General features: G+C 72.9%; 35 protein-coding genes and 1 riboswitch (1 of these 36 cut by a window edge). Of the genes, 20 read left to right on the plus strand and 15 right to left on the minus strand.

What is annotated here, in order from left to right; translation table 11 throughout:
- The 4 genes from AB0K51_RS18165 to AB0K51_RS18180 all read right to left on the minus strand — a co-directional run.
- Nucleotides 1-1,057, minus strand: the 5' portion of a protein-coding gene (locus AB0K51_RS18165) for a sugar transferase (RefSeq protein ID WP_363456011.1). 443 nt of this gene lie to the left of the window's left edge; only the first 1,057 of its 1,500 coding nucleotides appear in the window; it begins with the start codon at nucleotides 1,055-1,057; its stop codon lies beyond the left edge, outside the window.
- Nucleotides 1,058-1,292: 235 nt separating this feature from the next.
- On the minus strand, nucleotides 1,293-2,456 hold the full coding sequence (locus AB0K51_RS18170) for a glycosyltransferase (protein ID WP_363456014.1): 1,164 nt from the start codon (nucleotides 2,454-2,456) through the stop codon (nucleotides 1,293-1,295).
- A gap of 119 nt (nucleotides 2,457-2,575) precedes the next feature.
- A complete protein-coding gene (locus AB0K51_RS18175) occupies nucleotides 2,576-3,016 on the minus strand; it encodes an SRPBCC family protein (RefSeq protein WP_363456017.1) in 441 nt (146 codons plus the stop codon).
- Nucleotides 3,017-3,053: 37 nt separating this feature from the next.
- A complete protein-coding gene (locus AB0K51_RS18180) occupies nucleotides 3,054-3,434 on the minus strand; it encodes an Imm21 family immunity protein (protein WP_363456019.1) in 381 nt (126 codons plus the stop codon).
- 78 nt (nucleotides 3,435-3,512) lie between these two features.
- On the opposite strand from AB0K51_RS18180, the gene AB0K51_RS18185 reads away from it, so the two are divergent.
- Entirely contained in the window at nucleotides 3,513-4,412 is a 900-nt protein-coding gene (locus AB0K51_RS18185) for a HipA family kinase (protein ID WP_363456022.1), read from the plus strand.
- 37 nt (nucleotides 4,413-4,449) lie between these two features.
- On the opposite strand, the gene AB0K51_RS18190 is transcribed toward AB0K51_RS18185, so the two are convergent.
- Entirely contained in the window at nucleotides 4,450-5,928 is a 1,479-nt protein-coding gene (locus AB0K51_RS18190; protein ID WP_363456024.1) for a S8 family serine peptidase, read from the minus strand.
- A 190-nt stretch (nucleotides 5,929-6,118) separates the two neighbouring features.
- On the minus strand, nucleotides 6,119-9,028 hold the full coding sequence (locus AB0K51_RS18195; protein ID WP_363456027.1) for a glycoside hydrolase family 48 protein: 2,910 nt from the start codon (nucleotides 9,026-9,028) through the stop codon (nucleotides 6,119-6,121).
- A 212-nt stretch (nucleotides 9,029-9,240) separates the two neighbouring features.
- Between AB0K51_RS18195 and AB0K51_RS18200 the strand changes: the two genes are divergently transcribed.
- From AB0K51_RS18200 to AB0K51_RS18210, 3 genes are read left to right on the plus strand one after another with little or no spacing between them, the layout of a single operon-like run.
- Nucleotides 9,241-10,824 carry a cellulase family glycosylhydrolase gene (locus AB0K51_RS18200; RefSeq protein WP_363456030.1) on the plus strand — a complete coding sequence of 528 codons (1,584 nt, stop codon included), beginning with the start codon at nucleotides 9,241-9,243 and terminating at the stop codon, nucleotides 10,822-10,824.
- 39 nt (nucleotides 10,825-10,863) lie between these two features.
- Nucleotides 10,864-11,007: a hypothetical protein gene (locus tag AB0K51_RS18205; protein ID WP_363456033.1), complete on the plus strand. Its 144-nt coding sequence runs from the start codon at nucleotides 10,864-10,866 to the stop codon at nucleotides 11,005-11,007.
- The gene (locus AB0K51_RS18210; RefSeq protein ID WP_363456035.1) at nucleotides 11,004-11,444 is read left to right on the plus strand and encodes a hypothetical protein; all 441 of its coding nucleotides are present in this window, start codon (nucleotides 11,004-11,006) and stop codon (nucleotides 11,442-11,444) included. Before AB0K51_RS18205 ends, AB0K51_RS18210 begins: the two co-directional genes overlap by 4 nt.
- Here the strand turns inward: AB0K51_RS18210 and AB0K51_RS18215 are convergent.
- Together AB0K51_RS18215 and AB0K51_RS18220 are read right to left on the minus strand one after the other, a co-directional pair.
- Nucleotides 11,417-11,998, minus strand: coding sequence for a hypothetical protein (locus AB0K51_RS18215; RefSeq protein WP_363456038.1), 582 nt, complete (start codon nucleotides 11,996-11,998; stop codon nucleotides 11,417-11,419). The two genes, AB0K51_RS18210 and AB0K51_RS18215, sit on opposite strands and share 28 nt — an antisense overlap.
- A 94-nt stretch (nucleotides 11,999-12,092) precedes the next feature.
- The gene (locus tag AB0K51_RS18220) at nucleotides 12,093-13,403 is read right to left on the minus strand and encodes a glutamine synthetase family protein (RefSeq protein ID WP_363456041.1); all 1,311 of its coding nucleotides are present in this window, start codon (nucleotides 13,401-13,403) and stop codon (nucleotides 12,093-12,095) included.
- Nucleotides 13,404-13,623: 220 nt separating this feature from the next.
- Between AB0K51_RS18220 and AB0K51_RS18225 the strand changes: the two genes are divergently transcribed.
- Nucleotides 13,624-14,259 carry a TetR/AcrR family transcriptional regulator gene (locus tag AB0K51_RS18225; RefSeq protein WP_363456044.1) on the plus strand — a complete coding sequence of 212 codons (636 nt, stop codon included), beginning with the start codon at nucleotides 13,624-13,626 and terminating at the stop codon, nucleotides 14,257-14,259.
- 120 nt (nucleotides 14,260-14,379) lie between these two features.
- Complete coding sequence (locus tag AB0K51_RS18230; protein WP_363456047.1) at nucleotides 14,380-15,867, plus strand: MFS transporter; 1,488 nt, start codon at nucleotides 14,380-14,382, stop codon at nucleotides 15,865-15,867.
- Between the two features lie 67 nt (nucleotides 15,868-15,934).
- Here the strand turns inward: AB0K51_RS18230 and AB0K51_RS18235 are convergent, their stop codons facing one another.
- Nucleotides 15,935-16,516 (minus strand): Uma2 family endonuclease, encoded by a 582-nt coding sequence (locus AB0K51_RS18235; RefSeq protein WP_363456050.1) that lies wholly within the window; start codon nucleotides 16,514-16,516, stop codon nucleotides 15,935-15,937.
- 384 nt (nucleotides 16,517-16,900) lie between these two features.
- On the opposite strand from AB0K51_RS18235, the gene AB0K51_RS18240 reads away from it, so the two are divergent.
- From AB0K51_RS18240 to AB0K51_RS18280, 9 genes are all read left to right on the plus strand, one after another.
- The gene (locus AB0K51_RS18240) at nucleotides 16,901-18,676 is read left to right on the plus strand and encodes a 3-hydroxybutyryl-CoA dehydrogenase (RefSeq protein WP_363456052.1); all 1,776 of its coding nucleotides are present in this window, start codon (nucleotides 16,901-16,903) and stop codon (nucleotides 18,674-18,676) included.
- 206 nt (nucleotides 18,677-18,882) lie between these two features.
- Nucleotides 18,883-19,791, plus strand: coding sequence for a TetR family transcriptional regulator (locus tag AB0K51_RS18245; protein ID WP_363456054.1), 909 nt, complete (start codon nucleotides 18,883-18,885; stop codon nucleotides 19,789-19,791).
- 373 nt (nucleotides 19,792-20,164) lie between these two features.
- The gene (gene ccrA, locus AB0K51_RS18250; RefSeq protein ID WP_363456057.1) at nucleotides 20,165-21,502 is read left to right on the plus strand and encodes a crotonyl-CoA carboxylase/reductase; all 1,338 of its coding nucleotides are present in this window, start codon (nucleotides 20,165-20,167) and stop codon (nucleotides 21,500-21,502) included.
- Nucleotides 21,502-23,526, plus strand: a complete 2,025-nt coding sequence (locus AB0K51_RS18255) for a protein meaA (protein WP_363456060.1) — start codon at nucleotides 21,502-21,504, stop codon at nucleotides 23,524-23,526. The genes ccrA and AB0K51_RS18255 overlap by 1 nt, the downstream gene beginning before the upstream one ends.
- Nucleotides 23,527-23,547: 21 nt before the next feature.
- The gene (locus AB0K51_RS18260) at nucleotides 23,548-24,510 is read left to right on the plus strand and encodes a CoA ester lyase (RefSeq protein ID WP_363456062.1); all 963 of its coding nucleotides are present in this window, start codon (nucleotides 23,548-23,550) and stop codon (nucleotides 24,508-24,510) included.
- A gap of 3 nt (nucleotides 24,511-24,513) precedes the next feature.
- Nucleotides 24,514-25,011 carry a MaoC family dehydratase gene (locus AB0K51_RS18265; RefSeq protein ID WP_363456065.1) on the plus strand — a complete coding sequence of 166 codons (498 nt, stop codon included), beginning with the start codon at nucleotides 24,514-24,516 and terminating at the stop codon, nucleotides 25,009-25,011.
- A 137-nt stretch (nucleotides 25,012-25,148) separates the two neighbouring features.
- The gene (locus AB0K51_RS18270) at nucleotides 25,149-26,351 is read left to right on the plus strand and encodes an acyl-CoA dehydrogenase family protein (protein ID WP_363456068.1); all 1,203 of its coding nucleotides are present in this window, start codon (nucleotides 25,149-25,151) and stop codon (nucleotides 26,349-26,351) included.
- Nucleotides 26,352-26,784: 433 nt separating this feature from the next.
- Entirely contained in the window at nucleotides 26,785-27,462 is a 678-nt protein-coding gene (locus tag AB0K51_RS18275) for a phosphatidylserine decarboxylase (RefSeq protein WP_363456071.1), read from the plus strand.
- Nucleotides 27,449-28,330: a CDP-alcohol phosphatidyltransferase family protein gene (locus AB0K51_RS18280; RefSeq protein WP_363456074.1), complete on the plus strand. Its 882-nt coding sequence runs from the start codon at nucleotides 27,449-27,451 to the stop codon at nucleotides 28,328-28,330. Before AB0K51_RS18275 ends, AB0K51_RS18280 begins: the two co-directional genes overlap by 14 nt.
- Nucleotides 28,331-28,467: 137 nt before the next feature.
- Here AB0K51_RS18280 and AB0K51_RS18285 read toward each other — a convergent pair whose 3' ends face one another.
- The 4 genes from AB0K51_RS18285 to AB0K51_RS18300 all read right to left on the minus strand — a co-directional run bounded on the left by AB0K51_RS18285 (nucleotide 28,468) and on the right by AB0K51_RS18300 (nucleotide 32,946).
- Nucleotides 28,468-29,955, minus strand: coding sequence for a hypothetical protein (locus AB0K51_RS18285; protein ID WP_363456076.1), 1,488 nt, complete (start codon nucleotides 29,953-29,955; stop codon nucleotides 28,468-28,470).
- A 232-nt stretch (nucleotides 29,956-30,187) separates the two neighbouring features.
- Entirely contained in the window at nucleotides 30,188-31,303 is a 1,116-nt protein-coding gene (locus AB0K51_RS18290; RefSeq protein ID WP_363456079.1) for an alpha/beta hydrolase, read from the minus strand.
- A 155-nt stretch (nucleotides 31,304-31,458) separates the two neighbouring features.
- Nucleotides 31,459-32,154 carry a hypothetical protein gene (locus AB0K51_RS18295; RefSeq protein WP_363456082.1) on the minus strand — a complete coding sequence of 232 codons (696 nt, stop codon included), beginning with the start codon at nucleotides 32,152-32,154 and terminating at the stop codon, nucleotides 31,459-31,461.
- A gap of 123 nt (nucleotides 32,155-32,277) precedes the next feature.
- Nucleotides 32,278-32,946 carry a helix-turn-helix transcriptional regulator gene (locus AB0K51_RS18300; RefSeq protein WP_363456085.1) on the minus strand — a complete coding sequence of 223 codons (669 nt, stop codon included), beginning with the start codon at nucleotides 32,944-32,946 and terminating at the stop codon, nucleotides 32,278-32,280.
- 261 nt (nucleotides 32,947-33,207) lie between these two features.
- Nucleotides 33,208-33,288: riboswitch (cobalamin riboswitch) on the plus strand.
- 54 nt (nucleotides 33,289-33,342) lie between these two features.
- On the opposite strand from AB0K51_RS18300, the gene AB0K51_RS18305 reads away from it, so the two are divergent.
- Genes AB0K51_RS18305 through AB0K51_RS18325 form a run of 5 tightly spaced genes read left to right on the plus strand, consistent with a single transcriptional unit; the run spans nucleotide 33,343 to nucleotide 39,900 of the window.
- A complete protein-coding gene (locus AB0K51_RS18305) occupies nucleotides 33,343-34,326 on the plus strand; it encodes a cobalamin biosynthesis protein (RefSeq protein WP_363456088.1) in 984 nt (327 codons plus the stop codon).
- Nucleotides 34,323-35,870, plus strand: coding sequence for a cobyric acid synthase (locus AB0K51_RS18310; RefSeq protein WP_363456091.1), 1,548 nt, complete (start codon nucleotides 34,323-34,325; stop codon nucleotides 35,868-35,870). Before AB0K51_RS18305 ends, AB0K51_RS18310 begins: the two co-directional genes overlap by 4 nt.
- Nucleotides 35,871-35,914: 44 nt before the next feature.
- A complete protein-coding gene (locus tag AB0K51_RS18315) occupies nucleotides 35,915-37,915 on the plus strand; it encodes a putative cobaltochelatase (protein WP_363456110.1) in 2,001 nt (666 codons plus the stop codon).
- A gap of 4 nt (nucleotides 37,916-37,919) precedes the next feature.
- A complete protein-coding gene (gene cobO / locus AB0K51_RS18320) occupies nucleotides 37,920-38,516 on the plus strand; it encodes a cob(I)yrinic acid a,c-diamide adenosyltransferase (RefSeq protein WP_363456094.1) in 597 nt (198 codons plus the stop codon).
- Between the two features lie 4 nt (nucleotides 38,517-38,520).
- Complete coding sequence (locus tag AB0K51_RS18325) at nucleotides 38,521-39,900, plus strand: cobyrinate a,c-diamide synthase (protein ID WP_363456097.1); 1,380 nt, start codon at nucleotides 38,521-38,523, stop codon at nucleotides 39,898-39,900.
- A 52-nt stretch (nucleotides 39,901-39,952) separates the two neighbouring features.
- Here the strand turns inward: AB0K51_RS18325 and AB0K51_RS18330 are convergent, their stop codons facing one another.
- Nucleotides 39,953-40,102 (minus strand): hypothetical protein, encoded by a 150-nt coding sequence (locus AB0K51_RS18330; protein WP_363456099.1) that lies wholly within the window; start codon nucleotides 40,100-40,102, stop codon nucleotides 39,953-39,955.
- A 124-nt stretch (nucleotides 40,103-40,226) separates the two neighbouring features.
- The gene (locus AB0K51_RS18335; protein WP_363456102.1) at nucleotides 40,227-40,415 is read right to left on the minus strand and encodes a hypothetical protein; all 189 of its coding nucleotides are present in this window, start codon (nucleotides 40,413-40,415) and stop codon (nucleotides 40,227-40,229) included.
- Nucleotides 40,416-40,541: the final 126 nt, after the last annotated feature.

Below are 40,541 nucleotides of genomic sequence, written 5' to 3' on the forward strand. Positions count from 1 at the left end.
GCTGCTGGCGGAAGAGCACCCCGGGGCCGGTGTCCCAGCGCACCGCGAGGGCGCAGGCGGCCAGCACCGGGGAGGTCAGCAGCAGGCCGAGGCCGGCCGCGGCCACGTCGAAGGCGCGCTTGACGATCCATCCGCCGCGGCGCATCGCCGGGGCGCCGAGCCGTAGGCAGGGGAAGCCCCACAGGTGGTCGGCGGCACCGAGGGCGGCCACCGAGCCGTACTCGCGCAGGCCGGGCACCAGCCAGACCTGGCAGCCGAGCCGGGCGGCCTGGCGCAGCGCGGCGGTGGTCTCGGCCTCGTCGGCGGCGCCGGCGGTGGCCACCACGTGGTGGATCCGGTAGCGGCGCAGCACCCGGCCGAGCACCTCGCGGCCGCCGAGCACCGGGAGCTTGCCCCCGGGTGGCAGCAGCACCGGGTCCGGGTCCAGGAAGCCGACCGGACGCAGGCCGTACTCGGGGTGGTCGGCGAGCACGCCGGCGATCCGCTGGCCGAGTTCGCCGGCGCCGAGCAGCAGCACCGGGCTGGGGCGGCGGATCCGGGCCCGGCGGGTGAAGCGGTAGACGAGGGCGCGGCCGCAGCCGGCGAGCGGCAGCAGCAGCGCGAGCAGGGCGAGCAGCCGCAGCGGGCTGGGGCCGCCGAGGGCGGGCCAGCGGCCGGCCAGGCAGGCGTCGGCGGTGATCGCGACGGCGGTGGCGACGCCGGCCCGGGCGGCCAGGGCCGGGAACTCGTCCAGTGCGGAGAGACTGAGCCGGCTGCGGTACAGGCCGCCGGCCAGGTTGAGCGGGACCAGGGCGGGCAGCAACAGGGCTGCGGTGAAGGCGGGTTGGGTGTCGGGCGCGGTGCTGGCCGCGGCGGCCAGGCCGACCGCGAGGACGTCGGCGGTGGCCAGCGCGAGGGGGAGCCCGACCCGAGAGTGCAGCCGCCTGCGGTGCCGGCCGAGACCGCCCGAGGTCCTCGACGGGACGGTCCGGGTCGGGCGGTCCAGCAGGCCGGTGCTGTTGCGGCGCGGGTCTGCCAGTCTGCCCGGCCGCGGCACACTCTCGTGGTCAATGGTCATCAGCGCACGAACTCCCCTGCTGTACCCGCGGTCCAGGTGTGCACCTGCCGCCGTGGGAGGCTGTCGACCATTCCTATATCGAAAATGGAGACGAAGCAGGCAGAATCAGACATTAGCGAACGGTGCCGTGCATGCGAGAAGCTGACATGCCATTTCATTCCACCCGCCCAATAATCAGACTTTCTGGAAAGAAGGCCGCACCTGCTCCGGCGGGCGTTCACGGTCTGACAAACGATCAGAACTGCTGCGGGACACGGTCCTTGCGGCTCGCCGGGACCTCTCCGATGCGAACGATCGTGCGATAGACCGCCGCGACCTGCTGAATCACCCCGCGAATATCGTGATTGTCACTTACATGCGACCGGGCCGCCGCACCACGCCGTTCGCACTCGATCCGATCGCCCAGGAATTCGGCCAGACGTTCGGCCAGCGCGACCGGGTCCTCCGGCGGTACCACCGAACGGCCGACCTCACCCGGCGGCAGGCACTCCCGGGCACCCGGCACGTCGGCGAGCACCACCGGCCGCCCGCTCGCCATCGCCTCCAGCGGCGCCAGCGCCATCCCCTCCCAGCGCGAGGGCAGCACCGCCAGGTCGGCCGCCGCGAGCCACAGCCGGGGATCGGCCACGTCGCCCACCATCCGCACCCGGGACGGCTCCGGCAGCCCGCGCACCTGCTCGGCCAGCGCCTCCGCGTCCGGCCCGCCGCCGACCAGCACCAGGCGGGCGTTCGGCACCGCGCCCTGCACCCGAACCCAGGCGTCCAGCAGCACGTCCTGCCCCTTCTGCCGGCACAGCCGCCCGACGCAGACCGCCAGCGGGTCGGACTGGTCCAGGCCGAGGGTCATCCGGGCGGCCCGCCGGGTGGCCGCGTCGGCCGGGGCGAAGTGCGCCAGGTCGACGCCGTTGGGCACCACCCGCCAGTCCGCCAGCAGACCGGCCCGCTCGCCGTCCGCCCGCTCCTGCTCGCTCACGCACAGCACCGTGCGGGCCCAGCGGGTGGCGTGCCGCTCCCAGCGCAGGCTGGCCGCGGCGAGCGCGCCGTCCACCGCGGCGAACGACCAGGCGTGCGGCTGGAACACGGTCGGCACCCTGCCGCGGGCGGCCAGCCGGCCCGCCAGGCCCGCCTTCGCGCTGTGCAGGTGCAGCACGTCCGGTTCGGCCCGGCGCAGGATGCGGCGCAGCCGCAGGGCCTCGCCCGCGGTGCTCGGCCCCGGCGAGCGCTCGGCCCGCCACTCCAGCACCCGGGCGCCCGCCGCGCCCGCCTCGGCGGCCAGCCGCCCGCCCGGCGGACACGCCACCAGCACCCGGCAGCCCGCCGCCCGCTGACCGCGCACCAGGTCCACCACCACCCGGGCCACCCCGCCGTCGACCGGCTGGGACACATGAAGGATCGTCATCTGCACGGCCCGGAGCCTAGGTTGACGGCCCGTCCGACCCGGCCCCGCTTCACCCGTCCGGGGAAACGCGACACCCGTACGGCTGACGAGCCGTACGGGTGTCCGGTTCTGCTTCGGGGTCAGCCGAGTTCGGCCGCCAGGTTGGCGAGCACCTGGTCGTGGATCCGGTTCAGGCCCTTCGGGGCGAAGGTCCGCTCGAAGAACCCGCCGATGCCGCCGGCGCCGGTCCAGCTCGCCTCGACGGTCACCTTGGCGGCGTCCTCGCCGACCGAGGACACCGTCCAGGTGATCACCATCGAGGAGTTGCCGTCGGTCTCCACCAGCTTCTCCGGGCTCGGCGCGGAGACCGTGAACAGGCAGTCCCGCACCCGCTTCTCGGTCGCCTGCAGCCGCCAGTGCACCTGGGTCCCCGCGCCGGTGCCCCCGGCCCGCACCTCGTACTCGCTGTACTGCGCGGGCAGCAGCTTCGGCCGGGTCACCGCGTAGTCCGCCAGCGCCTCGTACACCCGGGCCGGCGCGGCCTGGTACACCCGCTCGGTGGTGGCGTACACCTTGCCCATCAGCTCACTTCTCCTCGATCACGCAGTCGACGGTCACCTACCGCGCCAAGCCAACCACCGCCACCCCCGACCACCAAACCCGGGCCCTCTCACGCCTCCCGACGAAGGTGCACCACCCCGACCCAGGTGGACTCGCCGGCCGAGGAGTGGAACGCAGGGCAGGCCCGTCGGTGACCCGGACTCCGCTGTCCTCCCACGGGGCCGCCGGGTCGTCCAGGACGGCCTCCGCCGTGACCACCCCGGCGTAGTCCTCGATCGCGCAGGCCCGGTCGTAGTCGTCCGGTGGGCCGCCGCCGAGCGTCGAGCCGTTCGGGGTGCAGCCGCCCCAGTGGTGCAGCGAGGACGCGGGGACGACGACCAGTGGGCCGCCGCCGGACTCGGCCCAGACCATCTCGGGTCCGGGGGCGATGTCGTTCATGCTCCGCGTTGTGCCGTCGGACTGCGACGCGTGGCCCCTGGGTCGGCCGATCCGCTGACGACGAATTAGGGTGGGCGGATGCTCGATGTGGTGACCGCGGTGCGGTATGTCGATCCGTTGCGGGCCGGGGGGTCGGTGCCCGGGGTGGTGGAGGCGGACGATCTGGGCACGTACGTGGTGAAGTTCACCGGCGCCGCGCAGGGGGTGAAGGCGCTGGTGGCCGAGGTGATCGTGGGGGAGCTGGCGCGGCGGCTGGGATTGCGGGTGCCTCCGCTGGTGCTGGTGGACTTCGACCCGGCGGTGGCCGCGGCGGAGCCGGACCAGGAGATCCAGGACCTGCTGCGGGCGAGCGCCGGGCGCAATCTCGGGATGGACCTGCTGCCGGGCGCCCGGGACTTCACGCCGGGCATGATCGACGTCTCGCCGGCCGAGGCCGGCCGGGTGGTGTGGCTGGACGCGCTGACCGGCAACGTGGACCGCAGCGTGCACAACCCGAACCTGATGGTGTGGCACGGGCGGCTCTGGCTGATCGACAACGGCGCGGGGCTGATCTTCCATCACCGCTGGTCCTCCGCCCACGCCTCGGTGCACAAGCGCTACGACCTGAGCGGCCACGCGCTGGGCGGCTACGGCCCGGACCTGGCCGCGGCGGACGCCGCACTGGCCCCCCTGGTCACCCGCGAGCTGCTGCGCGAGGTCACCGCCTCGGTGCCGGACGCCTGGCTCGCCGACGAGCCCGGCTTCGACTCCCCCGCGGCGGTGCGCGACGCGTACGTGGAGCACCTGGCGGCCCGGGTGGAGCACTCGGCGGCCTGGCTGCCGGAGGGGTTCGCCACGCCGGAGCAGATCCGGGCCGCGGAGGAGCGGGCCGCCGCCGCGCGGCTGGCGGCCCGTCCGAACTGGCTGAAGCAGGTGCCGAACCGGGCGGGGCTGGCCCCGGTCGAGGCGGACTGGTCCCGGCACGTCGGCGGCGAGTGACGCACCGCGCGACGCGCCGGGACCGGTCGACGCTACGTCAGCTCCGCCACCAGTCGGCGGCCTTGGCGGCGGAGACCACGCCGGCGCCGTAGAAGCCGTTGTTCGCGGTGTCGCCCTCGCAGGTCGCGTTCCACGCGCCGGTGCCGCCCGGGTTGTACACGCCGGCGGGGCAGGCGTGCGGGTCGGCCTGCTTCACCAGCAGGGCGCGCAGCTCGTCGGGGCCGGCCCACGGGTGGGTGGAGGCGAGCAGCGCGGCGACGCCGGTGACGTGCGGGGAGGCCATCGAGGTGCCCTGCATGTAGGCGTACTTGTTGCCGCGGATGGTGGAGAGCACCCGGCCGTTGTGGTCGGGGGTGTCCGGCAGCTGGTAGCGCGCGTCGCCGCCGGGGGCGGCCACGGCCACCGTGCCCAGGCCGTAGCTGGAGTAGTACGACTTGTCGCCCTTGACGCCGACGGAGGAGACCGCGACCACGCCGGGCAGTTCGGCGGGCAGGTCGAGGCAGCTCTGGTCGATCGGCCGGTCGCCGGGGGTGGTGTCGTCGGGGCTGCTGGTGTCGACGGTCTTGTGCGCCAGGTCGATGTTCTCGTTGCCCGCGGCGGCGACGTTGAGCACGCCGTTGCGGCGGGAGAAGTCGACGGCGCGGCGGACCGCCTCGCTGACCGCGCCCTGGTCGGGGTCGCCGGCGCAGTTGAACATCCACGGGTCGATGTAGTAGCTGTTGTTGGTGACCTTGAAGTGGTGCTCGCCGGCCCAGACGAAGCCGCAGATCGCGTACTCGGGGTAGATGAAGCCGCCGTCGTCGACCACCTTGACCGCGGCGAGCCGGACGCCGGGCGCGATGCCCTCGACGCCCTTGCCGTTCTTGGCGGCGGCGATGGTGCCGGCCACGTGGGTGCCGTGGTCGCTGCTGGTGGGCTGCCAGGACTGCCAGCTGGTGTCGGCCTTGCCGCTGAGGCAGGAGGCGGAGAGCGCGGGGTCGACGTTGGCGGCGAGGTCCTCGTGGGTGCCGTCGATGCCGGAGTCGAGCACGCCGACCACCACGGAGCGGCTGCCCAGGGTGGTCTTGTGCGCGGTGTCCACGCCGATCTGCCGCATGTCCCACTGGTTGGCCCAGAGCGGCTCGGTGCCGTCGGCGGGCGCGGCGGTGGGGACGTCCGCCTCCTCGACCGTGGACTCGACGTCGGCGGCCTGGATGCCGGCGGTGCGGCTGGCACCGACCGAGTCGATGGTCTTGGACGTCCGGAGCTTCGCGGCGAAGCCGGGGTCGGTGGAGCGGGCGACGATGACGCCGATCTGCTCGTAGGAGGCCACCACGGTGCCGCCGGCCGCCGCGATCTCGCGCTCGGCCTTCTGGGTCTGGCCGTGGTTGGCCCGGGTGTTGACCACATAGCTGAGCAGCGGGCCGTCCGCGGTGGCGGCCGACGCGCTGACCGCGGGAAGCGCGAGCGCTCCTGTGGTGGCGAGGGCGACCGTCGCCGCGGCGAGTGAAGTGCGGCTGATCCGGGGAACTCTCATAGGGGTTGACCCTCCCGAGTCTCGGCAGGCGCGATCGAGGGTGATCGAAAGCGCTGAGTGGGCCGGAGACTATTGAGGTCATATGATAAAAATCAAGACTTGACGCGCAATCTGCGCAGAACGGGCGAGTGCCCGGTCCGCTGTCAGTCGGACCGGGCACTCGCGCTGTTCTGACGGCACGTCAGGTGGTTCAGCCGCCGAACAGCTCCCCGTAGGTCGCCATCGCCGTCGCGACGTCGGCCTGCGCCCAGAACCGGTGGTACGTGAACGTCGGCGCGGCCCCGCCGTTCAGGTAGCTCTGGACCTTGGCGAACGACGGGTCGTTCTTGTACCAGGACCGGATCGACAGGAAGGTCGAGCTGCTGTTGATCGGGTCACCGTTGGGCATCGTGCCGGTCCAGCCGCTCGGCACCGAGACCGAGTCGTTGAACCGCTTGTAGTCGGTGCGGGTCTCGGGCACCGAGATGCCCAGCGCGTCCTGGCTGGTGGACCACATGCCGTCGAGCAGCTTCTGCGCCGCGGTCTTGGCCGAGGTGTTGCCGGACTTCGCCGCGTAGTAGGAGAGCAGCTTGGCGTACGAGCCGGCCACGCCCACGTCGTTGGTGTAGTCGACGACGCTCACGTGCAGGCCGGTGTTGGCGCCGGGGCTGGTGGCGTTCCAGGTGTCCGGCTTGCCGCTCCAGGCCAGGGTGGACGGGATCTTGTAGCTGCCGTCCGCGTTGAAGGTGGTCTGGGACAGCGCCCAGGTCACCCACTTGTCCAGGATCGCCTTGGCCTTGGTGTCGCCGCTCGCGTAGTAGTACTCGGCCATCCGCTCCAGACCCCAGGTCTGGAAGCCGAACCACTGGTTGGACGGCGGGTCGTGGTAGACCGGCGCCTCGTCGTAGAACATCCCGTAGAAGGTCGGGGTGCCGGCCGGCGGGGCGGCGTAGCTGCCCTCCCAGCTGTTGGTGGCACCGCCGGCGATCGCGCCCTCGGCGGACTGCAGCCACTGCACGAACTCGACCTGACGGCCCATCGAGGTGGTCCAGTCGGTCTTGCCGGTGGTCGACTTGGGCGCCATGGCCGGGTCGTTCACCAGGGCGTACGCGGCCATCGGGTTCTGGTAGCCGCCGTGCGCCGCGCCGTCGCCGATCCGCCAGGACCAGGCGGCCGAGGTGTCGGTGGCGCCGCCCCAGGCGTAGTACCAGGAGAGCAGGTAGTGCTCGGAGTCCTTGCCGTTGCCCGCCGCGCAGGTGGAGGCACCGACGCAGTTGCCGATCTTCTTGAAGTACTTGTCGAAGAACGAGTACCGCAGGTAGTCGCCCATCTTGCCGGCCTTGGCCACGGTGGTGGCCACCTGCGAGCCCTGGCCCTGCGCCTTGGCCCAGGTGTCCGCCCAGTAGGCGGCCTGGATCGCGCGGGCGTCGGCGTCCGGCGCGTCGGTGTACTTCCACTGCTTGGCGTAGGAGCTGTCCTTGACGAACAGGTCCAGGTAGCCGTTCTTGCCGCCGTAGGCGAACTTGTCGCAGGTGGGCTGCGGGATGGTCTCCCACACCGACTCCTGCGCGCCGCGCTGGTAGGTGTTGATGAAGGACGGCCCGGTGTCGCTCGGACCGGCCTCGCACTTGCCGGGCGCGTTGCCGTAGCCGTAGACGTTGTCGACGTCCTGCAGCCAGTGCATGCCGTAGATGTCGTCGGTGCCGTACGCGCTCTTCAGCTCACCGGCGATCGGGTCGTTGCCCGCCGTCACCGAGGTGTCCAGCGCCGACGGGTAGTCGCTCGGCAGCGGGTGCTCGGGGGCGTAGGTGGCCGGCTTCGACGCGTTGTACGAGGAGTTGGTCGGCTGGTCGGCGTGGCCCGGGATCATGTACGTCTCCATGAGCGTCCATGCCGCGTTGAACTTCGACCAGTCCTGGGACACCCGGCCGTACTGGGCCTCCAGCCAGAGCAGGTAGGAGTACGCCTCCGAGGTGGTCTCGTGGCCCTGGTCGGGGGCCTCGACCAGCAGGGTCTCCACCGAGTGGTAGGGGATGCCCTCGGGCGAGAAGTAGCCGTTCGCCGGGTCCTTGATCTTGTTGTACAGCTGCAGGAACCGGTCGTTGTACACGCCGGTGGCCGCGGTCAGCTCGGTCACGGTGACCGCCGAGGAGGTGTACCCGGTGGCGGCGGAGGTGAAGGTCGCGGCGCCCGTGGAGGCGGCGTCGGCGGTGAGCGTCACGGTCTGCGCGGTGGACCAGTTGCTCGGCGTGAAGGTCAGCGTCGCCCCGGAGCTGATGGACAGTCCGGTGTTGCCCGAGGTGCGGGTGGTGGTGACGGTGACGTTCGCGGCGGGCTGGCTCGACAGCTTCAGGGTGAAGCTGCCGGTCTTGCCCTGGTTGACCGAGAGGCTCACCGGGGTGGCGGAGATCGCCGGACCGGCCGCGACGGTGATGCCCGCCGGGGTCGACTCGCTGCTCGCGCCGAGGCTGTCGTACGCCTTGGCGTAGACCGAGTGGCTGCCGGCCGCGGCGCCGCTCCAGTTGAAGGTGTACGGCGCGGTGGTGGCGGTGCCCAGCAGCGCGGTGTTGTCGTAGAACTCCACCTTGCTGATGGCCGCGCCGTCCGCCGCGGTGGCGGTCGCCGCCAGCGGGATGGCCGCGCCGGACTGGTAGTTGGCGCCCGGGGCCGGGCTGGTCAGCGTGGTGGTCGGAGCCGCGTGCGCACCCGTGCAGCTGGTCCCGTTGACCGCGAACGAGGTGGGGGCGGCGTTCGTCCCGCTGTACGAGAAGTTGGCGCCCGCGCTGGTCGATCCGCCGGCCGCGATGGTCCCGTTCCAGGAGGCGTTGGCGACGGTGACCGTCTTGCCGGACTGGCTCCAGGTGCCGTTCCAGCCGCTGGAGAGCGTCTGGTTGCCGGCGTAGGAGTAGCTGAGGGTCCAGCCGTTGATCGCGGCGGTGCCCTTGTTGTTGATCGCCACGTTGGCGGTGAAGCCGCTGCCCCAGTCGGTGCCGACCGTGTAGTCGACGGAACACTGGAGGCCGGCGGCGGCGGCCGGGACGGCGGCCGCCGTGGAGAGGCCGGCGGCCAGCAGTGTCAGAGCTGCGGTGAACGCCGAGACCCGGTTGCGGGGTGGGGACATGACGGCTCCTCGGGTGGGGGTGGGTGGGGGAGTCTCCATGGAGAACGGTGAAGCTGTGGAGCTGTGGGAGCGCTCCCAAATATCGGGAGGGGCATGCCGACTGTCAAGAGACGTCGCAGCCCCGAGTGTTGGCAACTCCCTTACCCCTGGCTAGGGTTCGGGGCGGGCTTGTGGGAGCGCGCCCATTTCGCCACTCCTTCGAGGAGCCGGACATGACTGTCCGCACCACCACCACAGCGCTGGTCTCGGCGCTGGCCGCGACCGCAGCGGCCACCCTCGCGCTCACCGGCGCGGGTCCCGCGGCAGCGGCCGGGGTCCAGTGTTCCGTCGACTACACCGTCGGCAACGACTGGGGCACCGGCTTCACCGCCACCGTGAAACTTACGAACACCGGAACCACCGCGATCGACGGCTGGACCCTCGGCTACTCCTACGCCGGCAACCAGACGCTCTCCAGCGGCTGGAACGGCACCTGGAGCCAGTCCGGCAAGACGGTCACCGTCACCAACGCCTCCTGGAACGGCACCCTCGCGGTCGGCGGATCGGCGAGCGCGGGCGCCAACTTCTCCTACAGCGGCGGCAACGCGGCCCCGACCGCGTTCACCGTCAACGGGACGGCCTGCACCGGCGCGGGATCGTCGCCGTCGCCCTCTCCCTCGCCCTCCGCATCCCCCTCGGCTTCTGCCTCGCCCTCCGCTTCGTCCTCCCCGTCGGCCTCCCCCTCCGCGTCCGCCTCACCGTCGTCGTCGCCGTCGCCGTCCGGCAGCACCGGCACCGGCTCCGGCAAGGCGCCCGAGCTGCACGTCTCGGGCAACGCCCTGGTGAACGCGGCCGGTTCGCAGGTGATCCTGCGCGGCGTGAACCGCTCCGGCATGGAGTTCATGTGCGTCCAGGGCTACGGCTTCACCGACGGCCCGGTGGACGCCGCCTCGATCGCCGCGATCAAGGGCTGGAAGGCCAACGCCGTCCGAGTCCCCGTCAACGAGGACTGCTGGAACGGCGCTTCGAATGTCAAGCCCGAGTACGCGGGCGAGAACTACCGCACCGCGGTGAAGAACTTCGTCGCCGCGCTGCGGGACGCCGGGCTCACCCCGATCATCGACCTGCACTGGACCTCGGGCGTCTACACCGGCAACTCCTCCGGCTGCGCGGACGTCAACTCCACCTGCCAGAAGCCGATGCCGGGCGCGGGCGCGGCGACCTTCTGGAGCTCGGTCGCCGACACCTTCAAGGGCGACACCTCGGTCGTCTTCGACCTACTGAACGAGCCGTACGCGGACCGCGCGGTCTCCGGCCTCGACCAGGCGTGGAACTGCTGGCGGGACGGCGGCAGCGCCTGCCCCGGCATCGGCTACCCGGTCAGCGGCATGCAGACCCTGGTCAACGCGGTGCGCACCACCGGCGCGAAGAACGTCATCCTGCTCGGCGGCCTCGCCTACTCCAACGACCTCGGCCAGTGGCTCTCCCACAAGCCGACCGACGCGACCGGCAACCTGGCCGCCTCCTGGCACGTGTACAACTTCAACACCTGTGCCAACCAGTCCTGCTGGAGCTCGACGGTGGCTCCGCTGGCCGCCCAGGTCCCGGTGGTGATCGGCGAGATCGGCGAGAACGACTGCGCCCACTCCTTCGTCGACCAGGTGATGTCCTGGGCCGACGCGGCCAGGGTCTCCTACCTCGGCTGGACCTGGAACACCTGGGACTGCGGCCAGGGCCCGTCGCTGATCTCCTCCTTCGACGGCACCCCGACCGCCTTCGGCCAGGGCCTCAAGAACCACCTGCTCGCGGTGAACTGACGTACCGCCGGCCGCCCGCCGGGCCGTGGTGAACAGCGGGTGAACCACACCGGCGGGTCGGTCGGCGGTGCTGTTTTCGTCATCGCCGCGGCCTACAATCTGCTCGCCCGGCGCGGCCCGAGCACCATCCCGGAAGGCGCCGGGCCGCTGACGGAACGTCGAGGCGAGGGGCGGGCGGCATGACGGGCGGTGCGGAGATACCCGGTGCGCGGGAGGAGCTGCGGCGGCGCGGCGAGCGGCTGTTCGCCGAGTTCGCCGCCCTGCTGGAGGCGCTGGCCCCCGGCCGGGCCCCGGTCGCGGAGCTGCCCGAGCACCCCGACCTGACGGCGCTCGGCGACCCGCGCACCTTCGCCTACTACCGCCAGGTCGCCCTCGACCCGCCGCCGAACGGCCCCGGCCTGCTGGAGCGCGCCGAGTCCCTGCTGGCGGGCTGGCGGTTGGCGCGGGACCGCAGCGACTCCGGCGCGGTGGTGCTGTACGCCCAGCGGGACGCGTCCAAACTGCGGCTGCACTTCCACCCGGTCCGCGGCCTGACCCTGTGCCGGGCCGACACCGAGTCGATGGCGCTGCACGAGCCGGCCCTCGAGACCGCTCAACTCCCCCAGTACAGCGAGAAGTAGAGCCCGAACCCGAGCAGCAGGGCAATCGCCGCGGCGGGCAGCACGCCGCGCCGGCGGGCGGTGGGCGGCTCGGACGCCCGGGTGGACTCCGGGGCGCCGTCCAGCGGTACCTGCGGGGCGTTCTCGGCGAGCGCGGCGACCTCGACCTTCCAGGGGCGCTGCGGGTCGTAGGACACGTCCAGCGTCCGGCCGGCCTTGTAGCCGTCCAGGTCCATCACGTTGACCCGCGCGGTGGTGTGCACCCGGTACGGCGCGACGCCCTTCGGGGCCACCGTCAGGTCGAGCTTCACGGTGTGGTTCGGCCCGTCGCCGGTCGCCCGGGCACTCTCCACTCGGGCCAGGGCGGGCGACTTGGGGCCGGCCGCCACTCCGCGGCGCTTCTCGCTCCCGGCCCACAGCGCCCCGCCGGCCAGCACCCCCGTCCACGGCACCAGGTTGACCCCGATCACGAACGGCGCGACCCCGGAGGCGTCCCCGAGCCCGGTCGCCCCCTCCAGCACCAGGCCGAGCTCGAAGCCCACGCCCGCGAACAACAGCAACCCGATCCAGAACATCCGCTCCCCCACCGACGCGTGTCTCCCCGCGGTCCCGGATGCTATCGGTCCGCCGCGACAGGCCATGGCGGGCGGGTCGCCCGGTGACGGGGCGTCAGTAGCGCCAGCGGGTGGCCGCGACGATCTCCTCGGGGCCGCTGTCGGCGAAGCGGGCGATCTCGGCCTCGCGGACGTCGATCACGGACTGCCAGAGCTGCTCGCCCATCGCCTCGCGGAGCACCGCGGACTTGCGCAGCGCCTCGACGGACTGGTCGAGGGTGGCGGGGAGCCGCTCGGCCGCACCGTCGGGGTCGCCGGTGGTCTCGGCGGGGAGGTGCAGCGCGGCGCCGAGTCCGGCCAGTCCGGCGGCCAGGACGCCGCCGACGGCGAGGTAGGGGTTGGCGGCGGCGTCGAAGCACTTGACCTCGGCGTTGGCCTGCTCGGGTGCCGAGCCGGTGATCAGCCGTAGCGCGGCTTCCCGGTTCTCCAGTCCCCAGCAGCGGTGCGGCCCGGACCAGTGGCCGGGCACCAGCCGCAGGTAGCTGGCGACGGACGGGGCGCCGAGGGCGAGCAGCGCGGGCAGTTCGGCGAGCACGCCCGCGAGGAACGCCTCGGCCTCCCGGGTCAGGCCGTACGGTCCGGCGCCGCCGTGGCCGAGGTTGTGGCCGTCCCGCCAGAGGCTGAGGTGCAGGTGGCCGCCGTTGCCGACGCCCCCTGCGGTGAAGACGGGGGCGAAGCTGGCCTGCAGGCCGTGCCGGGCGGAGACCGCCTGCACGGTGCCGCGCACCAGCAGTGCGGTGTCGGCGGCCTCCACCGGGCCTTCCGGCGCGACCGAGAGCTCGAACTGCCCGTCGGTGTACTCGGGGTGCAGTTGCAGGACGGTCAGCTCCTGCTCGCGCAGCGCGCGCAGCAGGTCGCGCAGGTAGTCGCTGTTGCCGATCACCCGGCGCATGCCGTACGCGGGGCCGGGGGCGCCGCCGTCCACCACCCACTCGACCTCGATGCCGGCCAGTACGGTCAGTCCGCGTTCGGCGAGCGCGTCGGTCATCCGGCGGGCGAACAGCCGCTGGCAGCCGGGGTGCGGGTCGCCCTGCTGGGTGTAGCGGTCGCCGGGGGCCCAGGCCCAGCCGGGCTGGGCGGCCAGGCGGTGCAGCGCGGCGAGGTCGGGGATCAGCCGGAGGTCGCCGACCGGCCCGCCGGACGGGGCGAGCGAGTCGTCGACCAGGAAGGCGTCGAAGCAGGGCGCGGCGCCGACGCCCCACTGGGCGGCGGCCTCCAGGCCACGCACCGGTACGGTCTTGACCCGGGTGACGCCGGCGTTGTCCACCCAGCTGATGATCACGCCGTCCACCCCCTCGGCTTCGATCCGGGTGGCGGCCACCCGGGCCTCGGCGGCGCGCTCGGTGCGGGGCTTGGCGGTGCTCATGGGGCCATCCTGGCGACCCTCCGGCGTGGCGGCGTGCGGCCGCGCCGCAGGGTCACTCGTCCGTGGACGCACCACTCTGACGCGACTGGGATCATCAGATGTGACGCAGCTCACACGATCCGACGAAATTTCCGGGGACCTACTCCCCGTTTATCCCTCTGTCCGCACCGAAACGGGGAGTCGCTCCCCACTCCGTCCGCCGCTCGAAAGGAGCGCCGTCATGACCACCGTCGCCACCGCGCCCCGCCAGCGCGCGGACGCCACCCGCAACCGGGCGCGCATCGTGACCGCCGCCCGGGAGGCCTTCGTCGAGTACGGGGCGATGGCCCCGCTGGACGAGATCGCCCGCCGGGCCGGTGTCGGCAACGCCACGCTGTACCGGAACTTCGCGGACCGCGCCATGCTCATCCAGGAGGTCTCGCTCCAGGTGATGGAGCGGATCGTGGCGCACGCCCACGCGGCCACCGCCGAGGAGCCGGACTCCTTCGCGGCCTTCAGCCGGTTCGTCCACGCCGCGGCGGACGAACGGATCGGCGCGCTCTGTCCGCTGCTCTCCGACACCGTCGATCCGCACTGCCCCGAACTCTCCGAAGCGCGGGTCGAGATGAAGCAGGTCACCGACGACCTGATCTCCCGCGCCCAGGCCGACGGTCTGCTCCGCTCCGACGTCGGAGCGGGCGACGTCGTCGTCGCCCTGGCCCAGCTCACCCGACCGCTCCCCGGCTTCGGTTGCCTCGACCTGGACCCCTACGTCCATCGTCACCTGCAGCTCCTGCTCGACGGCCTGCGGGCTCCCGCCCCGTCCGAGCTGCCCGGCCGTGCCGCGACCCTGGAGGACCTCTCGATCCGCGCCTGACCCGTCGGCCCGCCCGCCGGGACACCCGAACTTCCGGTCCGAGCCCGTCAACCGCTCCGGCCCGCCCCTGCACGACCTCGACGTCTTCGTACGCTCTCGCACACACAAGTGGGTACCTCCATGTCTGACACCCTCCAGCCGGACCCGCGCCGGTGGAAGGCGCTGGCCTTCATCGCACTGGCCCAGCTGATGGTCGTCCTCGACGCGACCGTGGTGAACATCGCTCTCCCGAGCGCCCAGGTCGACCTCGGCTTCGCCGACAGCACCCGCCAATGGGTGATCACCGCCTACGCCCTGGCCTTCGGCGGCCTGCTGCTCTTCGGCGGCCGGGTCGCGGACCTGTGGGGCCGCCGCCGGACCTTCATGGTCGGCCTGATCGGCTTCGCGGCGGCCTCCGCCCTCGGCGGCGCGGCCGCCAACACCGCGATGCTGCTGGGCGCCCGCGCCCTGCAGGGCGTGTTCGGCGCGCTGCTCGCGCCCGCCGCGCTGTCGCTGCTCGCGGTGATGTTCACCGACGGCAAGGAGCGCGCCAAGGCGTTCGGCATCTACGGCGCGGTCGCCGGCGGTGGCGGCGCGATCGGCCTGATCCTGGGCGGCGTCCTCACCGAGTACCTGAACTGGCGCTGGACCTTCTACGTCAACATCCCGTTCGCCGTGATCGCCATCGTCGGCGCCGTCATGGTCATCCGTGAGCCCGCCGTCGGCCTCAACCGCAACCGCCTGGACATCCCGGGCGTGCTGCTGGTCACCACCGGCCTGGTCTCGCTGGTGTACGGCTTCACCCGCGCCGAGAGCAACGGCTGGGGCGACGGCACCACCATCGCGCTGTTCGTCGCCGCCGCGGTGCTGCTGGCCGCGTTCGTGTTCGTCGAGAGCCGGGTCAAGGCCCCGCTGCTGCCGCTGCGCGTGATCGCCGACCGCAACCGCGGTGGCGTCTACCTCTCGCTCGGCATGGCCGTGATCGGCATGTTCGGCCTGTTCCTGTTCCTGACCTTCTACATGCAGCAGGTGCTGGGCTACAGCCCGGTGAAGAACGGTCTGGCCTTCCTCCCGATGGTGGCCGGCATGATCACCGGCTCCACCCAGATCGGCGCCCGCCTGATGACCCGGGTCCCGGCCCGCTTCCTGATGGCCCCCGGCTTCCTCGTCGCCGCGCTGGGCATGCTGATCCTGACCCAGATCGACGTCGGCACCTCGTACTGGCAGGTGCTGCCCGGCCTGGTCCTGATGGGCCTCGGCATGGGTACCGCGTTCATGCCCGCGATGAGCCTGGCCACCTACGGCGTCCAGCCGCGGGACGCCGGTGTCGCCTCGGCGATGGTCAACACCTCGCAGCAGGTCGGCGGCGCGATCGGCACCGCGCTGCTGAGCACCGTCGCCAACAGCGCCGCGACCGCGTACGCCAAGGCGCACGGCGCCGCCGCCACCAACCCCGACCTGTTCAAGCTGCAGGTCCAGGTGCACTCCTACTCCACCGCGATCTGGTGGTCCTTCGGCATCCTGATCCTGGCCGGCCTCACCGCCTTCACCCTGGTCAACGCCGGCAAGCCCGCACCCCACGCCTCCGACGAGGCCACCGAGGACGCCGTCCCCGTCATGGCCCACTGACACCCCGTCAGCACACCCGAACGGCCCGCCCGGTTCCCTCCGGACGGGCCGTTCGGCATTCCCGCCATCAGCGGCTGAACTCCTTGAGCTCCTCCGTCTCGAGCGTCACACCCACCGGCTCCGGCAGCTCGACGGTGTGCCCGTACGACAGCGTCACGATGCTCCGGTAGCGGCCGTCCTCCGGCTCGCTGTGCACCGTCACGGCACCGGCGTCCCGGTCGACCAGCAGGAACACCGGGATCCCGGTCTCGGCGTAGGCCCGCGGCTTCTCCACCCGGTCGCGCCGATCGGCGTCGGCGTCGTACGACGTCACCTCGACCACCATCAGCACCGGCTCGGAGTCCGCCCACTCGCCCTGGCCCGCGAACGCACCATCGCGCGCGAGAGCACCGTCGGGCTTCGCATGCCCGGCGCGGTACTCCTCAACGCGGAGACCCTGCTCGGCATAGAGCCAGAGATCCGGACGCTGCTGCATGCAGCGCTTCGAAACCCACCTGATGATCTCGCCGTGGTCGCCGTCGGGCACCGGCTTGACTCCGATCCTGCCGTTGATGAACTCGATCACGACGTCTTGGCGCTCGGCAGCTATGGCGATCGCTCTGAACTGCTCCAGGTCCATCTGCGGGTGTTCGGTCGTCATGACAGCCATGGTGGCCTCCTTCGCGGGCTGCGGCCACAGTATGAGCACGCAGCAATGCCCGTGCCGCACTTCGCTCTTCCTACCCGCCGGTAACTCGGCTACAGTGTCCGCACGCACCAGCGCCGGGCTTCGGGAGCCGCACCGGCGGGTTGCTCTTTCTGCTGTGTGTCAGCGTCGCTTCACGTCTTGTCAGAGCGCCTGAGCATGACGGCTTTCCCCCGCGGTACGGACCGGAGCGGACCGGTCTGCCGTGCGGGGGCCGCGATCTTTCCTCCCGTTATCTCCCGCGCCGTCGGCGCACCCTCCCCCGTCCACACCCTCCACCGGGTTCGCGTTGTCGCGGCCGGTGGTGGCGGGGGCCGCGGCGCGGGCCCTGGACAAGGAGTCTGGACAATGGAGCGTGCTTTTCCGACGGTGGCCGTGGTCGGCCTGGGCACGATGGGTGCCGGGGTGGCCGTGGCGGTGGCCCGGAGTGGTCGGCGGGTGATCGGCGTCGAGGCCGGGCCCGAGCAGGCGGTGCGGGCGCTGGCCCGGATCGAGGCGGCGACGGCGCGGGCGGTGGAGCGTGAGCGGCTCGGCGCCGAGGAGCGGGCGCAGCTGCTGGCCCGGATCGAGGTCGGCGCGGAGCTGTCCGCGGCCGCGCAGGCGGACCTGGTGATCGAGGAGGTCCCGGAGGACCTCGAGCTGAAGCGGGAGCTGTTCGCCGAGCTGGACCGGATCTGCCCGCCGGAGACGGTGCTGGCGACCGGGACCACCGCGCTGAGCGTGACCCGGATCGCCGCCGCGACCTCGCGGCCGGAGCGGGTGCTGGGCGTGCACTTCTTCAACCCGGTGCACTCGATGAAGCTGGTCGAGGTGGTGCGCACGGTGCTGACCTCCCCTCAGGCGGCCGATCAGGTCGCCGAGTTCGCCCGCGACCTGGGCAAGGAGCCGGTGGCGGCGGGCGACCGGGCCGGGTTCATCGCCAACGGCCTGCTGTTCGCGTACCTGAACCAGGCGGCGGCGATGTTCGAGTCCCGGTACGCGACCCGGGAGGACATCGACGCGGCGATGCGGCTGGGCTGCGGCCTGCCGATGGGGCCGCTGGCGCTGCTGGACCTGATCGGCATCGACACCGCCCGCACCGTGTTGGAGGCGATGTACGAGCAGTCGAAGGACCGCCTGCACGCCCCGGCGCCGATCCTCGGCCAGCTGGTCGCGGCGGGCCTGCTGGGCCGCAAGTCGGGCCGCGGCTTCTACACCTACGAGGGCCCGGGTTCGTCGAAGGTGGTCGCGGAGGCGGCCGCGGCGGCGGAGCAGCGTCCGGCCGGCCGCGAGGTGCGGAGCATCGGCGTGTGCGGCAGCGGCACGATGGCGACCGGCATCGTGGAGGTGTTCGTCAAGGCGGGCCTGCCGGTGCTGCTGGCGGCCCGCAGCCAGGAGAAGGCGGACGCGGCGAAGGCGCAGCTGGCGAGGTCGCTGGAGCGTTCGGTGGCGAAGGGCCGGCTGACCGAGCAGGCCCGGGACGCGGCGCTGGCGCTGGTCACCCCGACCGGCTCGTACCAGGACCTGGCCGAGGTGGACCTGGTGGTCGAGGCGGTGGCCGAGGACCTGGCGGTCAAGCGCGAGCTGTTCGCGGCGCTGGACAAGATCGTCCGGCCGGGCGCGGTGCTGGCCACCACCACCTCCTCGCTGCCGGTGATCTCCTGCGCGACCGCCACCGGGCGGCCGCGGGACGTGGTCGGCATGCACTTCTTCAACCCGGCGCCGGCCATGAAGCTGGTCGAGGTGGTCTCCACGGTGCTCACCGCGGAGGACGTCACCGCGACCGTGCTGGAGCTGTGCGCGAAGGTCCGCAAGCACCCGGTGGAGTGCGGCGACCGGGCCGGTTTCATCGTCAACGCCCTGCTGTTCCCTTACCTGAACGACGCGGTGCGGATGCTGCAGGAGCACTACGCGACGGTGGACGACATCGACACCGCGATGAAGCTCGGCTGCGGCTACCCGATGGGCCCGTTCGAACTGCTGGACGTGGTGGGCCTGGACGTGTCGCTGACCATCGAGCAGGTGCTGCACCAGGAGTTCCGCGAGCCGGGGCTGGCGGCGGCGCCGCTGCTGGAGCACCTGGTGGCGGCGGGCTGCCTGGGCCGCAAGACCGGGCGCGGCTTCCGCGACCACGCACGGCGATGACCGGCCGGCCGACGGGCGCCCAGCCGGGCGCCCAGGGTCCCCGCCAGGGGCCCGCTCCGGTGGTCAACCCGCTTGCCCCGCGGCCTCCTTGGGGGTCGGGGGCGGTCTCCGCGCGGTGGCCGCGGCCGGCCGTGCTGCCGCCCGCGGCGCCGGTACGCCGGGCCAGGCCCGCAGCCGCGGTGCCGGGTGCGTGTAGCGTTCCGAACATGGATCGCCAGACCTCGCCCTCCCAGCAGCAGCCGGCCGCCGGGCCGGACCCGTCGCGGTCGGGGGTGGAGTCCGGGCCGGGCAGCCGCCGGGCCGCCGCCCAGCGACTGCAGATGCGCCAGGACCTGACGGCGGCGGCGATGGAGCTGTTCGCCACGCAGGGCTACGAGGAGACGACGGTCGATCAGATCGCGGCCGCCGCCGGGGTGGCCCGGCGCACCTTCTTCCGGTACTTCCGGTCGAAGGAGGAGGCGATCTTCCCCGACCACGACGACACCCTGGTGCAGGTGGCCGACCTGCTGGCCAGCGCCGAGCCGGAGGAGCACCCGCTGGACGTGGTGTGCCGCGGCATCAAGGAGGTGCTGCGGATGTACGCCTCCACGCCCGAGATGTCGGTGGCCCGCTACCAGCTGATCCGGCAGGTCCCGGCGCTGCGCGAGCGGGAGATCGCGGTGGTCTCCCGGTACGAGCGGCTGTTCACCCGGTACCTGCTGGGCCGGTTCGACGCGGCCGAGCAGACCCCGCCGAGCTGGCAGCGCGGCGGCGACGACGACTCGATGCTGGCGGAGGTGTCGGCGGCTGCGGTGGTCGCGGCCCACAACCACGTGCTGCGGCGCTGGCTGCGGGCGGGCGGCCACGGCGACGTGGAGGCGCAGCTGGACCACTCCTTCGAGGTGATCCGGGGCACCTTCTGGCCGACCCCGCCGAGCGGCGCCCGCCGGCGCGGAACCTCGCTGGCACCCGGTGCCATCGGTGACGGAGGGTCACCAGAGGAGCTGGGAGCAGTGAGCGCACTGAGTGCCAGCCCGGGCGGTGAGGTACTGATCACAGTCGCCCGGACGGACGCACCGCTGGAGCTGGTGGTGGATTCGATCCGAGCCGCCCTGGCGGAGCGGAATCCCGTGTAATCCAGGCGGTTTACGCAGGTCACAGCAGAATCGAAGGCCCGTTCCCGGTTTCGGGAACGGGCCTTCGGTCGTCTCCGGCACACCACCGGAACGCGTGTCGTGGCTCACGCACTCTGGTGGCACCGCGTGTCTTTACGAGTGGCACAGGGTGCCATTACCTTGTTCCCACCGGTCGCGGCGCCGCGGCTCCCCACCTCGGCGCGCCGTCGTCCGGCGTCCCCTACCGAGGGGGCGTAACAGCAGCACCCACGCGACCCACCCAACTCGTCGCACCCGCACCACCCACCCAGACCCTCAAGCCGAAGCCGGTGTCCGCTCCCGGCTCCCCCAGACGCCCTGTGTCCCTCGCACAGGTACGCCTTCGGAGGCAGCCATGCAGGAAATTCTCGCCGCGATCCTCAGCGGCAACGCCACGTCCGCGGACTACGCCGCGCTCGAGCTGCCCGAGTCCTACCGGGCCGTGACGCTCCACAAGGACGAGGAGCAGATGTTCGCCGGCCTCGCCAGCCGCGACAAGGACCCGCGCAAGTCGCTCCACCTGGACGACGTGCCGCTGCCCGAGCTCGGCCCGGGCGAGGCCCTGGTCGCCGTGATGGCCAGCTCCGTCAACTACAACACCGTGTGGAGCTCGATCTTCGAGCCGGTCTCCACCTTCGGGTTCCTGGAGCGCTACGGCCGCCTCTCGCCGCTGACGAACCGTCACGACCTGCCGTACCACGTGCTCGGCTCCGACCTGGCGGGCGTGGTGCTGCGCACCGGCGCCGGGGTCAACGCCTGGAAGCCGGGCGACGAGGTCGTCGCGCACTGCCTCTCGGTCGAGCTGGAGTCCCCGGACGGCCACAACGACACGATGATGGACCCGGAGCAGCGCATCTGGGGCTTCGAGACCAACTTCGGCGGCCTGGCCCAGATCGCCCTGGTGAAGACCAACCAGCTCCTCCCCAAGCCCAAGCACCTGACCTGGGAGGAGGCCGCCTCCCCGGGCCTGGTCAACTCCACCGCCTACCGCCAGCTGGTCTCCCGCAACGGCGCCGGCATGAAGCAGGGCGACAACGTGCTGATCTGGGGCGCCAGCGGCGGCCTCGGCTCGTACGCCACCCAGTACGCGCTGGCCGGCGGCGCCACCCCGATCTGCGTGGTCTCCAGCCCGCAGAAGGCGGACATCTGCCGGGCCATGGGCGCCGAGGCGATCATCGACCGCTCGGCCGAGGGCTACAAGTTCTGGAAGGACGAGAACAACCAGGACCCGCGCGAGTGGAAGCGCCTGGGATCGAAGATCCGCGAGTTCACCGGCGGCGAGGACGTGGACATCGTCTTCGAGCACCCGGGCCGCGAGACCTTCGGCGCCTCGGTGTACGTCACCCGCAAGGGCGGCACCATCGTCACCTGCGCCTCCACCTCCGGGTACATGCACCAGTACGACAACCGCTACCTGTGGATGTCGCTGAAGCGGATCGTCGGCTCGCACTTCGCCAACTACCGCGAGGCCTTCGAGGCCAACCGTCTGGTCGCCAAGGGCAAGATCCACCCGACCCTGTCGAAGGTCTACTCCCTGGAGGAGACCGGCCAGGCCGCCCTCGACGTGCACCACAACAAGCACCAGGGCAAGGTCGGCGTGCTCTGCCTGGCCCCGCAGGAGGGCCTGGGCGTGCGCGACACCGAGCTGCGCGAGCAGCACCTGACCAAGATCAACGCCTTCCGGGACATCTGATGGCCGCTCAGGAACGCGACCGCCCCTGGCTGATGCGCACCTACGCCGGGCACTCCACCGCGAGCGACTCCAACGCGCTCTACCGGCGGAACCTGGCGAAGGGTCAGACCGGCCTGTCGGTCGCGTTCGACCTGCCGACCCAGACCGGCTACGACTCCGACCACGTCCTCGCCCGCGGCGAGGTCGGCCGGGTCGGCGTGCCGGTCGGGCACCTCGGCGACATGCGCACCCTGTTCGACGGCATCCCGCTCGAGCAGACCAACACCTCGATGACCATCAACGCCACCGCCATGTGGCTGCTGGCGCTGTACCAGGTGGTCGCCGAGGAGCAGGGCGCGGACATCGCCAAGCTCACCGGCACCACCCAGAACGACATCGTCAAGGAGTACCTGTCGCGCGGGACGCACGTCTTCCCGCCCGGCCCCTCGGTGCGGCTGATCACCGACATGATCGCCTACACCGTGGCGCACATCCCGAAGTGGAACCCGATCAACATCTGCAGCTACCACCTGCAGGAGGCCGGGGCCACCCCGGTCCAGGAGATCGCCTACTCGATGTGCACCGCGATCGCCGTGCTCGACGCGGTCCGCGACTCCGGGCAGGTCCCGGCCGAGCGGATGGGCGAGGTGGTCGCCCGGATCTCCTTCTTCGTCAACGCGGGCGTCCGCTTCGTCGAGGAGATGTGCAAGATGCGGGCCTTCACCCGGCTGTGGGAGAAGGTCACCCGCGAGCGCTACGGCATCGAGGACGCCAAGCAGCGCCGGTTCCGCTACGGCGTGCAGGTCAACTCGCTCGGCCTGACCGAGGCCCAGCCGGAGAACAACGTCCAGCGCATCGTGCTGGAGATGCTGGCCGTCACGCTGTCCAAGGACGCCCGCGCGCGGGCCGTCCAACTCCCGGCCTGGAACGAGGCGTTGGGCCTGCCGCGGCCGTGGGACCAGCAGTGGTCGCTGCGCATCCAGCAGGTGCTGGCCTACGAGTCGGACCTGCTGGAGTACGGCGACCTGTTCAACGGCTCGCACGTCATCGAGGCGAAGACCGAGGAACTGCTGGCCGGCGCCGAGGCGGAGATCGCCAAGGTGCTGGGGATGGGCGGCGTGATCCCGGCCGTCGAGTCCGGCTACCTGAAGTCCAACCTGGTCGCCTCGCACGCCGAGCGCCGGGCCCGGATCGAGGCCGGCCAGGACAAGATCGTCGGCGTCAACTGCTTCGACACCACCGAGGACAGCCCGCTCACCGCGGACCTGGACACCGCCATCATGGTGGTCGACCCGGCCTCCGAGCGCTCCGTGCTGGAGAACCTGGAGCGCTGGCGCCAGGGGCGCGACGAGGCCGCCGTGCAGACGGCCCTGGCCCGCCTGAAGGAGGTGGCCGTCACCGAGCAGAACCTGATGGACGCCACCCTGGCCTGCGCCCGGGCCGGCGCCACCACCGGCGAGTGGTCCTTCGCACTGCGCGAGGTGTTCGGCGAGTACCGCGCCCCCACCGGGGTCGGCGGCGCGCCGGTCGCGGTCGCCGCCGAGCCGGGCGGCGAACTCGCCGCCGTGCGCGAGGCCGTGGCCGCCACCGCCGCCGAACTCGGCGCCGGGAAGCTGCGCCTGCTGGTCGGCAAGCCCGGCCTGGACGGGCACTCCAACGGCGCCGAGCAGATCGCCGTCCGGGCCCGCGACGCCGGCTTCGAGGTGGTCTACCAGGGCATCCGCCTGACGCCCGAACAGATCGTCTCCGCCGCCGTCGCCGAGGACGTGCACTGCGTCGGACTGTCGATCCTCTCCGGCGCGCACCCCGAGCTTGTGCCCGACGTCATACAGCGGTTGCGCCGGGCCGGGGTGGAGGATGTGCCAGTGATCGTCGGAGGCATCATCCCCAACGCGGACGCCGAGGCCCTCAAGGCCGGCGGAGTCGCCGCCGTGTTCACCCCCAAGGACTTCGGCATCACGACCATCATCGGCCGGATCGTGGACGAGATCCGGCTCGCCAACAGGCTTCAGCCGTGGGCGGCGACCACCGCCGCGACCAGCTGACCGGAAGGAACGACCTCCCTCATGACGACTGTGAACCGACTCCGTCCGCGCCGTTCCTGCCTGGCCGTGCCGGGCAGCAACCCGCGCTTCCTGGAGAAGGCCCAGGGCCTGCCCGCCGACCAGGTCTTCCTCGACCTGGAGGACGCCTGCGCCCCGCTGGTCAAGGAGAGCGCCCGCCACCACATCGTGGACGCCCTGAACAACGGCGACTGGGGCGGCAAGACCAGGGTCGTCCGGGTCAACGACTGGACCACGCACTGGACCTACCGCGACGTCATCACCGTCGTCGAGGGCGCCGGCCAGAACCTCGACTGCATCATGCTGCCGAAGGTCCAGACCGCCGAGCAGGTCAAGGCGCTGGACCTGCTGCTCACCCAGATCGAGAAGACCATGGGCTTCGAGGTCGGCAAGATCGGCATCGAGGCGCAGATCGAGAACGCCAAGGGCCTGATCAACGTCGACGCCATCGCCGAGGCCTCGCCCCGGCTGGAGACCATCATCTTCGGCCCCGCCGACTTCATGGCCTCCATCAACATGAAGTCCCTGGTGGTCGGCGAGCAGCCGCCCGGCTACGGCGCCGACGCCTACCACTACATCCTGATGCGCATCCTGATGGCCGCCCGCGCCAACGACCTGCAGGCCATCGACGGCCCCTACCTGCAGATCCGCAACCAGGAGGGCTACCGCGAGGTCGCCCGCCGCTCCGCCGCCCTCGGCTTCGACGGCAAGTGGGTGCTGCACCCGGACCAGGTCGCCGCCGCGAACGAGATCTACTCGCCCTCGCAGGAGGACTACGACCACGCCGAGCTGATCCTCGACGCCTACGACTGGTGCACCTCCGAGGCCGGCGGCGCCAAGGGCTCCGCGATGCTCGGTGACGAGATGATCGACGAGGCCAGCCGCAAGATGGCCCTGGTCATCGCCGGCAAGGGCCGCGCCGCGGGCATGGAGCGCACCACCAAGTTCGAGATCCCGGGAGCCTGAGCCATGCAGTTCGGACGCACCTACGAGGAGTTCGAGGTCGGCGCGGTCTACAAGCACTGGCCCGGGAAGACCGTCACCGAGTACGACGACCACCTGTTCTGCCTGCTCACCATGAACCACCACCCGCTGCACATGGACGCCAACTACGCGACCACCACCGTGCAGGGCAGGAACGTCGTGGTCGGCAACTACATCTACTCGCTGCTGCTCGGCATGTCCGTCCCGGACGTCTCCGGCAAGGCGATCGCCAACCTGGAGATCGAGTCGCTGCGCCACATCGCGCCGACCTTCCACGGCGACACCATCTACGGCGAGACCGTGGTCCTCGACAAGAACCTCACCTCGAAGCCGGACCGCGGCATCGTCTACGTCGAGACCAAGGGCTACAAGCAGGACGGCACGGTCGTCTGCATCTTCCGCCGCAAGGTGATGGTGCCGACCGAGACGTACAACAAGGAGCGCGGCGGCGAGCAGCCCGGCCGCCCCGAACCGCTCGCCTGAGCCCACCCAGACCCCGGACGGGTAGGCCGCCGTCATCGGCCGTACCCCACCCCGGTCCCGGGGGCTCCGCGGCAGCCACGCGCCGCGGAGCCCCCTCCCCCACCCTCATCCCTCTTGAGCAGTCACGGAGCCGCACGATGGGACGCCTCGCACAGACCGACGGCCTCACCGAGATCCAGCGGGACATCCTCGCCACCGTGCGGGAGTTCGTCGACAAGGAGATCATCCCGGTCGCGACCGAGCTGGAGCACAAGGACGAGTACCCCACCGCCATCGTCGAGGGCATGAAGCAGCTCGGCCTGTTCGGTCTGACCATCCCCGAGGAGTTCGGCGGCCTCGGCGAGTCGCTGCTGACCTACGCCCTGGTGGTCGAGGAGATCGCCCGCGGCTGGATGTCGGTCTCCGGCATCGTCAACACCCACTTCATCGTGGCGCACATGATCAACGCCCACGGCACCCAGGAGCAGAAGGACTACTTCCTCCCGAAGATGGCCGCCGGCGAGCTGCGCGGCGCCTTCTCGATGTCCGAGCCGGGCCTGGGCTCCGACGTCTCCGCGATCTCCACCAAGGGAGTCAAGGACGGGGAGTTCTACGTCCTGAACGGCCAGAAGATGTGGCTGACCAACGGCGGCACCTCGTCCGTGGTCGCGGTGCTGTGCAAGACCGACGAGGGCGGCAACACCCCGTACAAGAACATGACCACCTTCCTGATCGAGAAGACCCCGGGCTTCGGGCCGAACGAGACCGTTCCCGGCCTGACCGTGCCCGGCAAGATCGAGAAGATGGGCTACAAGGGCGTCGACACCACCGAGCTGGTGTTGCAGGACGTCCGCATCCCGGCGGACCGCATCCTCGGCGGGGTCCCCGGCAAGGGCTTCTACCAGATGATGGACGGCGTCGAGGTCGGCCGCGTCAACGTCGCCGCCCGCGGCTGCGGGGTCGCCCGCCGCGCCTTCGAGCTGGGCATCGCCTACGCGCAGCAGCGCACCACCTTCGGCAAGAAGATCGCCGAGCACCAGGCGATCCAGTTCAAGCTCGCCGAGATGGCCACCAAGGTCGAGGCCGCCCACCAGATGATGGTGATGGCCGCCCGCAAGAAGGACAGCGGCCAGCGCAACGACCTGGAAGCCGGCATGGCCAAGTACCTGGCCTCCGAGTACTGCAAGGAGGTCGTCGAGGACACCTTCCGGATCCACGGCGGCTACGGCTTCTCCAAGGAGTACGAGATCGAGCGGCTGTACCGGGAGGCCCCGATGCTGCTGATCGGTGAAGGTACGGCGGAGATCCAGAAGATGATCGTGGGCCGCCGGCTCCTGGAGGAGTACCGGCTCGCGGACTGAGAACGTCCCTCTCCGGTCGGAACGCGGGCGTGCGGGCCCGCCTCCGACACCCCGCCGCGCCGACCGAGGCCTGGTCAGCCGTTCCACGGCCGGCGTGGCGACGGAAGCGGTCGCGGGGCGCGTTTCCCCAGGTACGCGCCCCGCGGCCGCTTCCGCACACCCCGGAATCACCCCCGACACGCTGAGACGTGGGTCACCACGTCCTTGCGAGTCCTTGGGGATCCGCACCCACCCCGGTTACGGTCGTACACATAGCAGGAGCACGACTCATCAGGCAGGCGTAGTTCGACTAGCAGGCGGCTTGCCCAGATACCGGCAGGTCCCGATAGCATCCACCGGGACAGCAGCCGTCCCGACAACTCGATCCCCGCGGTGGCCCCCGTCCAGGGGCCATTCAGTGTCCCCGCGCGGGGCCCGCGACTAAAGGTCCTCGATGCCCATCAGCCCGTCCCCTCACACCTCCGCCCAGGGTCCCGGACCCGAGGGTCGCCGACCCCGCGTGACCATCGCCCGCGGAGCCACCCCTTGGTTCGTTCCCACGCTGGCCACCGCCGCCGTGACGACCGCCCTCACCCGGCGTTCCGGCAAGTGGGCCCTGGCGGCCGTGCCGGCCTGCGCGCTCAGCGCGGGCATGCTGTGGTTCTTCCGCGACCCCGAGCGTGAGATCGGCGCCGGCAGAGTGATCTCCCCCGCCGACGGCGTGGTCCAGTCCATCGACGAGTGGCCGGACGGTCGCACCCGCGTCGCCATCTTCATGAGCCCGCTCAACGTCCACGTCAACCGCGCGCCGCTGGCCGGTGCCGTGACGTCCGTGGAGCACATCGCCGGCGGCTACGTCCCGGCGTTCAACAAGGACAGCGACCGCAACGAGCGCGTCGTGTGGCACTTCGACACCGAGCTCGGCGACATCGAGATGGTGCAGATCGCGGGCGCCGTGGCCCGCCGCATCGTCCCCTACATGGACGCCGGCACCAAGGTCGAGCAGGGCGAACGGGTCGGTCTGATCCGTTTCGGCTCGCGCGTCGACACCTACCTGCCGGCCGGCGTCGAGGTCGGCGTCGAGGTCGGCCAGAAGACCACAGCCGGGGTGACTCGCCTTGACCGTGACTGATCCGGAGACTCTGGTCGGCCTTGCCGACGAAGAGGAGACCGAACTCCGCCGCCGACGCTGGGCCCGGGACCGCGAGCTGCGCGCGCCCCGCTCCCCCCAGCACCTGTCCACCGCCGACTTCCTCACCCTGGGCAACGCCGTCTGCGGCTTCCTGGCGATCTACTCGATCACCACCGGGATCCTCATGCCGCACCTCACCGGCGAGTCCAACACGCCCGTCAAGCACAGCGCCGCCACCGCGGTCACCCTGCTGCTGATCGGTGCGATGTGCGACCTGTTCGACGGCCTGGTGGCGCGCAAGCTGCGCTCCTCCGCGCTGGGCGCGGAGCTCGACAACCTGGCCGACCTGATCAGCTTCGGCATCGCGCCGGCCTACTTCGTCGCGGTCTGGGGCCTGGTCTCGCCCGGCTCCAACCAGCAGCTCTCGGCGTTCATCGCGCTGACCGTGCTGCTCGCCGTGGTGCTGCGGCTGGCCCGCTTCTCGGCCGTCAAGATGCGGCCGGGGATCTTCCAGGGCATGCCCTGCCCGATGGGCGCGATGACGGTCATCGCGATCGTGCTGCTCGACCCGCCGTTCATCCCCGGCCTGCTGATGATCCTCGGCGTGGCCTACCTGATGGTCAGCCGGATCGAGTACCCCAAGCCGCAGGGCCTGCTGGCCACCGCCACGCTGGCCTGGATCGTGGTCTCCATCGGCTGCCTCGCCTCCTGGGCCGCGGGCCTGCCCGGCGGCGACACCCTGATGCACATCGGCGCGGTCGCCCAGATCGCCCTCGCGGCGATGGCTCCGCTGCTGGTCATCCGCCGGAAGGTCGGCCAGAAGGTCGGCGACGTGCGGGCCCGGCGTGCCGAGCGGAACTGCGCGTAGCTGCGGTAGCTGCGGTAGCTGCTCTCACGAAAGCCGCCCACTCCGAGAATTCTCCGGGTGGGCGGCTTTCTGCTGTGCGGTCTTCCGCTTCGCGCAGTTCCCCGCGCCCCTGACGGGGCGCGAACCGAGGCGGGAGCTCAGGCGCCGCCGTTGTGCACGGAGAAGGCGCTGCGGCGGGCGGCGCGGGCGACGGCGGGGTCCGGGTGGACGGAGGCGACGGCGGTCAGGACGCTGGCGGCTCGCGGGTGGCCGGACTGGCGGGCGCGGTGGAACAGGCGGACGGGTTCACCGGCCGAGGCGCCCTCGACGTGGCCGACCAGCAGGTCGGTCTCGCCGTGGTCGAGGACGGCGGCGGCGGTGTCGACCCACAGCCAGGCGGCGTCCTCCGCGCCCAGCACGTCGGCCGGGGACACCCCGCCCTCGTCGAGCTGTTCGGCGAGCCAGAGCAGCGCGTAGGGCCGCAGGACGGCCTCCTCGACGGCGGCGCGGACGCCCTGCTCGGCGGTGGAGCCGGCCACCACCCGGAGGGCCTCGAAGGCGAGGCCGCGCACCAGGGCGTCCTCGCCGCGGGCGGCCTCGAGGAGTTCGGCGACGGCGCGGTCGGCGGGGCGGGCGGCGACCCAGGCGCGGAACTCGGCGCGGGCCGGTCCGGGGGTGTAGTCGGCGCAGGCGCTGAGCAGCTCCACGGCGCTCTGCTCGATGTGCCCGGCGGCGGTCTGCGCGACGGTGCAGATCTCCTCGAGCTTGGCGCGCACCGCCCAGTGGCCGAGCGGGGAGAGTTCGGCGGCCTCGTCCCCGCGGGTGAGCGCGCCGACGGCGGCCAGGCCGTCGAGCATCCAGTCGAGCACGGCGGCGACGTCGGCGGGCGCGTGCGGGGTGTCGATCTGCGGCTCGCGGCAGGTGCCGCGGACCGCGGAGACCGCGGAGGCGGCGTGCGGGACCGGCGAGAGCGGGAAGGTGCCGGGGCCGAGGCGGCGCTCGTCCAGGCCGCGGCGGAGCAGTTCGAGCAGCTCGCTGTCGGCGACCGGCCCGTCCACCAGGTGCAGGAAGGAGAGCAGCTGCGGGGCCTGGTCGACGGCCTGGCCGGCCAGCTGCGCGAAGACGCCGCGCAGCGCCACCGGCGGGACCGGGGCGAGCAGCGTCCAGGCGTCGAACAGCGCGGACCAGCCGCGGACCACCGCCTCGTCGTCGCGCTCCCACGCGTGCAGCCGCCAGCCGGGTCCGGCGCCGCCGTCGCGGAGTTCCACCAGGCCGACCAGCAGGGCCTGGCCCCAGGCGTTGGCGGCGGCGCCGACGGTCATCGCGAGGGCGCGGCCGGCGGCGCGGGCGTCCTCGGGGAGGAGCTCGCCGCGCTTGTCGACCTCGGCGAGCTCGCCGGCCCAGCGCGCGACGCGGACGGCGTCGGCGAGCATCCGGCGGGCCAGCGGGGCGAGTTCGGCGGGCGCGGGGAAGCCGTCCGGGACGGGCACGCGGCCGCGTCCGGGCTTGGCGGGGACCCGGCGTCGGTTGGTGCCGGGTACAGTGCCGTCCGCCCGCCCGGCCGTGCCGGGCAGACGGGTCACCGTCGCACCGGTGCGGATCGGCTGGTGCGGGGCATCACGGTCGCGCGGGTTCCGAGACGTCACGCCGTGCAGTCTTCCCCTTGCACGGGCCTTCTGTCACATCGACTGCCGGGCTGTCTCGGCGCGCTGTCCCAACCGTTCGAACGAAGGGTGGACAAGCCACCGCAAAGCGGGACGGATCGCTCCGTTTTCTGGCATGCACATGAACAATACCGCGCAGCCTGCGAGAACAGGACGCGGTGGCCGGCGTTCCGGTTCCGCCTGGTGATCGCCGTCACGGCGCCGGCCGCCGCCGTCACAGCAGCGGCGTGAGGAAGCGGCGCAGCGCCTCGGTGTAGGCCGCCGGGTCGGCGTTCCACAGGGCGGCGTGTGCGGCGTCCGGGACGGGCTGGAGGCTCACCAGGTCGTCCCGGCTGGTGGCGAGGCGCTGGGCGGCCGCCCAGGGGGCGATCCGGTCAGCGGGGCTGTGCAGCACCAGCGCGGGGGCGGGCAGGTCGGTGCCGGCCGCGATCCGGGCGAAGCCGGCCAGGTCGACGCCGGTGCGGCCCTGCGCGGCGAGCGAGCCGAGTTCGGCGAGAGCCGGGGACGCGCCGCCGCGGGCGCTCTCCCGGCGCATCGTCTCGGTCAGGTCCAGCACCGCCGAGTCCAGCACCAGGCCGGCGATCCGCTCCCGCCAGGTCGAGCGGGCCGCGGTCTGCAGCGCGATGCTCGCCCCGACCGACCAGCCGTACAGCACCACCCGGCCCGCGCCGTGGTCCAGGGCGTGGACGATCGCCGCCTCGACGTCTCGCCACTCGGTCTCGCCGAAGTGCCCCAGGCCGTCCGGGGAGGCGGGCGCGCCCTCGTCGCCGCGGTAGGTGACGGTCAGGGTGGGCAGGCGCAGCGCGTGCAGCAGCGGCAGCACCGGCAGCGCCTGGGTGCGGTCGGCGCCGGGGCCGTGGATCAGCACCACCCAGGTGCCGCGGATCCCGGTGGTGTGCCAGGCCGGGAGCGGGCCGAGCTCGCCGTCGACCGCGGTGTCGGTGAAGTCCAGGCCGGCGGCGGTGCGCGGGTCCCCGATCAGCACCCGCGGGGTGACCCGGACCTCGGTGCCGACGGCCAGGGTGCCGCCGTCGGCCCGCTCCAGCCGCCGCAGGACCCGCTGCTCGCCGCGGTCCAGGACACCGCCGACCACCGCGTGCCCGCCGTCCGGCCACTCCAGCGCGTAGTGCCCGGTCAGCAGGGTCTCCTCGGTCCGGGTCAGCCCGACCCGGCCGGGACCCAGGTCCTGCACCACCACCCGCGTCGCGGCGAACGGCTCCACCTCCCCGGGCCGCACCACCCGGTTCGACACCTTCCTCCCGAGCAGCAGGAACGCCGCCCCGGTCCCTGCTGCGGCGGCTGCGACAACGGCGGCGGTTCCCCAACGCATCGACGGCACTCCCCGGCTGACGGTCCATGGCTACGAGCACCAGTCCACCCGCAGACGCCGCCCCCGGCGACCCGGGACGCGCGAGCGGGTGGTCGGCCGGGGAGCCGACCGCCGGTGACAGCGGGACGGTGCACCGGGAGCGGCCGCGCTCCGGGTCATGCGCGCCGACGAGCCCTCGGCATCGGTTGGCGGGGACCGCCCTCGACGAGGTGGCCGTAGCCGCCGGCCTCCCAGACCAGCGCCCGGAATTCCTGCAGGGTCAGCGCTGTGGCCTCTTCGCCCGACTCGGTGCGGAAGTGGACGGTGCCGCAGCGGGCGCAGTACCAGCCTCGGGACCAGAGCCGCTCGGCAGCCGCCCGACCCGCCAGGAGCCGTTTTCGGGCCGACCGATGCTTGGCCGCGCGGACGAACAGCGCGATCGCCGCCACCAGCGCCAGTGCGGAGATCCAGCCCAGGAAGGCGAAGTCGGGCCGTGGCGAGTCCGCGACCGGAGTGCGGTCGAACGGGTAGTTCTGCGGGTGCGTCGCCGTGGTGCGGTCACTGAACCAGTGGCCGGCGGCGGCGCCTGCGATGAAGGTCCCGATGGACACCAGTCCCAACATCCCCGCGAGACAACCGAGCGGTGACGGCATGGACAAGAGCCCCGGTGCCGGTTCCAGAGCACCCGACAGGGACGTGGTGACACTGCGGGTGACGGTCTCCTCGGGATCGTCGAAACGAGCCGGAGTCGTGATCCTGACGCTGTCCCGCCCGGCGTGGTAGACGGCCGGAACGCCGGCCACCTCGTCGGTGAGTCCGCAGCTCGGGCACGGTTGCAGCAGCGGTGGCCCGGTGTCTTCGATCCTTGCCATGGAACCCCCTGGGTGCGTTCTGCCGGTCGGGCGCGGCCATGCTGACAGACGACGGGGCGAGACGGTGATGATCTGAGCGAAGACTGAGGATCGGCCGTTCGACCGACCCTTGGCACCCGTCCGCTAGGCCGCCAGTTCCTCGGCCAGGAGTTGCCAGAAGCGCGGGGTGACCGGGGGGCGGGGCGGGGGCGGGGTGGCGCCCCAGTGGGTGGGGGTGTGGTGTTCGGACTGGAGGGTGGCGAGGGTGTGTTCGAGGGCTTCGGGGGCGACCGGGACGATGCGGGCGATGGGGCGGAGTTGGGCCTGCCAGCGGCCCTGGACGACCTGGCGGAGGCGGGAGTCGAGTTCGGCGTCGCGGCCGGTGAGGTGGACCAGGGTGCGGAGGTCGACGCCGAGGACGACGGCGAGGGTGTGGGTCTGTTCCTCGTCGCCGGTCCACTTCCCGGTGGCTTCGGCCTTCTGGTAGGTGGCGGGCGCGAGGCCGAGGCGGCGGGCGGCCTGTTCCTGGCTGAGCTCGCGGGCCAGCCGGAAGTCGCGCAGGGTGCGCGGGGCTCCGCCCATGAGCTGGACGGGCGGGCACCAGAGGGTGCGGGCGAGGGCGATGAGCTCCTCTTCGGTGGGGACGATGTGGCCGCTCTCCCAGCCGAGGACGTGGGCGGGCAGCAGGCGGATGCCGTGGGCGGCGAGGCCTTCGGCGACCTGATCGGGTGTCAGGCCGAGGCCGGTCCGGTGGGCCCGGGCCGCGGCGGGGGAGAACGGCACGGGCGGGGCCGGCAGCTGTCTGCGTCGCATGCCCCCTGAACGTACGGGCGGACGGCGGCGGGCCCCACCCGCCGAAGACACGAAGCGGGGCGGGCGGTCCCGGCCGACGACTGGTCGATCGAACGAGAGGGGGGTGGACGAACCGGACGCCGGATCGGACGTAGTGACGGAGCGACAGCCGCTCGGCCGGGAGCGCTCGGACGGCGACCGTGTGTGACCAAACCCTCCGTCACCTCGGTTGACTGGCGGGAAGCGGGCGTGGTGGGATCTTCGGGCCAAACGGAGGTAAGCAGAGGAAGCCGGTGCGAGTCCGGCGCGGTCCCGCCACTGTGACCGGGGAGCCCGATGGGGCGTCCGGGAGTCAGGAGACTCTGGCCTTTCGTTCCGTCGATCCAGGGCGCGGACCCTGAGTGAGGACACGACGCCATGCGGGCTGCCCCGTACCTGGTGGGCGCGGTCGCGGGGTACCTCGCGGACGCCCGGCTGGGCGACCCTCGGCGCGGGCATCCGGTCGCCCTGTTCGGCAGCGCCGCCGCCCGGTTGGAGAAGCGCCTGTGGCGTGACCACCGCGGGGCCGGGGCGGTGCACACCGCGCTCGCCGTGGGCGCGGTCGCCGCGGGCACGGTGCTCGCCGAGCGCGCGGTGCGGCGTTCGCGGCCGGCCGCGGCCGCGCTGACGGCCGCCGCCACCTTCACCGTGCTGGGCGGGACGTCGCTGACCCGGGAGGCGCGGACCGTCGGACGGTCGTTGGCGGCCGGGGATCTGACGGCGGCTCGGGAGCGTCTCCCCCACCTGTGCGGACGCGACCCCTCCGGCCTGGACGAGCAGCAGGTGGCCCGGGCGGTGGTGGAGTCGGTCGCCGAGAACACCGCGGACGCCGTGGTGAACGCCCTGGTGTGGGGCGGACTGGCGGGCGCCCCGGGGTTGTTGGCGTTCCGTGCGGTCAACACGCTGGACGCGATGGTGGGCCACAGGTCCGCGCGGTACCGCCGTTTCGGCTGGGCCGCGGCGCGGCTGGACGACGTCGCGGGCTGGCCGGGTGCCCGGCTCACCGCGCTGCTGACGGTCGCCGCCTCGGGCGCCCCGGGCCGGACCTGGCGGGTCTGGCGGCGGGACGGCTCCGCCCACCCGAGCCCGAACGCCGGGCAGGCCGAGTCGGCGTTCGCGGGCGCGCTCGGCGTCCGCCTCGGCGGGACGCTGCAGTACGGCGAGCGGGTCGAGCACCGGCCGGTCCTGGGCGCGGAGCTCCCCCCGGTCGGCGTCGCGGACATCGAACGGGCCTGCCGGCTGTCGCGGCGGGTGGGGGCCCTGGCGCTGGGGGTCACCGTCGCCGCGCGGGCCGTGGCGCTGTCGCGCCCCCGGGGTGCGTTCTCCTCTTCCTCTCTCCCCTCCGAAGGAGCCCGCCCGTGAACGGCGCGTTGCTGGTCGCCGGTACGACGTCCGATGCCGGGAAGAGCGTGGTCACCGCGGGGATCTGCCGGTGGCTGTCCCGGCAGGGGGTGCGGGTGGCGCCGTTCAAGGCGCAGAACATGTCGTTGAACTCGTTCGTGACGGCCGACGGGGCGGAGATCGGCCGGGCGCAGGCGATGCAGGCGCAGGCGGCGGGGGTGGAGCCGGAGGCGGCGATGAACCCGGTGCTGCTGAAGCCGGGGGCGGACGGGCGCAGCCAGGTGGTGCTGCTCGGGCGGGCCGTCGCGGAGGTCGGGGCGCTGGACTACCGGGAGCGCAAACCGGTGCTGCTGGAGCGGTCGTTGGAGTGCCTGGCGGACCTGCGGTCGCGGTTCGACGTGGTGGTCTGCGAGGGCGCGGGCTCCCCGGCGGAGATCAACCTGCGGGACCGGGACATCGCCAACATGGGCCTGGCGTCGGCGGCGCGGCTGCCGGTCGTGGTGGTCGGCGACATCGACCGCGGCGGGGTGTTCGCGTCGATGTTCGGCACCCTGGCGCTGCTGTCCGCGGAGGACCAGGCGCTGATCTCGGGCTGGATCGTCAACAAGTTCCGCGGCGACGCCCGGCTGCTCGCGCCGGGGCTGGAGATGCTGCGGCAGTTGACGGGCCGTCCGGTGCTGGGGACGTTCCCGATGCTGTCGGGGCTGTGGCTGGACGCCGAGGACTCGCTGGACCTGGCGTCGGTGGCGCAGCGCCCGCCGGTGGCCGGGCCGGCCGGGGCGGAGGTGCTGCGGGTCGCGGTGGTGCGGCTGCCCCGGCTGTCGAACTTCACGGACGTGGACGCGCTGGCCCAGGAGCCGGGGGTGCTGGTCCGCTGGGCGACCCGGCCGGAGGAGCTGGCGGACGCCGACCTGGTGGTGCTGCCGGGGACCCGAGCGACCGTGGCGGACCTGGCGTGGCTGCGCGCGCAGGGGCTGGCCGAGCCGCTGGCGGCGCGCGCCGCGGAGGGCCGGCCGGTGCTCGGGGTGTGCGGCGGCTACCAGATGCTGGGCCGTCGGATCGTGGACACCGTCGAGTCGGGCGCGGGCGCGGTGGACGGGCTGGGGCTGCTGCCGACCCGGGTGGTGTTCGGGCGGGAGAAGGTGTTGGCCCGTCCGGTCGGGGTGGCGTTGGGCGAACGCGTGGAGGGGTACGAGATCCACCACGGGGTGGTGGCGGTGGAGGGCGGCGAGGTGTTCGTCGCGGGGCCGGACGGATCGGCCCTGGACGGCTGCCGGGTGGGCTCGGTGTGGGGGACGACCTGGCACGGGGTGTTGGAGAACGACGCGTTCCGGCGGGTGTTCCTGCGCGAGGTGGCGCGGGCGGCCGGGCGGGCGTTCACGCCGTCGCCGGACACCTCGTTCGCCGCGGCGCGCGAGCGCCGGTTGGACGCGCTGGGTGATCTGGTGGCGGAGCACGCCGACACCGACGCGCTGTGGAAGCTGATCGAGAACGGGGCGCCGGCGGGTCTGCCGTTCGTGCCGCCCGGGGCTCCGGCCCCGGTGGAGATGGAGGGTGCCAAGTGAGCGAACTGACCGATGCCCGTTACCCGTTCACCGCGATCGTGGGGATGGACGACCTGCGGCTGGGGCTGCTGCTGAACGCGGTGTCACCGGCCGTGGGCGGGGTGCTGGTGCGGGGTGAGAAGGGCACCGCGAAGTCCACCATGGTGCGCGCGCTGGCGGGGCTGCTGCCGTCGATCGCCACCGTGCCGGGGTGCCGCTTCGCCTGCGACCCGGCGTCGCCGGACCCGCAGTGCCCGGACGGGCCGCACGACGGCGCGGCGGTGAGCGACCGCCCGGCGTACCTGGTGGAGCTGCCGGTTGGCGTCTCCGAGGACCGGGTGGTCGGCTCGCTGGACCTGGAGCGGGCGCTCGCGGAGGGCGTGAAGGCGTACGAGCCGGGCCTGTTGGCGAAGGCGCACCGGGGTGTGCTGTACATCGACGAGGTGAACCTGCTGCAGGACCACCTGGTGGACCTGCTGCTGGACGCGGCGGCGATGGGCCGGTCCTACGTGGAGCGCGAGGGCGTGTCGGTGCGGCACGCCGCGCGGTTCCTGCTGGTCGGGACGATGAACCCGGAGGAGGGCGAGCTGCGGCCGCAGCTGCTGGACCGGTTCGGCCTGACCGTGGAGATCGCGGCGACCCGGGACGCGGACCAGCGGGCCGAGGTGGTGCGCCGCCGGCTGGCGTACGACGCCGACCCGGCGGGCTTCGCGGCGCGGTACGCCGAGCCGGAGCGGGAGCTCGCGCTGCGGATCACCACCGCCCGGGAGCTGCTGCCGAGCGTCGAGCTGTCGGACCTGGCGCTGCGTCAGATCACCGCGGTCTGCGCGGCGTTCGAGGTGGACGGGCTGCGGGCGGACATCGTGATGGCGCGCGCCGCGGTGGCGCTGGCCGCCTGGGCGGGGCGTACCGAGGTGCTGGAGGAGGACGTCCGCAAGGCCGCGCAGCTGGCGCTGCCGCACCGGCGGCGGCGCAACCCGTTCGACGCGCCGGGGCTGGACGAGGAGCAGCTGGACCGGACGCTGGCCGAGCACGCGCCGGAGGAGGGCCCGGAGGACGACGGCCCGGAGCCGGACGGCGGACCGGACGGGGGTGACGGCGGCGGTCCGGGCGGCGGTGCGCCGGAGCCGAACGAGCCCGCCGCGCCCGAGGGTTCGGCCGATCCGTCGGAGCCGTCCGAGCAGCAGCCCGCCGCGCCGCCGAAGCAACGGCCGGGCGGGGCACGGGAGTCGGCGCCGGTGGCGGCCGACCAGCCGTACCGGACGCAGCTGTTCAAGGTGGAGGGGACCGGGCGAGGCGCGCAGGGGCGCCGCTCCCCCGCGGAGACCGACGGCGGGCACACCATCCGGGCGCGCCGCCCGCAGGGGCGGCTGGCGCGGCTGCACCTGAGCGCGACGCTGCGGGCCGCGGCGCCGCACCAGGTGGCGCGCGGGCGGGACGGGCGGGCGCTGCTGGTGCGCCGCGACGACCTGCGCGAACAGGTGCGCCGGGGGCGGGAGTCGAACCTGGTGCTGTTCGTGGTGGACGCCTCCGGGTCGATGGCGGCGCGGCAGCGGATGACGGCGGTGAAGGGCGCGGTGCTCTCGCTGCTGATGGACGCCTACCAGCGGCGCGACAAGATCGGCATGGTGACCTTCCGCGGCGCCGGCGCGGAGCTGGCGCTGCCGCCGACCTCCTCGGTGGAGGTCGGCGCGGCCCGGCTGGAGCAACTGCCCACCGGCGGGCGGACCCCGCTGGCGGCCGGCCTGCTGCGGGCGCAGGAGGTGCTGCGGGTGGAGCGGCTGCGCGACCCGGACCGCCGTCCGCTGCTGGTGGTGGTGACCGATGGCCGGGCCACCGGGGCGAAGGACGCGCTGGACCAGGCGCGCCGCGCGGCGGGCCTGCTGGCGGCGCAGGGCGTGGCCGCGGTGGTGCTGGACTGCGAGTCGGGTCCGGTCCGCCTGGGCCTGGCCCGGGAGTTGGCGGGCCGGCTGCGCGCGGACGCCGTGACCCTGGACGAACTGCGGGCCGAGGGCGTGGCCTCGCTGGTCCGCGACACCCGTACGACGATGCGAAAGGCGGCCTGAGCCGATGCCCAAGGGAGTTGCCGAGAACGTCCCCGACGACGGTCTGACGACGCGTCAGCGGCGGACCCAGCCGATCACCGCGGTGCACACCGGGCCGGGGAAGGGGAAGTCCACCGCGGCGTTCGGGATGGCGCTGCGGGCCTGGAACCAGGGCTGGCCGATCGGGGTGTTCCAGTTCGTCAAGTCGGCTAAGTGGAAGGTCGGCGAGGAGAACGCGCTGCGGGTGCTCGGCGAGTCCGGGCAGGGCGGCACGGTGGCCTGGCACAAGATGGGCTCGGGCTGGTCGTGGGTGCAGCGCGACATCGAGTCCTCGGAGGAGGCGGCGAAGGAGGGCTGGGAGCAGGTCAAGCGCGACCTCGCCGCCGAGACCTACCGCTTCTACGTGCTGGACGAGTTCACCTACCCGCTGCACTGGGGCTGGATCGACGTGGACGAGGTGGTGGCGGTGCTGCGCGACCGCCCGGGCAGCCAGCACGTGGTGGTGACCGGCCGCAACGCGCCCGCGCAGCTCGTCGAACTCGCGGACCTGGTCACCGAGATGACCAAGGAGAAGCACCCCATGGACGCCGGCCGCAAGGGCCAGCGCGGTATCGAGTGGTAGAGCGTTGAACAGCACCCCCCGGATCGTCGTCGCCGCCCCGTCCTCCGGGGCGGGCAAGACCACCGTCGCCACCGGCCTGATCGCCGCGCTCACCGCGCGGGGCCTGCGGGTCTCCCCGCACAAGGTCGGCCCGGACTACATCGACCCCGGCTACCACGCGCTGGCCTCCGGCCGGCCGGGCCGCAACCTGGACGCCTGGATGAGCGGCCCGGAGCGGATCGCCCCGCTGTTCGCGCACGGCGCGGCCGGCGCGGACGTGGCGGTGGTCGAGGGCGTGATGGGCCTGTACGACGGGGCGGCCGGGCGGGGCGAGTTGGCGTCCACCGCGCAGGTCGCCAAGCTGCTGCGGGCGCCCGTGGTGCTGGTGGTGGACGCCTCCTCGCAGTCCCGGTCGGTGGCGGCGCTGGTGCACGGCTTCGCCTCCTGGGACCCCGAGGTGCGGCTGGCCGGGGTGATCCTCAACAAGGTGGCCTCGGACCGGCACGAGACGCTGCTGCGCGAGGCGTTGGAGGAGGGCTCCGGGGTGCCGGTGCTCGGTGCGGTGCGGCGGGCGCAGGCGGTGGACACGCCGTCCCGGCACCTGGGCCTGGTGCCGGCGGTGGAGCGCTCCGCGGAGGCGCTGCGCGCGGTCCGCGAGATGGGCGAACTGGTCGCCGCCTCGGTGGACCTGGACGCCGTGCTGGCACTGGCTCGGTCCGCACCGCCGCTGGCCGCCGAGGCCTGGGAGGCGGCCGCCGAGGTCGCCGGGCTCGACGGCCCGCGCCCGCGGATCGCGCTGGCGGGCGGCGCGGCGTTCTCCTTCTCGTACGCGGAGAACGCCGAACTGCTGGCCGCCGCCGGAGCGGAGGTGGTCGCCTTCGACCCGCTGCACGACGAGGCGCTGCCGGAGCGGACCGCGGCGCTGGTGATCGGCGGCGGCTTCCCGGAGGTGTACGTCTCCGAGCTGAGCGCCAACGCGGCGCTGCGGGCCTCGATCGCGGAGCTGGCCGCGAGCGGCGCCCCGGTGGTCGGCGAGTGCGCCGGACTGCTGTACCTGGGGCGGGAGTTGGACGGCCTGCCGATGTGCGGGGTGCTGGACGCCACCGCCCGGATGACGCCCCGGCTGACCCTCGGCTACCGGGAGGCGGTGGCGCTGGCCGACTCGCCGCTGGCCGTCGCGGGCACCCGGGTGCGCGGCCACGAGTTCCACCGCACCGCCACCGACCCGGCCGCGGGCCCCTCCCCCGCCTGGGCCTGGCGCACCCCCGCCGGCCCGCACACCGAGGGCCACCTGCAGGGCTCGGTCCACGCCTCGTACCTGCACCTGCACTGGACCGGCGCCCCCGAGCTCCCCGCCCGGCTGGTCCGGCACGCCGCCGCGTACGCCGCGCGGTCCATCGACTGACGGGCCAGGGTGCGCCCGCCGGCGGTGAACTCCACCCCGCCCTGACCGCCCGTCAGTTCGGGCCGGGCAGGGCGGTGGCACGGCGCCTCGGCGGGCTCGACGGGCTGCCCTCGAGCCCGAACCACACCACGGCCTCCTGCAGTTCGCCGCCGTACGAGATCCACTCCAGTTCGTCGGCCCCGTCGAACAGCTCGGGCCGCAAACCACCACCGCCGGGGGCAGCCGGATCCACCCGTAGCCGGTCTCCCGCACCAGCGCGAGCGCCCAGGAGAGCTTCGGGGACCAGGACTCCGGGTCGAACCGCCCGTCCGGGCCGGGGCGGCGCATCAGGTCGACGAAGACCGCCTCGCCCGCCCGGCGACGTCCTCGGGGATGCCGGCCTCCGGGTAGAGCATCGGGCTCCACCACACGTTCCGGTTCTCCAGCGCGAGCGCGACCGCCAACGGGTCCTCGTCGTACGCCTCGGTGTAGTGCGATCCGGCCAGCACCTGCCATTCAAACAGCGCGACGATCACGCGGCTCCGGCCGGTGCCCGGGAACGTCGAAGGGCCGCCCCGGCCGGGGCGGCCCTGCGGAGCGGGGGGGGGCGGGGCCGTAGGTGGGTGGGTTGGCGCGAGGTGGGGGGGGGGGGGGGCGGGCGC

The organism is Kitasatospora sp. NPDC049285 (assembly GCF_040678815.1).
Classification (GTDB): Bacteria; Actinomycetota; Actinomycetes; order Streptomycetales; family Streptomycetaceae; genus Kitasatospora.

Excerpts from the sequence above, each read along its gene's own strand:
- AB0K51_RS18175 (WP_363456017.1), bottom strand. The coding sequence starts at position 3,016 with ATGGGCAAGGTGTACGCCACCACCGAGCGGGTGTACCAGGCCGCGCCG.
- AB0K51_RS18315 (WP_363456110.1), top strand. The coding sequence starts at position 35,915 with ATGGACGACCTGCGGCTGGGGCTGCTGCTGAACGCGGTGTCACCGGCC.
- AB0K51_RS18215 (WP_363456038.1), bottom strand. The coding sequence starts at position 11,998 with ATGTTCTGGATCGGGTTGCTGTTGTTCGCGGGCGTGGGCTTCGAGCTC.
- cobO (WP_363456094.1), top strand. The coding sequence starts at position 37,920 with ATGCCCAAGGGAGTTGCCGAGAACGTCCCCGACGACGGTCTGACGACG.
- ccrA (WP_363456057.1), top strand. The coding sequence starts at position 20,165 with ATGCAGGAAATTCTCGCCGCGATCCTCAGCGGCAACGCCACGTCCGCG.
- AB0K51_RS18220 (WP_363456041.1), bottom strand. The coding sequence starts at position 13,403 with ATGAGCACCGCCAAGCCCCGCACCGAGCGCGCCGCCGAGGCCCGGGTG.
- AB0K51_RS18190 (WP_363456024.1), bottom strand. The coding sequence starts at position 5,928 with ATGAGAGTTCCCCGGATCAGCCGCACTTCACTCGCCGCGGCGACGGTC.
- AB0K51_RS18245 (WP_363456054.1), top strand. The coding sequence starts at position 18,883 with ATGGATCGCCAGACCTCGCCCTCCCAGCAGCAGCCGGCCGCCGGGCCG.
- AB0K51_RS18200 (WP_363456030.1), top strand. The coding sequence starts at position 9,241 with ATGACTGTCCGCACCACCACCACAGCGCTGGTCTCGGCGCTGGCCGCG.
- AB0K51_RS18295 (WP_363456082.1), bottom strand. The coding sequence starts at position 32,154 with ATGGCAAGGATCGAAGACACCGGGCCACCGCTGCTGCAACCGTGCCCG.
- AB0K51_RS18235 (WP_363456050.1), bottom strand. The coding sequence starts at position 16,516 with ATGGCTGTCATGACGACCGAACACCCGCAGATGGACCTGGAGCAGTTC.
- AB0K51_RS18265 (WP_363456065.1), top strand. The coding sequence starts at position 24,514 with ATGCAGTTCGGACGCACCTACGAGGAGTTCGAGGTCGGCGCGGTCTAC.
- AB0K51_RS18255 (WP_363456060.1), top strand. The coding sequence starts at position 21,502 with ATGGCCGCTCAGGAACGCGACCGCCCCTGGCTGATGCGCACCTACGCC.
- AB0K51_RS18185 (WP_363456022.1), top strand. The coding sequence starts at position 3,513 with ATGCTCGATGTGGTGACCGCGGTGCGGTATGTCGATCCGTTGCGGGCC.
- AB0K51_RS18180 (WP_363456019.1), bottom strand. The coding sequence starts at position 3,434 with ATGAACGACATCGCCCCCGGACCCGAGATGGTCTGGGCCGAGTCCGGC.
- AB0K51_RS18195 (WP_363456027.1), bottom strand. The coding sequence starts at position 9,028 with ATGTCCCCACCCCGCAACCGGGTCTCGGCGTTCACCGCAGCTCTGACA.
- AB0K51_RS18230 (WP_363456047.1), top strand. The coding sequence starts at position 14,380 with ATGTCTGACACCCTCCAGCCGGACCCGCGCCGGTGGAAGGCGCTGGCC.
- AB0K51_RS18240 (WP_363456052.1), top strand. The coding sequence starts at position 16,901 with ATGGAGCGTGCTTTTCCGACGGTGGCCGTGGTCGGCCTGGGCACGATG.
- AB0K51_RS18275 (WP_363456071.1), top strand. The coding sequence starts at position 26,785 with ATGCCCATCAGCCCGTCCCCTCACACCTCCGCCCAGGGTCCCGGACCC.
- AB0K51_RS18290 (WP_363456079.1), bottom strand. The coding sequence starts at position 31,303 with ATGCGTTGGGGAACCGCCGCCGTTGTCGCAGCCGCCGCAGCAGGGACC.
- AB0K51_RS18260 (WP_363456062.1), top strand. The coding sequence starts at position 23,548 with ATGACGACTGTGAACCGACTCCGTCCGCGCCGTTCCTGCCTGGCCGTG.
- AB0K51_RS18305 (WP_363456088.1), top strand. The coding sequence starts at position 33,343 with ATGCGGGCTGCCCCGTACCTGGTGGGCGCGGTCGCGGGGTACCTCGCG.
- AB0K51_RS18300 (WP_363456085.1), bottom strand. The coding sequence starts at position 32,946 with ATGCGACGCAGACAGCTGCCGGCCCCGCCCGTGCCGTTCTCCCCCGCC.
- AB0K51_RS18210 (WP_363456035.1), top strand. The coding sequence starts at position 11,004 with ATGACGGGCGGTGCGGAGATACCCGGTGCGCGGGAGGAGCTGCGGCGG.
- AB0K51_RS18270 (WP_363456068.1), top strand. The coding sequence starts at position 25,149 with ATGGGACGCCTCGCACAGACCGACGGCCTCACCGAGATCCAGCGGGAC.
- AB0K51_RS18170 (WP_363456014.1), bottom strand. The coding sequence starts at position 2,456 with ATGACGATCCTTCATGTGTCCCAGCCGGTCGACGGCGGGGTGGCCCGG.
- AB0K51_RS18225 (WP_363456044.1), top strand. The coding sequence starts at position 13,624 with ATGACCACCGTCGCCACCGCGCCCCGCCAGCGCGCGGACGCCACCCGC.